We start from the raw sequence: 57,238 nt of genomic DNA on the forward strand, positions 1-57,238 counted from the left end.
CTCGTCACCCGGGCGACATCATCCCGGAATGGTGGGCGACATCATTTCGGAACGGGTGGGCGACTTCAAATCGGAATGGTGGGCGAGATCATCTCGGAATCCTGGGCGACATCGATCGGAATCCGCAACCGGCCCACAGCCCCCTTTTGTTGCAATCAAGATCAGGGGGCAGTCGCAGACATTAATCGTGCAGAAGTGAAGGCGGGACCACGGCAGGGGAAATCCTGAAATCCATTATGTGGCCGATCATCCGATCGACGCCCGACGCTAGACCAGGGACAGCCCCAGACGAAAAAACGGAAATGCGGTATCCAACCCGCGCATCAGAGCCTGTTCACCGACGTCTTTGAGTCCCGCCTTCTCCTCTGCACGATCCATCGGCACAAGAACTTCACGATGAGTCCTCGTGGAGATGAGAAACCGTGCGCTGTGTGCTTGACTGGGGACATCAGAATGGAATGGTCCGGCCGTGCTCCGGCCCTGCCGGTACGAGAAGCTGGCAAGGGCGCCCAAGACAAGAAGCACGCCTTGTCTCAGAAACTCGACGCTTCGCCCGCCGACATCGGCATCGAAATCGGCAAGAACTCTTTCCACATCATTGGCCAGAATCAGCGCGGCGCCATCGTGCTGCGGCAGAAGAGGTCGCGCGGCCAGGTGGAAACGCGGCTCGCCAACCTGCCACCGTGCTTGATCGGCATGGAGGCCTCCGTCGGCGCGCATCACCTCAGTCGCAAGCTGCAAATGCTTGGCCACGACGCCCGCTTGATGCCGGCGAAATACGTGCGCCCTATTCGAACGGACAGAAGAATGACTTCCGAGATGCGGAAGCCATCGCCGAGGCGGCCCAACGCCCGACCATGAAGTTCGACGCAACCAAGACCGCCGACCAGCTCGACCTGCAGGCGCTGCACCGCGTGCGCGAGCGATTAGTCGGTCAGCGCACCGGCGTCATCAATCAGATCCGTGCGTTCCTGCTGGAGCGGGCATCGCCGTGCGGCAAGGCCTGCGCTCCCTGAGGTCCGAGTTGCCGGCTAACGGCGCACGAAATCGCCGAGCAACGGCACAATGCAAAGAAGTCCGTGGGACACCGCAGCGCTGACCCGAACCCGGCCGCGCGGCGAACCTTGGTCGGAGATCGCCTGCTCGGCTTCGTCGAGATCGGCGAGAATGCGGCGGGCCGCGCCGAGATGGGCGCGGCCTTCCGCGGTCAGCGTCAGCGCCCGCGTCGTCCGCAACAACAAGCGCGCGCCGAGCCGCCCTGATGTCCAATGATCCTTCTGGCACCGATGAAGATACTGCGCAGGTCGTAACCGGTGTTGTCCTTTTCAACTTCGACAGACCATTCAGAATTCGGCCATCGGCGAGCACCACTTCAAGGCCCAGCGCCATCTCGCGCACGATGGCGTAAGCCAGCACGCCTGGCAGCACAAACTCGGCTCCACGAGATGACCTGACGGGGCGCCGGCGGGCGCGTTTGCGCGCGACGCTCAGCCTTTCGCCGCCACCTGGCCGAACAGAACCTTCTTCGATTCCTCGTTGACCGTCGGCGCGTTTGTCGGATTTACCTGTCTGACGACCTCGTAAGCTCGCAACGTGGCGGGCCTCTCCTCTATCGAAGAGAACCAGCGTTTCAGATGTGGAAAGTCTTCGAGCTTCTGCCGTTGCCGCTCGTGAGGAACGATCCAGGGGTAGCAAGCGATATCGGCGATGGAATATTCGCCGGCGATGAATTCCCGATCTGACAACTGCTTGTTCAGGACACCGTAGAGACGATTCGTTTCATTGACATAGCGGTCGATGGCGTACGGAATGCTTTCGGGAGCGTAGCCCGAGAAATGGTGGTTTTGGCCGGCCATCGGTCCAAGCCCGCCCATCTGCCACATCAACCACTGCAACACGGCATAGCGCTTCCGGGTTTCGAGGGGCAGCAATTTTCCCGATTTTTCGGCCAGATAGTTCAAGATGGCCCCGGATTCAAAGATTGACATCGGCTTTCCACCGACCATCGGGTCGCGATCGACGATCGCTGGAATTCTGTTGTTTGGCGAAATGGCCACAAAGTCCGGCTTCAGCTGCTCGCCTTTGGAGATATTGATCGGACGTACTTCGTAAGGCAGTCCGGTCTCCTCCAAGCACATCGTAATCTTGTGCCCGTTGGGAGTCGTCCAATAGTAGAGATCGATCATCGTTGCTATCTCCTTGTAGCTTGTAGCGATAACTCGCCATTTGCAGCCATGTGCTTCATGGCTCAACGCATCCTTATCGAAGAGCGCGGCCTACCTCGTCCGCCAACAGCGATAGCGTCAGCCTGTGATAATCGGAGCCGCCAACAGAACAAATCGCAGTCATAAGGGGCCAAGAGACCAGCCATGACTGAAACTAGTGGGCCAGAAACGTTCCACCAGAATCAGAACTTGCGACGGCGGCGGTTATTGCGGTCGTGGCGCCGGATTGAATAGCGGCATACACGAAATGGCCATATCGCTTTGGCAGCTTGGGCACCTCCGTTCCTTCGCCTCAGGCCGCAGCGACCTTTGCCTTGCGATTGGCCTCCAATCGTCGATCGACCAGAGCTACGATGTCGTCAAGGGCTGGATGCGTCATTCCCTTCTGCCTGGCTGCAAGTTGGACGAGCTTGTCTGCACGCTCAATATTGATAGCGCCGTTGTTGAGCGCTCGGGCGGCCGACGCAGGCCGCGAGAGACTTGCAGCTGCCGCGGCGTATTTATTGAATGGTACTAACTGCTCGTGAGATGCGCCAAGCTCGATGCACACATCGACAACGAAATCGTAGATCGACCGCGATGCGGACAGGTCGCGATGCACGGCCTGCTGGGCGTTCTGCATTCCGTCTTCCGTGATGCAACGGTAGTTGCCGGCCATCAACATGGCCCACTTGGCCAGCGGGACGAAGATTGAATCGTGAAAGCGCAGCTTGACGGGCAACTCGATGCTCTCGCCAGAGACATCGAAGCGGATAGCGTCGATTTCTCCCTCCAGCCGCCGGAGAATGTGGTTGCCTTGCTGGACGTCAAAGCGGGCGACTTTGAAATTCGTAGGCAGCGTCACCTGCAGCACATTCGCCTTCTCGTCCGGCGGGCGTATTGCCTGGGGATCGGGGCTGCAAAGCGTAAGTGCCGCTGGATCGAAATTGTCCCACACCTCGGGCGACGTATAGGCCGATTTCAGTGTTTCGGAGTTCAAGCCAGGGATACGTTTCATGTAGGGCAGCGGCGGCATGTTCATGATGGACATGCATGGGACACGAGATTTGGCGATGGCATCAAGCAGCTCGCGCACCCCGGCAGATCCATATTGGGGCTCCTGCATTGCCAAGCCAACCAGATCGTAGTCTGACGGATTGATCTCGCCGGCACCTGCTGCGGACACGTTGCCCGGGAGCCTGCGGGAATCCAGTTCGATTTGGTCGGTTCGGCCGCGTATCGGCAGTCGGACCCGAAAGCCCTCTGAATTTATCAGATCGGCTTCGGCGGGAAGGCAGACGAGCTTCACCGAATGACCACCAAACAGAAGTTTGGATGCCAGCAGCGAACCATAGGACGCGCCCAGGATCAGGATATTATAGTTCGACATCAGGGTTGCCTCAGCATTTATCGCGTTTTATCGGCGCAGGACTGGGTCGGGTGCGCTGCACGCTTCTCCGGAATCACCGAGCGGCAGGTCCGGCCGAAGCAGAACCACGGCCAACGCGCCGCACAGGAGCACCGCGATTCCGGTCGCGAACGGCACGTCCCAATTACCGGTCAGATCGATGAGCCATCCGAACGTGACAGGCGAAATAATGCCGGAAATGCCGACGCCCATGATGACGTAAGCGCTGCCGAGCCCTGCGTATTCCTTCGAGATGTCCATTGGAATCGCGTACATTGGTGCGATCGTCAGCTCGAGAAAGAACATCGCGGCAGCAAGCAGCGGCACAACGACACGAAGATCATCCAAGAACATCGCCGGAAAAATGAAGGCGGCAGCCCCAAGTAGCGAAACCAAGATAACGCTGCAGCGTGCGAACCTGTTGCGGCCTGTCCGTTTCAGCAGCCGGTCGGAGACAACGCCTCCGACGGTATTGCCGATCAAGCCGGCAAAAAAGAGCGCGCTCGTGAGTAGAGCCGAGCTCTTCAGGTCCGTACCATGTCTGTTGGCAAAATAGAGGGGAAGCCAGGAGACGAACACCCAATAGGTCCATCCATAGGCAAACATCACTATCGTGACCGGGAACATCCTCTTCGTCAGGGCGAGAAGGGGTGTTTTCGCCGATCTGTTCGGAAGGGTAACGCTCAAATCCTCGAGACGCTTCGGATCGACTTTCGGATGGGTTCTCGGGTCATCCTGAAAGAGGACCCACCATGCCGCGGACCATATCAGTGCGGCAACTCCGCAAATCACGAAGGAGACGCGCCAATCCGTCCAGATGATGAGCATGGCCACGATGGGAGGGGCAAGCGCAGCCCCGAGCCGGGAGGCGCTATGTGTAATTCCCTGGATGTATCCGAAGCGGTGGGGCGGATACCAGTTTCGCATGGCCTGGGTCGCGGCAGGAAATGCAGGTCCTTCCCCCAGACCAACGATCAACCTGGCCATGAAAAGCGTGATCAAACCTCCCGCGAGACCGGTAGCGATCGTTCCGAGACCTACAACGATCACGCAAACTACAAGGGTCGATTTGGCCCCGTACTTCCGGGCACCCCATCCGCCGAAAAGAACCGACCCCAGATAGGCCCACGAAAATCCGCTGAAGGTCAGGCCCATTTCGGTGTTAGTGAGACCAAAATGAGTCTTCACGGATGCAGCCGCGGCGGAGATGTTTACCCGATCGAGGTACATGATCGCGAACAGGACACAAAGCAGTGTACTGACAAGCGCATGGGCAGTGACGTGCGGTCGTGAGTGCGCCTTTTCGGATGCCGTGGGATTGGTCTCCTCGAAGAGGGCCATGGTCTCGCTCCCGATTGTCGTTGTTATTGGGCTACGCTGCTCTTCGGCAGCTGGGACCCGTTTAGGCGGATTCGGCGATTGGCGAGGAGTTACCCAGAAGTATGTCGCCGGCCGCGTCCACGCCTCCCCTTCCATAGGGAATACCGCGTGCCTTCAGTCCTAGCTCGACCGCGGCAAGGGTGCCGAGCATGGATGCGGTGCTGAAGTCGCCGAGATGGCCGATCCGAAATACGCGGTCCGCCAGGGGACCCAAACCGTTCCCTAGCGACATATTCGTGCGCTGCAAAACTTCAGACCGCAGTGCATCCGCGGAATATCCTTCAGGAAGACGAACCGCAGTCAGCGACGAAGAAAACTGAGATGGGTTGCGGCACTGGATTTCGAATCCCCATTGTTCAGCAGCCCGTCGGATTGCCAATGCAGCGCGATCATGGCGCGCAAAAATCTCGTCAAGCCCTTCCTCTTCAATTAGGTCGAGAGCAACCTTTAGCCCCTGCAGGAGATTGGTGGACGGGGTATAGGGAAAGAACCCGCTCGCGTTGGAAGCGAGCATTTCGTCCCAGCCGAGGAAGCTTCTCGGCAACTTGGCGCTCTTCGACGCCTCGATCGCCTTCTCGGAGATCGCATTGAATGCAAGGCCGGGCGGAAGCATCAGCCCCTTTTGCGATCCGCCGACAGTGACATCGACGCCCCATTCGTCATGTCGATAGTCGATCGATGCCAATGAGGAGATAGTATCGACGAGCAACAAAGCTGGATGTTTGGCATCGTCGATTGCCCTCCTTACGGCGGCAATGTCGGAGGCAACTCCGGTGGAAGTCTCGTTGTGCACGACCGCCACCGCCCTAATGGCGTGCTGCTTGTCGGCGCGCAAGTGCGCCTCCATCACGCCGGCATCCACTCCGGAACGCCAGTCGCCGCTGATGATTTCGGGCTCCAAACCTAACGCCTTTGTCATCTTCGCCCAGAGTGTCGAAAACCAACCTGTTTCGAACATCAGGATGCGATCGCCGGGGGACAACGTGTTGACAAGGGCTGCCTCCCAGGCGCCCGAACCGGAGGTCGGATAGATGATCACCGGGCGGTTCGTTTTGAAGACAGACCGGATCCGCTTAAGGACGTTCAGACCGAGTTCCGCGAACTCCGGCCCGCGGTGATCAATCGTTGGTTTGCCAACGGCCGCCAGGATCGGCAATGGTGTGTTGGTCGGACCTGGAATCTGCAAGAAATGCCGGCCGGGTGAATACTTCATTTGGCTCTCCGTGATCGAATCCGAGATCCGCGCACCACGATCTCGGGCTATGGCAAACCGTTCCGCCCGTGACGCCGAAACGCGGGCCGCTCCGTCAGTAGGTCGTAGTAATTTGAGACCGCGAGATAGTCGGGGCGCTTTAGTCCCTCATGCGTCAGGCTGAACCACCGGTTTACAACGAGGCCCATTGGAATGTCCGCAATCGTGAAATGACTGCCCATCACATAGGGTCCATTGCTGTCGAGGTGATGGTTCAGGAGACCGATGACGTGGATAAGCTCTTTCTGGCCCTGCTCGACATACCAGGGATGATCGTACGGAAATTCCTTAAGTTGACCGCCTAGGAAGGCGCCACGCAGCGCATGCGTCACGTCGTAGGCCACCCAATCCATCCACTGCTCGATCTCCTGCCTTCCCTCAGGTTCCTCCGGGTAGAGATTGACGGCTTTGTGTTTTGCGGCGAGGTAGCGAACGATCGAATTGGACTCGCGCATGACGCGGGCGCCGTCGATGACAACCGGGACTTGACCGGTGAGATTTAGTTTAAGGAAGTCTGCGGTATTGGTCGGCGCGAAACCTCGCCCGAAATCCTCACGCGTGTAGGGAATGCCGATTTCGTCGCAAACCCATAGAATTTTTCGCACATTGAACGAGTTCGCGCGGCCAAGAATTCTGAGGGGTCCGGCCGCGGCATCGGCTACCAGATCCGGCTTCTTTTCTATGTCGGGGGTCAACGTATCGGTCATAGCCATACTCAATCTGCGGTTTCGAGAATGCAGATTGAAAGCGCACGAGATCGAAGTAAAATTGAAAGATCGGATACTTTTATGAGGTTTTCTAATGAATGTGGGGTTGCGCCAGCTCAGGGTGTTTCTCGCAGTTGCGAAGCACGGCAGCTTCAGCCGAGCCGCAGAACACGTCGCGGCGTCGCAGAGCGCCGTCAGTCTCGCGGTTCAGCAACTCGAGACCGAACTCGGTGTGAGACTACTCGATCGCACCACGCGTCAGGTCAGAATGACGTTGGTGGGGCAAACTCTCGCCGCAACCGGATCCCGGCTCATCGGGGAATTGGATGCAACGCTCAATGAGTTGCGCGATATCGGCAAGCAACATCGAGGGCGTGTCGTTATGGCCTGCGTCCCATCGGTCGCGCGGGGGCTGATGCCGAAATGCGTGGCCTATTGCGCCAAAAAGTGGCCGGAAGTCGCGTTTTCGATCGAAGACATCGCGGCAAGAGATGTCATTGCGAAGGTACAGCGTGGTGATGTCGAGTTGGGATTGTCGGGAGGCGAAATCGCCGGCTCAGAGCTCTACGTCGAAAGCTTGATGCAAGACCCTCTAGTCCTCGTTACGCATCAGGAAGACATGCTGGCAAGAAGAAAGTCTGTGCCCTGGATAAAGCTTTCGGGCCGCCGCCTAATCATGCTCAACAACACCTCCGGCAGCCGTCAGCAGATCGTGGATACTCTCGCGGGCACCGGCGTGCACTCTGAAATATTCCTCGAACTGGCGCAGCCAAGCTCGGTGCTAGCCATGGTGGAGGCGAGTCTCGGAGTCGCTGTGATGCCGGAACTCGTCGCGCCTTATGCCAGCCACCCGATCCTGGCCACGCGCAAGCTTGTCACGCCATCAGTGAGTCGGACGATCTTTCTTGTTAGGCGCCGTGATCGATCTCTTTCTCCAGCTGCATCGGCGGTTTGGAATGCTCTCCAGCACTTATTCGGTGGATCGCAATAGATATATATTGTCTTCGGCGGCCCATCCGCGCCTCAGTGCTTGTTGAAATTCGCATTCAGCGCACGTGAACCGAATCCGAAACGGCTCTGGGCGTGCGCCCAACGACTCCGGTCGAGCATGTCGCCCTTCCCGCTTGCCAAGCCCCTCCCTTCACTCAGGCCCTAGCGCATTCCTAAGAATGTGCCCGACCGGAATCATCTTGGCGATGAGCGTGGTTCGGAATATGTCTAAAACCTCCAAGATTGCATCGCGCGAGGCGGGCTCCGGAAGCGCAGGAAAGCGACACGGCGCTTCGGCGACCAGTTCGGCGCCGAGTCTTTCTGCCGCCATTATTGTGCTCTGGCGCAATTGCTGCAATCTGCCAGCTTCAGCCAGCGGCAGCAACAACACAGCGGTCAGGGCCAGGCTGCCAGGCCAGATCGCGAGGTGGCGATACATGCTCGCGACCATGGGCGGTGACCGAAGCTCTCCGATCTGGTTGGTGAATAAGACCAGGTCGAGCACCTCAGGCACAAGCGAGTCTAACTTGGGGACGGGCAGCCCGGGTCGCATCTCCGTCGCTGCGCTCGTCTCCGGCACGGCCAATTGTTGCTTCCCGTCCGGAAGCTCGGGCCTGTTCAACACCTGTGAGAGCGCAGTTATCGCCAGAATGTTTGCTGTGTTGGTCGAATTGTAATCGTCGATAAAGACCCGGATCGCCGCGACATCTTTTTCCGAAACTCCGACGCCCCGCCAGAGCGAGGTCGGAAGCACGAGCATCCTATCGGGAAAGGGCATCAGCCCCGCGGCTTTCTGCAGCCGTTGGTAGCCCCAAACCGTGCTAATCGAACCCCAGACCCACTCGAGGCCGCCAGGAATGGTTGCGAGATGGCGGTAGATCAGATTGACCAGTGGCGCGCCCTGCGCGCGCTTGATATCCGCGTAGATTTCCCGGATCGCAGAACTCGCGTTCTGTTCGGCAATTTCCGAGAATGGAGGTTGACCGTTCGCAGTGCGTGTTGAGGACCTCATGGATGAACCCGTGTATGTGTAGCGCGACGGACATCGTTCTTGACAGTGTACCCAGAGAATGCGCCGGAATCCAGTTCGGGTCTCACGGTGTAGGGCAAGAAAAGCATTGGGTAATCGGCCGTTGTTGCATCACCGATGCGCTTAACCGGCGAGCGCGATCTGCTCGTCTGCTGCCCAGACTTCGGCTGCAGCCATAACGAAAAGCGATCGGGGCGATATGGTCGACTAGTGGCGGACGAGATCCGATTGTCCGAGCTCGAGCCACGGTTCATCTGTGAGGCTGGCGGCCCAGGCGGAGCGGTCCTGTCGGGCGCTCGTGGAGCGACGATGATGACCATTCGGCGCTAGGAAACGCGAGCGCCAGCAGAACGAGTCCTAAAATGACGCTAAGCAACTCCGGCACCAAGAGTGTCGACCAAATCATCGGCACCGAGCTAATAACCGCGAGGAACAGCCGCACTGCGGTGCGCTAGCGCAGGCCGCCTGCCCTTCTATTTGAAGCCAAACGACACCAACCAGAAGTGTCAGTACGCAACAGGAAGATGTCAGAACTGATCTCGGTTTGCTTGCCTCGCATCCACTTCTTCAATGCACATTGGGGAATACAAGCTCCCGGCCGAGCCTTTGCGATGCGCGGCCGTCGCCCATCAGGCTAAAGACGTGCGACCGGCTAAGCCCACAAATGCACACAAGGAATCGACGCCTATTTTGGCAGATTAGAACTATTGTATCTTCTGGGCTGAGACTGCGTGCGCATTCGGTAGCTGCCGGCACGGAGATTGGCGACCCCTCCGGTGAAGTTGCTGACCGAGTAGTATATTGAGCGGGCTTCGGTTGGCAGGCTTGTCCCGGAGCCCGACCCCAAGTTCAAGGCTGATCTGCTGAAGCAGGCAGGTCATTCTCTCAAGTTTGGATTGGAAGGTGCCCAGTTTGCGATCGTCTCATCCATACCTTTGGGAAGCGAATACGACTCTCGCGATGTTGGAAATGCTCCGTTGCGAACATCGGCAGCCCAACGTACCAATGCCTCTTGTAACAACTGAAATCCTTCGGCGTATGTACGAACGAATTTAGGACGATGGCCTTTGGTGAGGCCCAGCACGTCGTGCAACACCAGCACCTGACCTGAACACCCGGGGCCTGCCCCGATCCCAATGGTCGGTATTGTCAGAGATTCAGTTGCTCGCGCAGCCAGCTCGGCCGGAATGCCTTCCAAGACTACGGCGAAGCAGCCGGCTTCCTGCAGATGATGAGCGTCGTCGAGTAGTCGCAAGGCATCATCCGCTTTGCGGCCCTGCACCTTGAATCCACCCATTGCGTTGACGCTTTGGGGGGTAAGACCGAGATGACCCATTACGGGAATCTCGCAACTCGACTAAGGCGCGCACCATTTCGACACGCTTGGCACCACCCTCAAGTTTCACCGCATCCGCGCCACGCTGCACAAAGCCCCCGGCGTTGCGTATGGTCTCCTCGATGCTCAGGTGGAAGCTAAGAAAGGGCATATCGGCCACAACCAAGGCGCGAGGCCTCGTGCGAGCAACGGCTTCTAGGTGATGGTTCATCATCGCCACGCTAACCGGCAGCGTGTTGTCAAATCCGAGGCAGACATTTCCAACACTGTCCCCGACCAGGATGATCTCGACGATTGGGTCTGCGATGCGCGCCGTAACCGCGTCGTAAGCTGTGGTCATAACGATACGGCGCCCCTCCTCCCTCCACCGCTGCAGCACGGGAATGGTGAAGCGTTCAAGAAGCGCTTTTGAAGTGTGGCTCATCTTGGCTCCCGATTCCTCGACTTACCAGCGTCCCACATGAGTTTGCGCATTCGCGTGCCCGCCGAGACGTTTCACTCATGCGAGCCCCGACGTGATGCCGAGTCGATCCAGCAAATTCGCGTCGCGGTCGCGCTGCGGGTTTTTGGTGGTCAACAGCACATCGCCAATGAAGATCGAACTAGCACCGGCCAAAAAGCACAGCGCCTGCAGTTCATCGGTCATATACTGCCGCCCGGCGGACAACCGCACCACGCTCTTCGGCATCATGATCCGGGCGGTCGCCACCAGGCGCGCCAGTGAAATCGGATCGGGACGCTCCGCGGTATCATTGACGGGCACGCCTTTGACCACGTTCCACAGATTGATCGGCACGCTCTCCGGATGACTGGGAAGATTTGCCAGTATCGTGAGCATACCGAGCCTATCCTCGACGCGCTCGCCCATACCGACGATGCCGCCGCAGCACACCTTGAGGCCGGCGTCACGCACGTGAGCCAGCGTGTCGATCCGGTCCTGCAAGGTGCGGGTGGTGACGATGTTGCCGTAGAACTCTCGCGAGGAGTCAACGTTGTGGTTGTAGAAATCTAGCCCGGCATCGGAGAGGCGTCCGGCCTGCTCACGCGTCAGCATGCCGAGTGTGACGCACGTCTCCATGCCGAGTCCCTTCACCGCGCTGACCATGTCGCAGACCTGGTCGAGATCGCGGCCTTTGGGACTGCGCCAGGCTGCCGCCATGCAGAAGCGGGTCGCACCGGCGTCCTTGGCGCGCTGTGCGGTCGCGATCACGTCCGCCCTATGCATCAGGCGAGTGGCTCGCACCCCGGTGTCGTAATGCGCGCTCTGCGAGCAGTAGCTGCAATCTTCCGGGCAGCCGCCGGTTTTGATGCTGAGCAGGCTCGCCATCTCAACGTGGTTCGGATCAAAGTTCAAACGATGAATGCATTGCGCCTGGTGCATCAACTCGGCAAACGGACGGGCATAAAGTCTTTGAGCCTCGATACGGGTCCAATCATGGCGCAGGGGCGCGATGCCGCCGCCGTTCCGCTCCACTCCCACAGCATCCATAAGATCTGACCTCCACTTCAACACGGATAGATAACCGGCATAATTATCTATGATCTATTCATCTCGTGATGCTAGCGTAGCGAACTTGGGAACGCACCGACTTTTACGGTAGATAATCTATAATGCGCGACGAGAATACCACCATTGTCGGACGCATAGCTGAGGCAATCGGCGAGCGCATTATCAGCGGAGCGCTACAGCCAAACGCGCCACTCCGGCAGGACCATGTCGCACGGGAATTCAATTCAAGCCACGTCCCCGTGCGCGAAGCCTTTCGGCAATTGGAGGCTCAACAGCTTGTCGTCGCTGTGCCCCGTCGCGGTGTACGGGTCGCCCCGCTTGATACAAATGCAGTGAAGGAGATCGCCGAGATGCGCGCCGCACTCGAAGTGGTCGCGCTGCGAAACGCGGCGTCGAAGCTCACATCGGGCCATTTGGCACGCATCGAGCTCGCCCTAGTTGAAGGGGACAATGCCGAGACGATTCAGGAGTTTGAGATGGCCAACCGCGCGTTTCACCACGCGTTGGTTGCGGCCTGCGCGATGCCGCGCCTGCTCGGGTGTGTCCACAGACTGCAGGTTGCAAACTCTCGCCTTATATTTGCGATGGCGCGCAGTGCAGGCTGGCGCCCGCGGTCCAATCAGGATCATCGGCAGATTCTACAAGCACTGCGAGCGCGCAACGTGGATCAGGCCTGTAACCTGCTGGCGCGCCACATTCAAACCGCTGAGCGCTTTGTCCTTCCCTCGTCGTGACCAGACCGGAGAGGCAGGCGATCGCAAGCCCGTCAAGCTAACGACCGTCTTTGCCACTCGATTGGCGTTAGTAGGACGGTGGCCAGGCCGAAGATACTCATACCGAGGGTCGCTGTTTTGACGCGAAATCCCGCCGCTGTTCGAACGGTAATATTGAATGTGCTGGCTTAGGGACAATTTCGTGTGCAGAAGTGGGCATAACCAGACGCGACCCACCAGTTGGGCTGTGACGCTGGACCGTCGGCCTGCCTAGCAGTCCCTCTGTCCACCATCTCATGTGGGCTTTCAAAGTAACGAAACGCTTCGTCAGACGAAAGGAAAGGCCAACCAATAGAGCTTCCTATGGCTCGTCATTTTGCCGTTGCCGGGCTCTTGTTGAGCCTTCTGCCCGCGGCAGTTTCGGCGGCTGAACGTGCGGTCGTCGTTGAGCCGTTGCCGGTAGGATGACCACGCACCACCATTGTCATCTGCCTCGCTTTGGCCCTCCCCGCCGCTCAATCCTTCAACATCGACCTGGCGCGGACCGTTCAGGCCGAAGAAGATTGGCAGAAGGTGACGGCACAAAGAAGGATTCCATGGCCAAAGCCGGCGTGAACAAGAAAGAAGCACTGATCGCAGTCCTTCCTGGCGTGAGCGGAAGCAGCTCCACCGATTAATTCGGAAACGGGAATGCCGCCGTTGACGAAAGTGGCGAGGCGGTGCATTCTAGATCGATCGCTCTACAATGAACATTTGGGCACGACCTCGCGCTGCCCGGGTGCCCAGGGAGGAAATGGATTGACGAAGTTCGACAGGTCCGTGCTCCGTTCGCTGACGGGAACCGCGGTCAAGCTGCCGATGAAACGCCCGCTCGGGACCAGCGCCAGGAGTATTGATGAAGCCTGCCTGCTCCTTGTCGATCTCCTGACGGAGGACGGAATCGCAGGCCACGCCTACGCGTTCTGCTACCAACCGTCCATCGCGCGATCGCTGGTTCCGATCGTCGCGGAGCTGAGCGCGCAATTGGCCGGTCAACTTCTCGTCCCGCTGGATTTGGCGCATGCGGTCGCGCGTTATTTCCGGCTCCCGGGCTTGACCGGGCCTTTGGCTATGGTGGCATCGTCCGTCGACACGGCGGTTTGGGACGCGGTGGCAAAGGCAGCGGGGATGCCGCTTGCGACCTATCTCGGCTCAGCGCCTCGCCCGGTCCCGGCTTATAACAGCAATGGCCTTGGGTTGATGGCTCCGGAAGCGGCCGCCGACGAGGCCGAAGCGCTCCTCGACGGCGGCTTCGCCGGCGTGAAGCTTCGGCTGGGGAGAAGCGACTTTGCGCACGATCTAGCGAGCGTCCGCGCCGTGCGAAAACGACTGCCGAATTCCGTACGGCTCATGGTCGACTTCAATCAAGCGCTCACTTTTTCCGACGCCATGCAATATGCTGCCCTCCTTGATGACGAGGGAATCTACTGGATCGAGGAGCCGATCCGGCATGATGATTACCGCCACATGGCGCGCATTGCGCAAGCCATCCGTACGCCGATCCAAATCGGTGAGAATTTTACCGGCCTCGCCCCCATGGCAGCCGCGCTGGAAGCGAACGCCTCGGATTATGTCATGCTTGATCTCGACCGGATTGGCGGCGTGACCGGCTGGCAGCGCGCGGCGGGGCTCGCGGCCGCCTATAACCGGGAAGTGTCATCGCATCTCTTTCCGGAGGTGAGCGCGCAACTTATGGCCGCTACGCCCGGCCGGCACTGGCTTGAATATGTCGATTGGGCCAATCCAATTCTACAAGAACCGCTTCTCATCAAGGACGGTATGGCCGTCACTCCCTGCCGCCCCGGCAATGGACTGTCCTGGAACGAGGATGCCGTTTCAAAGTATCGGCTTGCCTAAGCCCATGGAAGCAGACAAGGCTGGCGGTCCGGATGATCGCCTGAAAGCGCTGGCGGCCCGACAATGGCGCGATTACCAACGTGTTTCACCGGGCAGCGCCTTTGCCGATCCGCGACTGTCGTTGACGCTTGAGGAAGCCTACACGGTCCAGAGAGAGGTTGCGCGCGCACGTTGCATCGGCGGGGACGCCATTATTGGATACAAGGTGGGGTGTACCAGTCCTGGTATCAAAGAGCAATTCGGCACGAGCGGGCCTATCCATGGGTGTCTGTTCCGGAGCGAACTTCGTCGTTCTGGTCAAACGCTTTGCCATGGCTCGTTCGCCAACCTCGCGATCGAAGGGGAGATGGCACTTCGCATCGGTGCGGATGGCACAATCGTTGCCGCCTTTCCGGTCATCGAGCTACACCAGTTCGTCTTTCGGGCGCCGCGGAAAACGCTTACCGAATTGGTCGCGAATAACGGGATCAATGCCGGGGTCGTTCTTCCCAAAGAAAGTGTAATGAAACCGCTCGCCCGTTGGACGAACGCGCACACTCTTTCCGTTGCAATTAACGGGACGGTGGTCGACGCTGGCGCATTATGGGCCACGCCGGGTGGTCCGGTTGAAGTTCTCGATTGGCTGATAAATGAGCTTGCACGCTTTGGGGCAGCCCTGAAGCTCGGCGATTTGGTCCTGGCAGGCACCCCACTCGGCCTCTATCCTGTTGAGCCCAGCGATCATGTCGTGGTTTCCATCGACGGTAAGGAACACGTCGATTGCCACATAATTTGAAGAGCGCTTTAGCCTTCCGGAAGAAGGGGCGTCCAGTTCGTACCAGCGGTGAACACCACGGGACTACCGGCATGACGTCCACCGTAAAGCTGTCGCCGGCGGAGAGAGCTCGCTCTGATGGAAAGCCGGGCACGGAGGGTCCTCACGGCCACAAGAGATATCGTCGGCGCGAGCGACTGACGATGAATCACGCTTTTCGGGTGCCGTGCCGTACGGATGAGCTGCAAGAATCTTGGACGCAAGGCAGATCAGAGGACCGCGGCTCACCACTCTTGTGCGCGAGGTAAGGGACGATGACATCGGATTCCCGAAGCTGAAAGCAGCGTCCTCTATCGTAGGCACCAGCCCGTTTCTAGTGAGAGCGTGGTGGGCTCCGCTGCGGTCACTCCGAAGTCGTTTCCCGCATCGAAGCGATCCAATTTCCGATCCAAGCCGCCGCAGCGCTAGAGTACTTTCTGGGCATCAATCCAATTCGCAGGGATCCGGTCGCTGCAGAGCTGCACCCCTTCGCGCTCTTCGGCGCGACTAAAGCGCGGAGTGATCGCGAACCGCTTCAGCGAGCGCCAGCTTGAGATCCAGGAAGCGTTTGTCGACGGCCGCCGGGTCGTCGCGATTAAGCGCGATCATCTTGGCGCGGGCCTCGCCACCGCGAATGACTTCGAAGGTGTCTTGCTCTATACCCTCTATCACAGCATTTGCTACCGCGCTTGCAGGTTCCCGCACAAATCCCAACTCAGGGCCAGCCCGGGACGAACGCATCATCGGCGTGTCGGTGGCGCCCGGATAGACTGTCATAACGTGAACACCATCGCCAATGAGCTCCCGGCGAAGCGACTCGCCGAATTTGGCGAGGCCCGCCTTGACGCCGGCATAGGTCGCGTAGAACGGCGCCGCGACCAGAGCAATGCCGGAGGTGATGTTCACCACCAGGCCCTCGCCGCTCGCCCGGAGGAGCGGCAGTGCCGTGCGAGTCAGCAGGACTGGCGCGACGAGGTCGACCTCGATCATGGCGCGGATTTCAGCTTCACTCGTGTCTTCGAGCCATCCCGCTCTGACGCCGCCCGCGTTGTTGACAAGCACGTCCAGGCCGCCCTGGAGCGCGGATGCGAGCGTCGCTTTGCGTCCCTCCGTCGTGCTCACGTCGGCAGCGACCGTTTCGACATGCTCGATTTGCCGAAGCTTCCCTGCGGCTTCCCTAAGAACATCCGGCCGGCGACCGGTAATGATAACGCGCGCCCCCTTTGCCAGTACCGCTTCGGCAATTGCGTAGCCAATGCCACTCGAGCCGCCGGTGATGAGGACCTGCTTCCGCTGAAGGTTCATGTTTGTCTCTTGTCGACTGTTTCGAGGGTCTTAGGGTCTTCCTCAGCGCGCAACCTTCGGGTAATTAGACGGAAATAGCGCGCGGCGCGTTTCTTCGTCCATTTCCTTCTTAAAAGCGTGCCCCTTCCCGACTGCGCGTGCCTTCGCGACCGCAGGGCGGGCATCGATAGCTTTGAACCAGCGCTCGAGATTGGGAAAGCGCGCGAGCGGCGCGGCATCGCCAGGCAGGATCCGCGGCGCTCGATCGAGCCATCCCCACGCGGAGATATCGACAATTGAAAAGCTATTGCCGACTATGAATTCGCGATTCTTCAGATGCGTATCGAGCACTTCATAGTGACGCTCGACTTCACGACGATAGCGGTTGATCGCATAATCCAATTTTTCGGGGGCGGCGTGCTGGAAATGAACGGCTTGACCGGAAAAGGGGCCTATGCCCGCCGCGATGAAGAAGAGCCACGACAGAAGCTCGCCTCTGTCTTCTGGCGCGCCAAGGAGATGGCCGGTCTTTTCGGCCAAATAGAGCAGGATAGCTCCTGAATCGAAGACCCGCGTTTCCTTGCCGCCGGGCCCTTCCGTGTCCACGATCGCCGGCACCTTGCCATTTGGATTAATGGTGCGGAACGCCGCCGTGTGTTGCTCGCCTTTGCTCGTGTCAATCGGAATGAGTTCGTAGACGAGACCTACCTCCTCGAGCAGCAGTGCAATTTTGGCAGGATTGGGGGTTGGGTGGTAGTAGAAGCGGATCATCAGTTTTTTCCCACAATGTTTTTTCCGGTGGCTCTCGCCAGGGCGACGAGCAATGACGCAAATGAGGCTGTCTCAGATAAGTCGGGAACTCGCGAGATCGGGAACAGCGAGCGCGATCGCGGCGACCGGCTCAAAGAGTCACGCCGCCACTTCATTTTAGATCACGCGATCTAAAATGAATCAAGCGCCGATTCTCTGTTGTGAGGATCACTGGCGCCTATTTGGCCCGGAAGTAAGTGCTATTCAAAAAACAGCTACGAACATGCCCGGTGTCATAAGGCCTGGTGTCACCTGCCACCATCACGAGGCGCCTTTTTGCCTCAACCGGATCGACCAGGAGTACGAGCCGCCGGCTGAGGGAGGATTCTGCCGAGCAATGTGATGGGACCCAGCCGCTGTCCGGCGTTGCACCCTCAAAAGTCAAATCACAATCGCCGTCGGAACGACAATCCGCGGTGCGGGTAACGACGTTGGATACTGCTTGCGAATGGCTGATCTGGAGTGCCGCGCCCGTCTGATCCCGAGCGCTTCGGGCTTCTGGGCAGCATCTCGACCTGGTGCGCACCAAAAGCGACGAACGTTGATGCTCAGTTCTAATCTGGGCGCCTTCATTTTCGGACGCGCGTGGTCGATGGGCGGAGTACCTCGTTCATGCTTCCACAGTTCCTTTTCACGTCGTAACGCTTGAGATTTGCGCGAGGACGGCGTGGACGGTGGAAAGCGCGGCATTTCATACACTAGGACCGCTGATAGTACGCTTGCGGCAACCCTCATGGTTCGTCCTCAGACGGGCGGCGCCGCCGGCACGCGATAGAGTCGCCCCGTGCGATCGAAGTCCTCGACCGTCCAGGGAGCGCCCACCCCTTCGATCATCCAGCGGAGAATAGCCCACAGATCGCGGTCGAGCGTCGCGCCGTCCAGGGGCTCGAGCGCCTCCACGATTGTATGGATTTCGACCCCCGATGGGAACGGCTCGCCGCTGCGCCCAATGAAAACAAGCGCGTAGGCAAGTCCGGACGGCGCCTGGACAAAGCCCGGATCAGCTAGGCCCTTCCGATCCAGCTCGAACGTCCGGACAAAGAACTCGCGGAACTCGGGATAGTGCGCGACACGATCCTCCGCCAAGGCAAAGGATAGCCGTTTCCCGTGCAGATCCGGCTTTCCGATGATCGTAACTTCGGTCATCGTTTGCCTCCCTCCTTATCGAGGCGATTCAGAAAGTGGCGAATGAGATCTGCGATTTCGGGACCGGAATCTTCTTGCAGGAAGTGGCGGCCCGTCACAAGAATCGGACCTTCGGCATGGGGCATCATTTTTTTGAACCGGTAGCAAAAAGTGGCCACATCGAAGACTTCATCTTCACGTCCCCAGATAATCAAGGTGGGCAGCTTGGATTGAGACAGCTTCTCTTCGAGCCACTGAAAGCGTCCATACGCGCGCGCATTCTCGTCCAAGGGAATCCAGCGCGGCCAGACCCAGGTGAGAAGGCGGGACGCAGAATCCGGCAGCGCCGCCTCGTAAGCCGCTTGTGCCCGCTTTGCGAATTTCTTACGATCCACGACGGACAGGTAGACGCCCCGTCCGGCAAGCGCGGGGTGGTTGCCAAGAAGATAGGGACCGACGAGCGGAGCGTGCATCATGCGCCAGGGAAAGATCCGGGTGTGAAACTCGGCCGGCGGCATCGGCCACGCCCAGGTGCTCATGATGGTAAGAGCCCGCACGCGCTTGGGGTTATTCATCGCGAACGAAAGTCCGGTAGGGCCGCCCCAGTCGTGGCAAACCAGCGTGATCCGCTGCAGAGCAAGCTGACGCATCAGAGCGGTCAGATTAGCAGCATGCCCATCGAGGGAGTGCGCCTGCTCCCGGGTTGGTTTCTCGGACAGGCCAAAACCAATCATGTCGGGAACAATCACGCGTCGCCCGGAACGGACCAGCGGCCCAATCAAGTCGCGATACAGGAAACCCCAGGTGGGGTTCCCATGCAGCAAGACCACCGGATCTCCGTCGCCTTCATCGATGTAATGCATACGCCAGCCATTCACGTTCGCATAGCGCGGCTTGTAAGGCCATTGAGCGCGAAGCGCTTCCGGCAACGGGTGGTCCAGTGAAAGGGCCACGACTCCTCCTTCGATCTGTCGGGAAGCTGAAAGTTTGCGCGCGTCTCCATTGATTATAGAGCGTATGATCTAAAATGGCTAGCGGGCGAGATCAAAATCATGATGGCTAAGGCGCACATGACCACGATTGTCAACATGTGGCGCTGCATGCTAGGAAAATGGTTCGCGCGATCAGGCGCTTAATCATAGCAGAAGGCTGACGATAAATGGCAAGGCCGCGCGAATTCGATGAGGGGGCGGTGTTGGATGCCGCGATCGAACGTTTCTGGCTGCGCGGTTACGAGGCGACCTCGGTGCGTGATCTGGCCGATGAAATGAATATCGCGGGCGCGAGCCTCTACAACGCATTCGGGGACAAACGCGGCCTGTATGCCCGAGCCCTGAACCGCTATCTCGATCAGACCTTCCGCGAACGGATACGGCGCATTGAACCAGCCTTGCCGCCGCGCGAGGCTATTGCCGCATTTCTGGAAGAAATCATCAAGCGTTCGCTCGGTGACAAGCAGCGCCGCGGTTGCATGCTGGTGAACTCGGCAATCGAGAGCGCCCCTTACGATTCCGGCTTTCTCGGCATCGTCGCGACGTTTCTGGACGAAGTGGAAGCTTTCTTCATGCGCTGCATTTCGAAGGGCCAGAGCGAGGGCAGTGTTACGCGCGATCATTCGGCCGAAGACCTCTCGAAATCACTCCTTGCGATTCTCCTCGGCATTAGGGTCTTGGCTCGGGTCCGTCCCGATCGAAAGCTGCTTGAGGGACTCGTGCGGCCCGTCTTTGGACTTCTCGACGGAGTTCCCTCAATTCCTCGGGTTGCCGCACGCCGGCGGAAATCTCACTGAGCACAAGGGGTCTAACAACCGGGTAGCCTTCGCTGCCGGAGGGAGACCTGCGAGCCTACGATGTCGCCCTGCTGCTGACGGCAGGACTCCGTAGAAGTCGCGCCAAGCGCGTGCTCTGCAAAGGAAGTGGCATGCGAGCCCAGCGTGCAGCGGATAGTGATCACAGGTGATGCATTTCTCCCCTTGGAACGAGGGTTGACTGATCGACTGGGTAACGACGATCTCCACGGAGTCTGCGCGCTCGGCGCGACACTATTCAATGTAGAGTCGAGAGTGCAATTCGATGCCGGGTGCCCGCACAAGGTGATACGTCTCGCTCAATCGTTGTCACTCACAAGTCGGGCAGTTCTGCGGATGGTGTCTACCAGCGCAAATAACATCGCCCTCCCAGATATCCTGCAAGCACCAGCGTACTCGCCGCGAGCGGATACCACGTGACAACGAAGAGAGGACTGTCATCAAAACAACTTGTCGCATAGAAGGTCGCGGCGATTGCGCTCGCAGCCAAGCCTGCGAGGGCGCCGCTACGGCCAGCATTGGAAGGAGCGCCCCGCCTCAGCGCGACAAGAAGCAGGATCAATGGTCCGACGCCGAGGGTCGGAATGATGGTCATGCAGTTGATCGCGTTTGATCCGATCAACCTTGCGATCCATTCCGAGCTTGGAACGGCGATCAGTTCGGACAAGACGCCCGTGGCCAGCGCTATAGTAGGAGCCACAAGTGACCGCTCCCACCGCCCGTGGGTTTCTGCTGGTGTCGCACTTCGAAAGATCCCACCTATGGCAAGTAGGGCGAATAGCATGACGACGAAGAACTTGAAGAGAAATCGAGCCGTGTTAAGGGCCCGCACGATATCCTCACGAAGACCGATAGCAGAAAAGAACAGTAGTGCGACAATGGCCGCACTCAGTAGCAACGCGACCTGCAGAGAGGTTTGAAGGCGAGGTCCGACGATGCGGTCAGCTGCCAGCGCTCTGATTAGCTCGTCCGTCGTCATTGGAAAGTCCCGCCGTTCTGCAGCGAACACATTACGCCGAATCTATTGATCCGAAGGCACCTGCTTTGTTCTGTACTTCGTGCGGATCATGCTCCGTGTTACCATGATATCATCGAGCTGGGTGGTGGTGATGGCTGCGCATTGCTAGCGCTTACGGCCTCGATCCATCGTTCAAGTGAAAGCCGCCCCGGGCCGCTCAAAGAGAGGGTGAACAACCCGCCAAGATAGAGCAGCAGAATTTCATAGCCTACCGGCCCGAATTTAGTTCCGGATTCGGTCACTTCTGCCAGCTTGACCGAGAAGAAGCCGTAAGGAAGATGCACCGTGAACAGCGCTGTCAGTAGCACACCCGCCATCGGAATGCTGGCGAGTGGTATCAGTACGCCAAAGAAGACGGCCGCCCCGCCGACAATTTCGACGGCCGTCGTTACCCATGCTGCTAAGACGGGCAGAGGAACACCCAGAGTGTGCAGTACGACAGCAAAGGTTTCGGGCCCACGGCTCAGTTTGGCGTATCCGTGAGCCATGAAGCCGTAGCCGATGATGAGGCGAATAGGCAGTGGAGCCCATTCCGCCAGTTTTTCCGACGATCGACCAAGAAGGCCCATTACTGTTTCCTTTGGGTGTGACATCGCCACGCCAGATGGACCCCCTTACCTTAAGCCAGCCTTAAGCGGTTCCGGGTGCTTCGGTTCTGAGACCAGAGGTTGTTCATCAATTTGCCTGGAGGGCACAGGCAAAGAGAACCAGCCGCTGCGGATGGCCGACGGCGCGACTCACCACCTAGCCTTTCTGACGGGCCCGCGCGTCGGCGACTACACGCATGAAGCCCTGCTCGTTCAAAGCTTGGTTGACCTTGAACGCGCCGACGAGAAAGCCCGGCGTGCCCTGAAAGCCAATTGATTCTGCAATGTCCAGATTTCGCTTAACCAGCCGCGCGATATCGTCGGCGTGCGTCGTCATATCGGACTCCAGTCGCGCGGCATCGATGCCGGTTCCGCGCGCGGCTTCGATCATCTTTGCTTGTTCGATGCCATAACCCGGGATTTCCATCAACGCATGATGAACGAGCAGGTATTTACGCTGATATTTCGCAGCGAGGGCGAGGCGCGCGCCGATGATGGAGGTAGGGTGCAGGATCGGCCAATCCTTGTAAACGAGGCGAATATTGCCATCGGCCTTGACGACCTTCTCGAGGCTTTTCGCCGCCGCTTTACAGTAGGGGCAGTTGTAGTCAAAAAAGTCGACAACGGTGAGCTCGCCATTGGGGTTGCCGCCCGTGGGCGTTTCCGGGTCGTTCAAAATCATGTCCCGCGTGATTTCATCGCCATCGGCAAATACGGCGGAAGGCAGTACCAGAACGGTTGCCGAGAGAGCGGCGAGACGCAAAAACTGCGTGCGCGACATGGCGTTGATCAAGCGAATTCTCCTTAATGTTAGTTACTCGGCTCGAATAGCTTTGGCCAATTTGCTGAGGAAGCCAGCGACGCCGACATCACCCACGATCCGGGTTTCCTGAATTTCGCGGCCTTCCGGACTGAGGAAGACGATGGTCGGCGGCCCCACAACCCCGAAGCGATTCATTAAGGCCTTGCTGTCCCGATCGAGATGGGTGAGATCTGCGCGGATGAGGAGCAGCCCACGAAAGGCGCGCCGCACGACCTCCTGCGAGAAGACGATGCGATCCATTAGCTTGCACTCGGTGCACCACTCGGCGGAAAAGTCGATCATGACAATTCTGCCCTGTTTCCGGGCAACATCGATCGCGCTGTCGAGACCAGCTCCGCTTGTGACGATCTGAAAATTGTTTGTGGCAACGTGAATGCCGTCGGCCTGCTCCGCGATGGCCGCGCCGCTCACAAGTCCGAGCGCGGTCAGCGGCCGGAGCAGCTCAGAGTTCGCGGCGCCTGCTCCTGCCGCGAGCGCTCCACCGTAAACAATGCTCAAGGCGCCGATGACCGCTGCTGCGACGTGCGCCACCCTTCGACGCTGGGACAAAACCAAAGTCGAAACACAATAGACTCCCAGTACCAGAAACAACGCGCCCCACGCCAGCCCCACAAGCCGCACCGCCACGACACGCGAAAGCATCCAGATGGTGAGTGCGAGGAATACGAACCCGAAGATGTGCTTGACGCGCATGAGACACGCGCCCGAGCGTGGGAGTACCCTCGCTCCCAAGATGCCGAACGCGATCAGCGGAAGGCCCATTCCGAGACCAAGCGCGAACAAGGCGAGGGAACCACGCATCACTTGGCCGGTCTGAGCGACATAGACCAGAGCGGCCGCCAGGGGCGGCGTCACGCAGGGTCCCACAATGAGAGCGGAACCAAATCCGAGGGCGGCCGAGCCGCCGACGGATCCTTTGCTTCCGGCAGCACCAGCAACTCTTGCCGTCCAGGATTGCGGCAATTGAAGCTCGTAGAGTCCGAACATGGAAAGAGAAAGCGCTACGAAAACCAAGCTCATCGCGATGATGGCAGCAGGGGTCTGCAGGAAGGCTTGGAGATTCTCGCCTGACCAGGCCGCAAAGACGCCCAGCGCGCTATAAGCCGTCGCCATCGCCAAAACATAGGCGGTTGACAAGACGAAGCTGCGCTCGAAGGAAAGCACACCGTCGGCCCGCGCCAGCATACCCGACACAATGGGAATCATGGGAAACACGCATGGCGTGCACGAAAGAAGCATCCCGAAGCCAAGAAACGCAAATAGCGTCGAGAGAAGTCCTGTGCTGTACAAGGCTTCCGATTCTGTTTCGAGGCCGCTCGTTGCCGCAGCGATGGGCGGCGCGAAAGCGAGCGAACTCTTGGTTGAGTGCTGCTCGGGAGGAGAAGCCCCCGACACCTCTTGGGGTGAGTCGCTGACCAACATCGAGGACAGCTCGACGGCTTTTGAAACAGGCGGGTAGCAGATCACGTTCTCGGCGCAGCCCTGATAGGTGACGATCAGAATGCCATTGCTTGACAGCAGCTCGGGCGCCACGATCCCGGTTGCGGATGCGTGGTAGACCTCAGTCGGACCGAAATTGGGATCATCTTTGGGCTCCCCCGGCTCGGTTTCGATCGCGATGGTCCGTCCCCCCACGACAGCGGTGATTCGATCGCGGTAAAGATAATGTCCGGGCGCGATGGACCAGCCGATCCGCAGGCCGCCCTCATCTGTCCGTTGGACGCGGAATTGAAAGGCCTGATCGGGAGGCGTGATGTCAGCGGCCCCACCGAGCGAGGCGCCAGCGGCCCAAGCGAGAGCCAAGGTAACAAATCCGAGAATGCGACCGTATGGCATGGAGACCCTTCCGAACGAACAGGGGCCATGTGACGTCGCTACCTTAAGTCAGCCTTAAGGTTCCCGGCCGACGCGAATTCAGGAAAGGAAGCGGCTTTCATGCGCATTCTGGTCGTGGAGGACGATGCGGTGCTCGCGGACGGCCTGAAGGTCGGCCTCGGTCTCTATGGAGCTACACTCGACGTCGTTTCGAGCTGTGCGGACGGACAAGCAGCCCTCGCCGTCGATGCTTTTGACGCGGTCGTTCTCGACATCATGCTTCCAGATGGATCGGGCTTAGAGTTGCTGGCCTCCTTGCGCGCCCAGGGGCATCGTATTCCCGTGCTTCTACTCACTGCACTGGACGAGGTTTCAGATCGAATCAAGGGATTGGACGTCGGCGCTGACGACTATCTCGGCAAACCCTTTGATTTGGACGAGCTCGCGGCCCGGGTTCGTGCAATCGGCCGGCGGCAGGAAGGACGCGCGACATCTTTCCTGTTCCACAACGGTGTAACGCTTGACCTTGCCCGATTGACGGCCACGATCGATGGTACGGAGGTCAGCCTATCGCGTCGGGAATTCGCCATCCTATCGGCTCTCATGGATCGCCCCGGCGTCGTCTTATCAAAGAACGATCTGGAGGCGCGCCTCTATGGTTGGCAGGAAGACATCGAAAGCAACACCGTAGAAGTTCACGTCCATAAGCTGCGCACAAAGATTGGACGAGCTAGGATCGAAACGCTCCGTGGCATTGGCTATCGGATGAGGCCCACAACATCATGAACTCCCTTAAGCACAGGCTGTTTGTCATTCTTGTTGCCGCAACTGGCGTTATCTGGATTGCCGCTACGTGTTGGGTTTATGTAGGGACGACGAGAGAAGTCGAGAACGTTCTCGACTCACGTCTTCAAGAAGCTGCACGGGTGGTCCTATCTCTCGCCTCGAGCAACGGTATCGGCTCACTTGAAAAGGATGCCGGAACTAATCACGCCGTCGATCACCTGACTTACGAACGCCAGCTCTCCTGCCAGATCTGGTCGCTTGATGGTCGCCTGGTGGCTCGATCCAGCGGTGCGCCGAGCGAAAGTCTCAGCGACACCCGAACTGGCTTTTCGGAACGTACCATCAAGGGGGAAACATGGCGGGTATTCACGGCCGAGGATCCGATAAAGAACGTCCGTGTTCTCGTGGGCGATCGCCTAGGTTTACGGGAGGCCTTCGTCACCGACATCTTGAAGGGGCTGGCCGCCCCCATGCTCCTGACAATTCCGCTCCTTGCACTTCTCATCTGGGCGAGCCTTAACCGCGGCCTCCGACCTCTCCAAGACCTTGCCGGGGATCTAAAGCATCGCAACGCCGACGATATGACCCCGGTGACGACGGCCAACATTCCGGCTGAAATTCGGCCTGTGGTTGTTTCCTTGAACAATCTTTTCGGGAAAGTAAGAGACGCGTTGCGCCACGAGAGAGATATAACAGCCTTTGCGGCGCACGAACTCCGCACGCCTCTGGCGGGCCTGCGGACCCAAGCCCAGATCGCAATGACCGCTCCGGACCAGCGCATTCGGGAGGCAGCATTACATCAATTAGTGTTCTCTGTGGACCGGACCAGCCGGCTCGTCCGACAACTGTTGGCGATCGCAAAACTGGATTCGGACCGGGAAACGCGGATGGCGCCGGTAAGCATCGGCGATGTCGTGCAAGAGGTCATCCGCAACTTGCCGCCGTCCGACCAAGATGCGGATGTCGCCGTCGATCCAATCTTGCGAAGCTTCATTGTACTGACCGATCGGGACGCCCTGCTCCTCGCCATCCGGAATTTGCACGAGAATGCCGTGCGCCATATGCCGCAACGTGGTTCCATTCGCTGGTCAGCGGAAACCACCAAGGAAGGAACTCTGGTGTTCATCGAGGACAGCGGGCCTGGCGTTCCCGAAGACGAGCTCGAGCTGATCACCAAACGTTTCTTTCGTGGACGCAACAAGACAGCCCTTGGAAGCGGCCTAGGCCTCTCAATCGCCACCCTAGCGGTGGAGGCTGGAGGTGCGCGGCTGCGCCTGCGCAACCGGATGGACACATGTGGCTTGCGCGCGGAATTGCTGTGGCCGCACCATCCCCGTCTCTTGACAACGCTCCGGCCCGTTGCCTCAGCCTGAGCTCTCATGCACTACCGGCACAGCACGTTCGCGGCTTATGCCCATGGCTGAAAATGCCTCCGGCGCTGGCAAGCTTGTCCAGGAGTTAAACGGCTTCAGTATGGACGTCGGCTGAGATCTCACCAGCATTGTATCGTCACGTTGCACGTTGGCCGGCTTTTCTTTCGCGAGTAAGGCTGTTGTGCCTACCTTCCATCAGTCGGGAGAACTGACGTCAGCCGCAGCCGCAAGCAGACTTGACCCGTGCCTGACACCGCGTGAAGTCCTAGGCCATCGCTTATTCGGCCGCGCCGATGAAGGCGTACTTGAGGCGCAGCACCAACCAGTGGCTTTGCCCTCTATCTGGTCACGATCTCGCGCCCCCGTCGTAAGTTCCAAGGCCATGACACAAATCACCTGCACAGCGCCGCCTTCACCCATTGAAGTGCCGATGACAAGACGGATTTTTCGTCAACTCGGGTCTGGCCAAGATTGGCCTGCTCATGTTCGAAAGCTGAGCCGCAATTAGGCTCGAAGTGCTTCGGCTAGAGACAGAAAACCAAGCCCGTCGGCTTTTCGCCGACCGCGCTATAACTTCCTGACAAAATCGGACAAAGCTTCCCGCCGTCCAATGGTGAACTCGGCCCTGCAGTCCTGATCGCTCCATCTGTGACGATTCATAATGCTATTCGACGCGCCCGTCCGACAAAGCCGGCGCCGATCTGCATTGCGATTCCAAGCCCCCATGAGAAGCCCAATGTCACGGCCCAGCCGGATCGCAGGTCCTCGTCGAACACCAATGCATAGACCGAGATAAGAGCGCAGAGAGCCGCGAGGAATGTTCCCGTCGCGCTGAGCAAATCAACCTTGTCGATCGTGCCTCTATCAGCCGACGCTTGAAATTGCCCCTGCCGCGGAACATCGATACCAAAATAGAAAGCGACCGTTCCCAGAAGAATCGTCAGGGCTATGATTCCCTCAGAATTGAACGCCTCACTCGCCCTCGCGAGCTGGGCGGCAACGAATGTGCCGCCCATTGCGCCCGCCATAGCAAGGCCTGCGCGCCCGAGGACACGAACAATCTGATTCAGCGAAATCTCGTCGTTTGGCGCGGTCTGTTTGGGCGACATTTGTCGGGGTCCATTACTGGAAGGGATCATAGCGGATCGGATCATCATGGAGATGTCGCCCGTCGGTTGCGAACTGCCGAGCCTAGGAAAGGCTAGACGCTTGCCTTCGCGGGTACAGGAAGGACCTTCACCTTAAGGGAAGCTTATCGTGAGCAGGCGCACTCGGCGGTGCGACCCCTTGATGCTAGTCGTCTTACCTGGAAGCAATTCAACAGTCCGCGATAGCGAACTGAGTATCGATAGTGCGAACACGGGGATCATAAAAGCTGCTCGTAATGAAGGACGTCATGTTTCAACCGGCGGCAATGGCGCCTAAGCGGGGAGAAGTTTGCGAACCCGGCGCTGATGTTCTAATTGGTGCACGGGACGGACAGCGCTCGACTTCAATGATCATCTAAGAGGCACGTCAGTCATATCCTCGACCACGAGCGCGCCTACGGCTTACCCGTTCTCTCATGGTTGGGGGGCGTGCGACCCGCGCGTCGCCGGCGTCCAGAGTCATTCCGCCATAATGCGTACGCCTTCCTCCCAGTGGCGGCAGACCGCCAGCGACATCATAAGTTGTTTTGAAAGGTACCGCCGAGCGCGACGCCCGATCATGAGTCAGGATGCCGGCGCTCAACAACCGCTGGCAAACCGCAGACGTCCGTAATATCGGAGTAATCAGATCGACCTCGATGATGGGTTCGAATCTCAGCCCCGGCCTCCAGCAAGTCGGCGCGGACCTCCTGGCGCTGTTCTTAAGAACATGGACGCCCCCACGCTCGCAGCAATCCAAACCTCGTCTCCTCCACTCGCTGTACTCCCGCTGGGGCGTGACCGGATCGACGGCTCTAGCCTCGACAATCTCTAGATATTCTGTGCCAGCGAGAGTCTATGACCTGAAAAGACTTAGCGGCCGCGTCACACTTTCCGCGGCGATCTCCGTCCAAATTAACGCCAAGGGCGCACTGCGCGTCCATGTCTTGAGGCGCATCTTTCCTCTCCGCCCGAGCGTTTTTTATGCCTGGTCGCGCATCAAACGCGCCGAATCAGCGATCGAAAATGGGGAGCGAGCGTCGCCTTACGATCCGCCAGACGCGGGGAGCACGATCCAGGCATTCCCCCTGCGAGAATATGAGATATCGACCGCCTCGCAGTGATCCCCATTCCTGCTAGTGTTGACCGCCTCGGAAACGCCCAACGCCCAGCACTTCATCGAGAGCCGTCAACCGGAGAATGGGGAGACAGCTTCCATTAATGCTGAGCGCTCTATGAATTGATGCGCGACACTTCAAAAACGATATCGGAGCCCTACGGTCGGATCGATCGTAGACCTCTGAAGAAATCCCGAAGCCAAGCCGTTCGACACTTGCGACCACATTATGCCGGCGTAGACATCCATATGTTTCGAGTATTTGTAGTCCATCAAGAACGACAGCGCGTCGAGCTGGCCACTGCATTGCGCTAGGCGGGCATTCGAACAGCGCCCGGCATTGAAGTTGGGTCCTGGGGCTCCCCGATAACTATTCTGCTCTTCGTGATAATAGGCGAGTTTCAGATCGAGGTCCGATCTGGCTTCGTATGTCGCCCCGGTCCAAAATATCTGAAGCACTCTGTCGGTACTAAAGCTGTTGTTGGACACGCTCCCAATCGCATAGCCGCCGGAGATGAAATCGCCTGGGTTTAGCGGTGTTTTTGGATTCGCGAACTGGATGTGCTCATACCCCCCGAAGAACTTGACTGGACCGGTGGCGTACTTTGCAACGAACATGTAGCTCGTATTATCAGAGACCGTCGCGGCAACAAGCCCATTCCCGACATTGGTCGGCAGCCCATTGGGAAGTGGAAATGGCAGCGGACTCGCCGAGACCGCGCCATCGACCTGACTGAAGATCGCATCCACGGACAGACCCAGATAACCCCCACCCACCTGCGCCTGCACTGCGCTGCGACGACCTGCATTAGGGCCTGATCCAATCTGTGCTTGAACTGCTCCACGCACCGGACCAAAGCTCGAAGCGTACTTGAGTGAATTGTCCAGGATCCGGTTTTCAGTGTCGCCGCCGCCGCCAGTGGCCCCCTGATAGCCAACGACCGAGAAAGCACTTGAGTTTGCCATCGGATCGTAGGCTGCTACAGCCTCGGAAGTCAAAGCGGCTTGCCGCCCGTATGTCAATGTGCCGTAGGTGGGAGAGTTCAGACCTCCGTAAGCCGCCACATTGAAAGCCTGGCCGGCTTTGGCGGAATCGGCAAACGAGTTTTGCCTGTCGATCGGCACGCCATTGTTCTGCACTATGGACCGCAGTCCATCGGAAAGCAGGCCCGACTGCGGATTGAAAGCGGTTTCAAGCTTGAATACGGCGGCGAGATCACCGGCGATGTCCTGCTTTCCTTTTAGACCGATGTACGAGCCCGCAAATCCATTGGCGCCAAAGCCGAAATACGATCTGTTGCTGTTTTTCGCAATCAGATAGTTCACGCCGGTCCCTGCGGTGGGGCTCAACGGTGCACCGTGACTCAGATAGGTCAGTCCCCCATCGATTTGCCCATACAGTGTGATGCCATGCCAAGTCAGGCTATCATCTGTGGGCATTTTTGAATTTTTACTCACTAGCAACGCGTTCGCCGGCAGCCCCGACTTCGTCCCAGACGCAGGTTTCCGAACTCGAGTGCCGACCGTTCTTTGTCGCTTCTGCAGTCCATCCGATTCGTTGTTTACCGCCTTCTGCCGAGCTGAGAGCTCCTCCAATGAGACCTTAGGAGGCTCGGCAGCGCTGGTCGCAGTCGTAAATCCAAGAATGACGGCTGTAGTTATCATAGCTCTCACGGCAATGCCTCCCAATGTGGACGGGCGACAGGCTCCATGACGAATCGAGGAAACCCACGCCCGTCGCTCCGAGAGGCAAGTTCGCGTCGTAACTTAAGCCAGCCTGAAGCTTATGCCAGCGCGCGGGGGCCTCACCTCGGTAGTGGAAAGCTGCGCTAACACTGGAAGCATTGGCAGGCTGCGCCGCGGTTGCCCGGACTCGCAGTTCATTGTGAGCGAGACATCAAGCGGCCGAGGAAGGCGATCGCGCCTTCAGTTCGGCTTAAGCTGCGCGAGCAAACATTCTCGACGCCAATCGCGTTTGGCGAACAAGAGGGAAAGATGCTCCAAACAAGTCGCTACAAAAATACCACGACCTCCATCAAGCGAACGCTTAAGCGCCTTCGAACCATCGCGCTGCCGCTCGTCGTCACTGCCGCCGCCAACCTTGGCGGGTTTAGTCCGATTATTCCCCAACCGGCTTATGGCGCAGAATATACCTGGTGCACCGAGCGAGAGGGGGCGGTGCAGTGCGATTTCGCCACGCGCGAGCAATGCCTGCGGACAGCCTCTGGAACCGCCTATCAATGCATCGAGAACCCGAGTCCGGTTGCTCGAGCGCCGTCACACGCCGCCGATAAGAAACCAAGCCGCAGAGAAGCGAGGTGACCGCAACAGCGTAATTCCCAGGATACCGCCCAGCCGCAGCTTAGTCGAACCGAACGATGCGGCTGGGCGGCTCCACATCGAGCCACATCGAACAACCTTCCGCGGACAGCCTCCGCGGAAGCGCGATTCCCGGCAGACAGAGGCTTGCAAACGACAGGGCTCGAGCGGAAATCCCCGTTGAACTTGGGACCTGTCGGCTAGGAGCGGCCGCCCGCAGTTGAGGGCTCGCCAGCAAGTTCGCACATCGGAGGTGCCGCTCTGCTCCAGATGCCGGTCCGCGCATATGGTTGATATTTTTCACCAACTAGGCACATCCCCACCCCACCCGCCGGAGCGCGTAACCCCCTTTGGGTGGCTTTTCCTCCGAACGCACCTGGGCGAGCTACTGTCGGACACACTGGAAACGGTGGATGGAAAAGGGATATCGACCAAGTGAGCGCCTCGCACAGGTAGCGCACACTTGGAGAAGCGAACTTACGCATCGAGATCGGCCTTGCCAGGGACGCCGCTGACCGCGCCAGAGGCAGCAGCCAACCGACGCAGCAGCCAGTTGTCGATTGCGAAGGGTCCAGAACCACCAAGGACAAGCACTGCAAGGCCGGCCAGGTAAAGCAGATCCGTTTCATACCCCGGTTGGCCAAAGTGCGCACCATCGGGAGTTATCGCCTGAAGCTTTATCGACGAGAACCCATAGGGCAGATGGACAGTGAAGATAGCAACCAGCAACACAATGGCCATTGGAATGCTGACGATGGGAAGCAGCGCGCCCAGCAGGACACAAATTCCTCCGACGATCTCCGTTACGATCGTTAACCAGGCAAATACGTGCGGCATGGGCAGTCCCATCGCATGCAGAATTCCCGTGAAATTATCGCCGCCGCGGAACAGCTTTGCAAAGCCATGCGCGGCAAATCCGTACCCAACGATCAGACGTAACGGTAGTGGCGCCCAGCGGCCCACCGAGCAAGAGAGCAACGGTTGGAATACCGCGAGGATTGGACCGATACGGCTGCCAGTGGCTTCCGTGTTCCCGTAGGTCATTTTCGATTTAGTCATAACTTCTCTTTCGTTTCTGTGCGAAATGTAGCCGCTCGTCAGTGACGAACGCAGCTCACGCTCCCGAGCGCCGCGACGGCTTCCTCGCGGAGCGTCGCTGTCGAGAGGGCAATGGACGAGCACGTCGGGTGTGATGCCGTTGCCGACGCGCGACCAGAACGCTGGTGAAAATGCGCAGAGAGCAACCGCGGGGGCACAGGGCATGCCGCATGATGCGCTTTCCTTCAGCTGTTTGCCCGAACCACGAGAAGCACACTACCTTAAGCGAATCTTAAGGGCGCCCGATCGCACGATGGAGAATGGGCCCGCGGCGCCACTCTGGCGGTTCGAGCGATTCGCGCTGGCCACCTGCAGTCTCAACATATCGCGCAGCCGGCAAGGACCAGCCGCTTAGCGAGGAATGGCGGCCTCACAGTCGATGAGACCAGCACTGCAATCCCGCACCGCGCTCCGGGGCGTCGGCGAGATGCGCCGGTTCGTGAGCTCCCGTAGACGGCAGCGTCGCAAGCAATGAACGGGCGCCCGCTAATTGATGCTCTGCCCGCTTAGTCGTGGGTCACTAAAGTCACTAATCGACGAATTGCCGGCGCGGCGAACAGCACAATCGGCACCATCACGATCCAGGATGTGAACCAGGACGCGATCCAATTGAGAACAAACGTGCCTTCCTTGACAAGGTGACCATTTGCTATACCCGACGCAATCCCCGCTGTAAGGCCGGACTGGATTATTCCGAACAGGAAGTGCTCATGCTTGCGGGAGAGCCTCGGCACAAGAGACATTGTCATGCCGCGGCGACTTTTGATTTCCGATTGGCCTCCAGCCGTCGATCGACTAGGGCTACAATTTCCTCGAGGACAGGATGACACATGCCCTTTTGTCTCGCGACAAGCTGAACCAGTTTGTCCGCCCGTTCGATGTTAGACGCGCCATTATCCAACGCACGAGCCGCTGAGGCCGGACGCGATAGGTTGTCGGCGGCGGCTGCGTACTTCTCGAAGCTAACCAAATCCTCACGCGAGGCGCCAATACTCACGCACACATCGAGCACAAATTCATAGATGGAGCGCGACGTTTCGAGGTCCGAATGGACAGCGTCCCGCGCGGTCCGCGTCCCGCGTTCAGTAACGCAACGATAGTTGCCGGCCATTAGCATCGCCCATTTCGCCAGGGGAACGAACTTAGAATCGTAGAACCGTAGCTTCACCGGCAACTCAATCCGGCCTTCTGGCGTATCGAACCGCGCGTCATCGATTTCCTGCTGTAACTGTCGCAGGATCTTGTTTCCCTTTTCCACGTCGAAGCGTGCGACCTTGAAATTTGTCGGCAGCGTAACTTGAAGCACGTTTACCTTCTCCTCGGGTGGCCTTATAGCCTGTGGGTCTGGGCTGCAGAGCGTCACCGTCGCCGGATCGAAATCATCCCACGCAACCGGGGTTGTATACGCAGGCCTCAGCAGTTCAGAGTTCAGTCCCGGAATGCGCCTCATATAAGGAAGTGGAGGCATGTTCATGATGGACATGCAGGGCACACGAGACATCGCAATAGCTGTCAGAAGCTCTCTGACGCCCGGCGAGCCGTATTGCGGCTCCTGCATCGCTAAACCGATAAGGTCGAATTCTCCCGGATCGACCTCTGCCGCTCCGGCTGCTGACACTCGGCCAGGCAAACGCCGCGAATCGAGTTCGACCTGTTCGCTTCGGCCGCGAACTGGAATCCTGACACGGAATCCTTCGGAATTGATGAGATCCGCCTCCGCCGGCAAGCAAACCAGCTTCACGGAATGGCCCCCGAAGAGGATCTTCGACGCGAGAAGCGAACCGTACGATGCACCCAGGATAAGAATCTTGTACTTGGACATGGTGAACCTCCTGGAGCTCGAGCTACGCTGACACCGACGAAAGGATCTCGGGAAGCGCCGAGAGTCCGACCACTCGATGGTCGGGCCCGACGCCAAGCTCGTCCATTTGCATGCGCAGCGCCTTGAACATCGTCAGCGGCGACACAAGGTCGCTATTCTGGCAGGCTTCTGCCATCGCTTGAGGTGACACCCGTTCAATCCAGACCGTGCTCAAGCCAAACGACTTTGCGCCGACAGCATCCCATGGATTGGAGGAAACGAACATAACCTCCGCGGGCCTGACGCCGAGGCAATCTTCGATCAGCGAATAAGCTTCTGGGCTCGGCTTGAATATCCGCTTGGAGTCGATGCTGATGGTTGCGTCGAGGACTGCGTCCAATCCGGTATTGCGAACAAGGGTGTTCAGCATATTCGAGCTCCCATTCGAAAGTATGGCGAGCTTGTACTGCTTCAGCTCGGTCAGGGTCCGCTTGGCGTCCGGATACAGATCGAGGTGCACGTACTTGTCCATGATCTGCTCGAACACGCTGCTGTCGTACTTCAGGCCGAGAGTTCTTAAGGAGTATCCGAGCGATTCCCGGGTAATGACTGAAAAATCGTCATAGCGACGCATCAAAGATCGTAACCAGGTGTATTCGAGCTGCTTGATGCGCCAGATCTGCGTGATCATTTCTCCGTAGCCCGGAAATGCCGCGTCGGTGATCGAGGCAACTGACTGGATGTCGTAAAGGGTACCGTATGCGTCGAAAACAACTGCTTTGATGGTCACTGGTTTCGCTCTCGTTGTGGAATGTGGGCTCTGCTTCGCACGGGCTCATGGAGGGGTCGGGGCTCACTTCGGTTCTGCGCCGGTGTGTACCTGGAACGAGAATGCGTCGAAGCGCTTTTCATTGTCGAAGTCGCGGCCGGCCAACCATGTGCCAAGTACGGCACCGAGGAAGCCCAACGGCAGCGACACGATCGTTGGGTTGACGAGCGGCCACAACGCATCTGCGCCACGCATCGCAGGCCCGATCATTGCTAGCACCAGCGACGATACGAGTCCCAGCGTCATTCCGCCGATCACGCCACCTGTATTGAATCGTCGCCAGAAGAGCGACAGCACCAACACAGGAAAGTTAGCGCTCGCCGCTACGCAGATCGCCAGAATAACCAGCACCGCAACGTTGACGCCCTGGGCGAGAATGCCAAGCGCGATCGCAAGCACCCCGATCAGAACGGCGCTCGCCCGCGCGATCCACACTTCCTGTTTGCCTTCTACACGGCCATGCTTGATCCAGTTAACGTAAAAATCATGGGCTATCGCGCTCGAAGTTGATAGGGTCAGAGCCGAAACCACCGCCAGGATGGTCGCAACGGCGACGGCGGCAACGAAGCCAAGCATGAGATCCCCGCCGAAGCTTCCTTTACCTCCACCGAGATATTCGGCAAGCAGGGGAAGCGCGAGATTGCCGCCCTTATCTGCAGCCCGGATAGCGTCCTGACTGAGAAAATCTGCGGCGGCCAAACCGAAGATGGTCGTGCAAACAAAGAAGACTCCGGCGAGAAACATGACCCAGACCACCGAACGTCGCGCTGCCTTGGCATCCGGCACCGTATAGAAGCGCGTCATGACGTGGGGCAAACCTGCGAGGCCGAGTACATAGCCCAATCCGAGCGATATTTGGTCGAACGGGTTCTTCAGGTAATTGCCCGGCAGCAAATAACTTGCTGTGTATTTCTTCTCCGCTTGCTCAAAGAGAAGCAGCGGATTGAATTTCACCATCGAGAGGATCATCATGAGAATGATAGCGCCTGCGCTCATCATGAGAACCGCCTTGACGATCTGGACCCATGTAGTCGCCAGCATACCGCCGAACGCGACATAGATGATCATGCTGACGCCTACGAAGATGACGGCCCAATCGTATGAAATGCCCGTGAGCAGCCGGACAAGAACTCCCGCGCCTGCCATCTGCGGCATCAGATAGGCAAAGTTCACGACGATCGTTCCCACTATGACGGCTAGAAGCGAAGTTCTGGTTTGCATTCGGCTACGGACAATATCGCCCAGAGTATATTTACCTGTATTCCGCATCGGTTCAGCGATGAGAAAAAGCACCGTGCAGAACGCGACGAGCGGACCGAGGGCATAGAACGCTCCGTCCATTCCGTACAGTGCGGTAAGTCCGCTGAAGCCCAAGAATGCGGCGGCACTACACCAGTCGCCGGCAAGGGCAAAGCCATTCTGGGCGGCAGTCAGTGCACTATCGGCCGCATAAAAGTCACCGGTCGTCGCCGTTCGCTTGGCGGCCCAGTAGGTGATCCCGATTGTGATGAGCAATATGAGCGCGAAAATTCCAAGGGTGGTGCTCATTTCACTAACTCCCCTTCTCGGAAAACGGCGGCGGCGCGCGCTGCGAGCGGATCGAACTTATTGCGGGCAATAGAGCCGTAGGCTATCGCAAGCCCCCATGACAGCACGTAGTTGAAAGCGATCAGAACGAAGCCGAGGTTGACCGAACCCACGACTTTCGTCCCGAGGAAACCCTTTGCCAAGGCGGCAAGTACGGTCAGCCCGATGTAACAAGTCATGTACATGATCGTCATCGGAACGAGATATCGGACTTTCTCGTCTACCAAGAGCCTTATGGAGGCGTGTGCAGCCTCGACCGACGTTCCATTGTCAACCATGGTCCTCCCCTACGTGTTCTCGCGTCTTAAGGCGCGCTCTTTCCGTCCTTGCCCTCCGTTCGAGTTTATCCGGTTGAAGCAACGAGATCGGATTGGCATCTGTACGAGATCCGGTTTAAGTGACAAAATGAATAATCATGATGATGAGTATCGCAAACTCCGATTATGGAGGGAACTGGTGAACTTCGACATCGATTGTCTTCGTTCGTTCGTCGTTGTTGCGGACGGCATGAGTATCTCGCGAGCCGCAGATAGCATCGGCCGCTCGCAATCCACCGTGAGTCAGCAAATAGCGAAACTCGAAGCCCAGGTAGGCAAAGGACTACTGGTGCGCAGAAAGGGCCGCGTCATCGAGCTGACCTCCGAGGGCGGGAAGCTGCTACAATACGCAAGGCGCATCCTGCAGCTCAATGATGAAGCTTATACATCGATGTCGGATGATATGCTGACGGGCTTCGTACGGCTTGGAGTACCTTACGATTTCTTTGGGCGGAACTTCGCTACGTGGCTGGCGCAATTTAAAAATAGGCATCCAATGGTCGGGCTGGAAATAGAGGCCAACCAATCCGAAAACCTCATGAAGCGCAGCGCGCGCGGCGAGTTCGATTTGGCCTTCTTCAAGCAAGAGACCGGGGCCAAAAACGGAGTCGTTGCGCTGCGCGAACAACTTGTTTGGGCGAGCGGGCCGAACTATTCGCCTGACGCATTAAGCTCCGTACCCCTTATCTTGTTTCCGGAGGGCTGCGCGTATCGGCGATTCGCGGTCGCTGCGCTGAAGGAATCCGGGCGGCCGTGGCATCTCAGTTTTGTCAGCCCGAGTTTCGACTGTCTTAAATCGGCTGCAGTGGAAGGCCTCGGTGTCACAGTACTTGCACGCGCTTTAGTGACGCCCCCTTTGCGCGTTGTTCGTCATGGACTGAGACTACCGCATCTACCGAGCGTAGAACTCGTCTACTCGCACGGTCGGCGCAGCAATTCGCGCGTGGTCAGCGAACTCGCGAACTATCTGGCGGACAGCCTCGCCGACTCAACGCCGACCAGCGCGATCGGCTCAGCCTGAACTGCGATTGTTCGGGAGAACACGAGGTCGCTAGTGGACGTTTGGCTTCATTGTTCAGCGGAGTAGTGCCAGCCTCTCAAGCGCGCAGATGAGTGGCGGCCGCCGTTGCGATCACGTCCACATGGCGCGGTTTCGCTTGTCGCCACCTGTTACGCGCCGGGTTCAGCCGCTTTTCGAAGCGTGCATAACAGACCAGAAGTCGCGAGAAAAACCTAATCACCGTTACTGTGCCGATGCCGAAATCTGGGTACGATACCTGTAATTGAGACTTCGTTCGATGCGGAGCCCCACTCTAGGCGTGAACAACCACCATCTTCCCGTTGGCTTCGTTCGCCTCCATGGCGCGATGCGCCTCACGAATCTCCTCGAAGCGAAAGACGCGCGTGGGCTTTACGTCGAGCCGGCCCGCGGCAGCGTCGGCGGCAATCTGCCGAAGCGGCACATCCGAGAGCGGAAAGCCCGGAGTACCGAACACGAAGCTGCCGAAGAAGGTCAGATAGACGCCGCTAGCCATTTGCATGAGCGGGTTGAAGTCGGGTATGGGATCAAGACCGCCGAGCCAGCCGGCCAAACAGGAGCGGCCTCCGCGCCGAAGCATGGCGAGGGAATCGAGCATGACCGTATTTCCCACGAGGTCAAGCACGGCGGCAATCTGCTTGGCCTCGGGGATGACCATCGACAAATCGCGGCGCTCAAGCTCGCACCGCTCGGCCCCGAGTTTCTCAAGCATGGCAAAGCGATCGCGATTGCGGGTCGTCGCGATTACACGGGCTCCGGCGTTGACAGCCATCTTGAGCGCGGCCTGACCGAACGAGGAGGTCGCACCACGAATGACAAGCAATTGCCCCTTCTCGATTTCGAGATTGCGAAACAGACAGGTCCAAGCTGTAGCATAGGTTTCTGGAATCGCCGCGAGTTCGGCCCAGGGTAGATCCGAGTCGATCAGCGCAACATTCGACACGGGTGCGCGGGTATATTCGGCGTAGCTGCCGTTGATCGTACGCCCGAGTCCACCCATCAACGCCGCTACCTTGGCGCCGATCCGAAATTCTCCGCCAGGACAGGATTTAACGACCCCGACGCACTCAATGCCGCTAACCGGAGCGGCCTCTGCCCATTCGCCCCGGCGCATATGCATCTCGGCATGATTGATGCCGAACGCCTTTATCTGGATAACGGCATATCCTGCTTTCGGTTCAGGCTCTGGCATCTCCTTGATCACCAGGCTGTCGAGGCCTCCGAATTTTTCGAGAACGATTGCGCGCATCACACAACTCCCTAAAACGGATGACTTGAAATCCGCAAACGTGCGGCTACCCATCGATTCACTTTAGGCGCAAGAGAAACTCGCGTATCGCTGCCGCGATTTCGTCGCAGTGCGTCTCAAGCGCAAAATGACCAGTATCGAAGAAACGGACTTCAGCGCCCGGAATGTCTCGCTTGAACGCCTCCGCGCCCATTGGAAGAAAGAAGGGATCGTTCTTGCCCCAAACTGCCAGGAAGGGCGGCTTGTGCTTGCGGAAATATTCCTGGAAGACTGGGTAAAGCGCTACGTTGCTCTTGTAATCGCCAAATAGGTCTAGTTGCACTTCGTCAGCACCGGAGCGGGCCAAATAGAAGTTGTCGAGCGAATAGCCATCTGGAGACACGTGGGCCGTCTCAGACACACCGTGCGTGTATTGCCAGATTGTCGTCTCGGGAGCGAGGAAAGATCGGAGTGCGTTCCGATTGGCCTCAGAGGGCCGTTGCCAATAGGCACGAATTGGATTCCATCCATCGCTGAGTCCCTCCTCATAAGCATTGCCGTTCTGCGAGATGATTGCGGTGATGCGCTCAGGGTGTCGAGCAGCGACTCGAAAGCCGGCCGGCGCGCCGTAGTCGAAGACGTAAAGCGCAAAGCGAGTCAGTCCGGTGATTTCGGTGAAACGTCCGATGACTTCCGCCAGTTGATCGAATGTGTACGAAAACTTGTCGCGAGAAGGCAGTTCGGACTGACCGAACCCAGGTAAATCTGGTGCTACGACACGAAACTGCTCCGACAATGCTGGAATGAGATCACGGAACATATGGCCCGCAGATGGAAATCCGTGCAGGAGCAGCAGAGCGGGTGCATCGGTCCGCCCCGCTTCGCGGTAGAAGACCTTGACTCCGCTCACATCAGCGTTCCGGTAATGAACCTTTGTCATGAGCGCCTCTCCTCAGGGCCAGTCGAAAACACATCACATATCTGAACGGATCTGAACGGATCTGACCTCACTACTTTCGCGGACCAACTCGATTTGGTTACAGGCTCGCAAAAAAGTTATCCACTTGGGGGAGCGCGGGCGGACGTGCCAAAAGCGCCGGCGCTACACCTTGCGCAAGTTCTACTGAAATCAGATTGGGTCCGAGCCTATTTGGCGTCCGAGGCCCAAGAACTGACCCCCGACCAGATCCTGGCGCCGTTTAAGCGCAGCTAAGTCCCGAAGGGCCCTATCCGGGTACTCTCGAAGCTACTCTTTTCAGCTGCGGGCCAGAACGGAGTTCACCTAAACTCTCGACTACGGGCACCCATATTGCCCGCCGTCTCACTGTTCGTATCGAAGCCTCTCTCGCGGGTTCACGAGCCCTAATTTCTTAAGAATCAGCCTGCAACCCTGTAACCAAACCTGGAGGATCCACGAATATAGACATGTGGGATTGCGCAAGCGAGGCTACCAGCGTTCGAGGGGATCTGGGAGCAGCGCCGAACTCGGATGTCGCCGATCTCGATGATCGAGTTTATAGGAGAGAGCAGTGGGATTATCGTGGCAACAAGGTCCGCTCTCAACGGGAGCAATCGGCCGGTTCCTCTTGTCCGAGCCGCTGCCCGAGAGGCTTTTGTACGTGGAACGGTTGCGCCGGCGACTGCGCGTGCGCTTCGGGGGAATGTGGATCGCCGATAGTGAGCGCGCCATGCTTCTGTTCGAACCCGGTCGTTATCCGGTAGCTTATTTCCCGGAGAGCGACGTGGCCCCGCACGTCCTGGAGCGATCCGAGCACGCGACCCAACATCCCGATTTCGGACCGACATCTTGGTACACTGTCCGGACTGGCGAGCAACATGTCGCGCTGCGAGGCGCGTGGCAGCACACGAACCTGCCAGCCCACGCAAGCGAGCTGCAGGCACGGGTCGCGTTTGCCTGGCGGGCCATGGATGCCTTCTACGAGGAGGACGAACGAGTCCTGGGTCATGCCGCCGACCCCTACCACCGCATTGACATTCGGCAGGCCTCCCGCCACCTCGTGGTCCGCCATCGCGAGCGGATTATCGCCGACACCAAGCGGCCGGTGGTCCTGTATGAGTCCGGTTTTGCGCCACGCTGGTATGTCGCACGGGCGGACATCGACGAGTCCGCACTCACCCCCGTGAAACTGCAAACGTTCTGCCCGTACAAGGGGCTCTGCAGCTACTACTCTATCGATATCGCACGCCAGGCAGCATGGTCGTATCCTGAAGCCTACCCCGAGGTTAGCCGCATCTCCAACCTGGTCTCGTTTGAGCCGGAGATCGTCACAGTGCATCTCGATGGCACCCAGCTCCACCTCGAGCCGGGCCAGACGGTGGTTCCGCACGGTCCCGATCGTAACCTCGATGTCGCCGAGCTGGAGCGAGCACCGAGCGGCGGTCCGGAAGCGACTGCGAACGGCTAGAGCCCCGGCCCACATCAAAGCGGAGGAGACATGGCGCGGCTGCTATCGGTGAATGTCGGACTTCCGCGCGATATCGAGTGGAACGGTCGCACTGTGCACACCGGGATCTGGAAAAATCCCGTGCTTGGACGCTGTCGGGTCGGTCGGTTGAACTTGGACGGAGACGGTCAAGGCGACCTAGGAGGCCACGGGGGTGAGCAGCGGGCTGCCTTTGTCTACCAGATCGAATCGTATTGCTACTGGCAGGAGCAATTGAAGCGGACCGACTTCGTCTACGGGCAGTTCGGCGAGAACTTCACGATTGAGGGATTGCCCGACGATACCGTTTGCGTTGGCGACCGTTATCGGATCGGCAGCGGACTGTTCGAGGTCACTCAACCTCGCGTGACCTGCTATCGCGTTGGCATTCGAATGAACGAGCCGAGGATGCCGGCATTGCTCACATCGAGCGGACGTCCGGGGTTCTACTTCCGCGTCCTTCAGGAAGGCGAAGTCGGCCCAGGTGACGAACTCGTCAAAATGGGTGAGGCTAACGAGCGAATGACGGTTGCAGAGATCAACGCGCTTCTTTATTCGCCCGATCATGCGCGCGACCGGTTGGAGCGCGCCTTACGGATCGAGGCGCTTTCGCCCGGGTGGCGCGCATCCTTTGAGGCGTTATTGCAAAGCAAAACGACTATCGCCCGAGGCGGCAATGCCGGGCTCGCGCCGGTAGCGGCCGCGCATCCAACTGCACCGGGATTTCAGCCGCTGGCGGTGGCTGCGATTGATCAGGAGTCCGAGGATGTCCTCTCGCTGTTGATGCGGCATCCGGACGACCTTCCACTGGCCCCGGCTCTGCCGGGTCAATACGTCGTCTTGCGTCTTCCACAGAACGATGGACCACCGCTGTTTCGCAGTTACTCGCTTTCGGGTCCCGTCTCGACAGAACGTTATCAGATCAGCGTGAAGATCGAGCCGAACGGAGTTGCTGGAACCTATCTGCGGGACCATGTTCGAGCGGGCGACCTTCTCGACGTCAGCTCGCCGCGAGGAAGCTTCGTTCTACAATCGGGGCAGCGGCCCGTGGTACTACTCAGCGCGGGAATAGGAGCGACGCCTGTTCTGTCAATGTTGCGCGCACTGGCGGCGGTCCACTCGACAGTGCAGGTCTTCTGGCTGCATGCGGCTCGCGACGGACAACATCATCCGTTTGCCGCCGAAGTCCACCGCCTCATGCGTGCGCTCCCCCACGGCCGCAGCTATGTTTGCTACAGCAGGCCAGGATCGCGCGACAAGGTGGGTGAGAATTTCGATGCTATTGGGCACCTGTCGCGATCGGTCTTCAACGAAATCGGCATTCCGCAACAGGCAGAGGTCTACCTCTGCGGACCTGCTCGCTTCATGGTCGACATGAAGGAGGTGTTCGCGGAGATGGGTATGGCACCGGAGCGGATTCATGTCGAACTCTTCAACGGCAGTGAGTCCTTGACTCCCGGTGTCGTTGGCGTAGCGATGCGAGCTCCGCACCTTCCTGAGCACGAAGCCAACACTGGTCCGCTGGTGTCGTTCGCACGAAGTGGTATCGCCGCACACTGGAACGCCTCGGCCTACCGGAGTATTTTGGAACTGGCCGAGGCGTGCGATGTCCCGGTCCGTTGGTCGTGCCGGGCCGGTGTTTGTCACAACTGTGAGAGCGGTTTGGTCTCGGGTGCGGTTGTTTATGGACCTGAGCCACTCGAGAAGCCTGCCGACGGCAACCTTCTCATTTGTTGCTCACAACCGACGCTCAACGTCGTCATCGATCTGTGACCCCCAAGGGCGACGCATTTCAAGCGCAAAATGGAGGCCTGGCGCAATGAACGCTAGCAGCACAACGGCCGTGAATTTCTCACTTGAGGTGATCACATTGTGGGTGAGCGATGTCGATCGGGCGCTTCGGTTCTATGCCCATCAGGTTGGCTTCACGCTCGACGTCGACTATTCGCCGAACGACGTGTTCCGTGTTGCACAGCTCACTCCTCCGGGCTCCAACTGCTCGATCCAGATCGGCCGCGGACTGATCGATTCGCCGACGGGACCACTTCGGAACGTCTATCTCGTTGTCGCCGATCTTCAGGATGCGCGGAGTCGCTTGCTCGAGCGGGGGGTCGACGTCAGCGAGATCCGGCACAAGGTCCCCATTGGTGCCTGGGACGGACGCTTCGCACCCGGGCTGGATCCTGCGCGCAGCGACTATGCCAGCTTCGCCGAATTCTCGGACCCGGACGGTAACAGCTGGGTGCTACAGGAGCGGGGTTACCGCAATCCCTGATGTATTATAGTCGATCCTCTCAAGCATCGTTGCCACCGCCAGGCGGCTTTGGAAGAGCGTTGTACTGGCAGTTCGAGCGTGGCTTAATCTCCGAGCGGCGCGAGCAGTTCACTCGCGCAGGTCTTTGCCGCCGCCCGGCGCGCCTTCGGCTTCGCAGTCTGGATCGAGGAACAATTGGCGCTAAGCGATTGGCGGTCCCTCAACATCTGCCCGCGATCGGTCGTCTCCGTCTACATCCGAGTGATCGCGACTTGATACGGCGATGCCTACCTCAGGACGAAGATAGACGATCAGGCAGACACAAATCAAGACCATGCCACCGACTGGATATTCGAGCGCGAGAATGCCAGCCGACGCAAAGAGCCCAAGGGTTATGAATGAGCGCACACGCATCGTCTTCCGTGCATCGCCCGGCACTTCCTCTCTTTGAGGCCGGTCGATGGCCTCCATGCACAACAGAACGTACGTCGCGTTCACGAATACGAGAACGCCCGCGTAGAATGAAACAGGAATTGCGGCAAGCTCGGTTTGCGCAATCCAAGCAGTTGAGAACGGCATAAGCGAGACCGAGAACAAATGGGCGAAATTTACCCAAATCAGGCGACCTGTCGCAATCTGTGCGTAGCGCAACAGATGGTGATGATTGATCCAAACGATCGCGATGAAGAAATAGCTCACTCCGTAACTGACCGCGCTTGGCCACAATGAAACAAGAGCTTTCAGTGTCCAATCGTGAGGCGCTCTCAATTCAAGCACAAGAATCGTAATGATGACCGCAAACACTGCGTCTGAGAACGCGTTCAGCCGGTCCGGCTTCGGCTCTCGCGTAATCATCTCTTTCCTCCTCGGTGTAGCCTCATTCCGGGCTTCGAACCTAGCGAGCTCCAGGAACCGATAGTCTATACCCAGGCGACAGTCGCCCGGTAACTGGGCAGGAGCCTGGAAAGTACCGCCCAAATGGGACTAGCGATGGCAGCGTCATCACAACAGGGCGCCACCTCCTTAGTCTCGCATTCCAGGGCGGCAAGAGCGTCGTCGAAAATCCGAGTGTCATTTTGATCGCGCATCGCAAGTTGATATGTCGATCCGCCTATTCAAATCCATCTCTGCCAGAAAATCGATCAGCACGCTTTTCCATTCGCTAAGACAATTGCAGTTCATGCGATCTCTCTCTGGTCAAGAATTTCTCTTGTCGATCGGACTTGACTTGCCGACAATACGGTTCCTTGCTTCGCCAGAATTACAGAGAAGAATTCATCCTGATCGGCCCACTCTGCGATTGGGGTCCAGCCGCCGGCGCGCAGCAGCACGAACGCATCTCTCAAACCGTATTTGAGGCTATTCTCAGTGTGGATTGTCTCGCCCTGAGCAATAGAGAAAGTCGAGCCATCGATTTCAAATTGGACGTCTTGAGAGGCTTCGAGATGCATTTCGATGCGCGACTCGGCATCATTCCACCGCACAAGATGACCAAAGCGATCCAGAGGCAACGAACCGCCAAGCTCTCGATTGATTCGATGCAAGAGATTGAGGTTGAATGCCGCCGTTATGCCCTTTGCATCGTCGTAAGCAGGCAGGAGAATCCTTTGGTGTTTTACTCGATCGATGCCAATCAGGAGCATTGATCCAGCACCCAAGCTGGTTGATATCAGCCGAAGCAAGTCGACTGCAGCAGGCACCACCAGGTTTCCGATTGTCGAACCCGGGAAGAAGCCGAGCCGAGGCGCACCATTAATGGCATCGGGCAGAGCAAATCCGCGCGTGAAGTCGGCTGTCACCGGATGAATCGGCAGTTTAGGAAATTTACCGGATAGAACCGCCGCCGCATCTCTGAGAAACTCTCCGGAAATGTCTATCGGAACATAGGCAACGGGGCTTGCCTGTGACAGCAAGATCGGAGTCTTGGCGGAGGAGCCCGATCCAAACTCGACAACTGCGCGGTTTGGTCCGGTTAGCGCTGCTATCTCGCCTATGGCAGAGCTTAGTATGGAGCGCTCGATGCGGGTTGGATAGTACTCAGGTAGCGCTGTAATTGCCTCGAAGAGCGCCGAGCCATGGGAATCGTAGAGCCATCGGGCGGGTATTGCCCGCGGTTCAGCACTGAGCCCTCGAAGCACGTCGTCCCTAAACGCTGGGTCGACATGTTGAAGGTGCGACTGTCTGTTGTTCTGGCAGCGAAGCATTACTCGTCTCAGACCTTTTCTGTTTGGTGGCGCGTTGCGGTTCTTGAACGACGTTGCAGGAGGCCAATGCAGCCAGTTTCTTTAACCCTCGATGGAGATTGATCTTGACGAGGGATGCGGACTGCCCGGTTGCACCAGATGCGCTTGCGATACTCAGACCCTTCAACTTCACAAGACGAATTACGCTGGCCTGCGCGGGTTTCAGCCGGCCAAGCAGATCGTCTACCGCGGCGGCGTCGATCGTCCTTGCACCGTGATCCTCGATAGGGATTTCATCGTCGAGCGGTACTGCGAGGAATCGAGAGGCATCGCGAATGCGATCGATCCACTTATAGCGTGCGATCGCCATGACCCATGCACCGAACGATCTCGGCGGTGTGTATGTGTGTCGTTTGGCATGGATTGCGAGAAGAGCCTCTTGCCTCGCATCTTCGGCTGCGGGGTGCGGAAGCTTCCGCGCGTAGTAGCGACGCAGCCAGACGTCTAACTCTCTGAGCAGATGCTCGTAAGCGTGGCAATCACCATCTTGCGCGGCTGCCATCAATCCAGCCCATCGCCTGAAGCGCCCATCCGCGGTTTCGGCCTGCGAAGCTGTTTTCGTCTTCTTCGGCGGCTCAATTGGGGGGCTTCCTACAGCTCTGCGAAGGCGATGCGGCGGGGAGGCTCTCGAGGAAATGACTATCCCATCAGGCAGGGCGCTCATTTGGACAGGCTCCTCTCGACGCATTCAAGAAGGGCATTGGCGTTGAACGGCTTTCTGAAAAGACGCTGGGCACCGACTGAGCTGGCTTCGTCCTCCAAATGCTTTTCAGAAAGCGCTGTGATGAGAATCACCGGCGTCAGGATGTTTTGTTCGCGCAGTTTTCGGGTGAGGGTAAGTCCACTCATTTCGAGCATATTAATGTCAGCGACGATACAGTCCGAGCTGGACGACATGGGTGATCTCAGGAATGACTCTGCTGACGCAAACGGTTCGGCGCGATAGCCGATCGAGCGCATCAGATCCACGAGGGATGAGCAGAGCGCTTCGTCATCGTCTATGATCGCGACGAGAGAGCTTGTCACCTAGTGCAGCCCATATTGCAAATAGCATAGGGCACCCAGCATGCGTTTACGCAACCGCCGTCACAATCTCTCGGTTATGATGGATCCGTACATACCTTGGTATGGGTCGGCGAGTGGCGATCAGCCCTGTGGCAGCGAGTCAACGCGCTGCTCGACTGCTCCACGTCTGGATCTCGAGGGCACCAGCCATCCTAGTGAGCATCGCAACGGAATTGCATTCCATCTTTCGCATTACGCTGCCGCGATGCATCTTAACCGTGACCTCGCTAATTGAAAGTGCGTTTGCAATATGCTTGTTCATCAGGCCGGACGCCACGAGGGCCATGACCTGCCGCTCTCGAGCGGTTAGAAGTGCAAACCGCTCTCGCAGTTGATCAGTCCGCGCGCTTTCTCGGCGTCGGTCTTGGTCCAGTCGAACCGCTGCAGCGACGGCATCAATCAAGTCCTGATCTCTCATGGGCTTGGTGAGGAAGTCAACCGCGCCTGCCTTCATGCTCTTGACGGACATCGGAATGTCGCCAAATCCGGTCATAAGAATCATGGGCACCCGGATATGGGCGCGTGCAAGATGCTCCTGTAGCTCCAACCCGCTGGTGCCGGGCAGCCGCACGTCGACCAGCAGGCACGCAGCCGCGTCAGGGAGCTCGGTCCCGAGAAACTCCGAGGCAGATCCGTGGAGCGTCACCTGGTAACCCATAGACCGGAGAAGGTCCGCAATTGATTCTCGAACCGCCTTGTCATCATCGATGACATGGACAAGACCTGGCGATGGTGCACTCATGGGTTTGCCGTGACCGAGCCCAATTGACGAACCGGGAGAGTGAACGTGAACGTCGCTCCATTCGGCGTGTTTTCCTCCACCCATAATCGTCCTCCATGGACAGCAGTGATTTTGCGGCAGATGGACAACCCAAGACCCAGTCCGTCAGGCTTCGTCGTGTAGAGCGAATCGAAGAGCCGATCCCTGCTCGCGGGGGCAATACCGACACCCGTATCCGCTATAACAACAGCGACACCTTCATCGCTAGATTTTGTAGAAAGGCTTAGGACGCGCGGCTTTCCGGTCGTAGTGGTCATTGCGTCAATGGCGTTGCGCACGAGATTGAGGATGACTTGCTGAAGCTGTACTCGATCACCTTCGATTGTCGGTATCGACTTGTCGAGAGCCGTTGTGAGGATGACGCCAGCACGCTCCAGATCTCTCTTCAAGAGAAGAAGAATCTCCTCGATGGCATCGTTGATCTGAACATCGGTCAATCGCAGCTGCGCGCCACGTATCAGGGTTCTAAGCCCAGCGACGACATCGGTCGCCCGACGTCCCTGCTCGATGACGCGCAGTGCGGATTTGCGGGCTTTAGAAGGTTCAATCGGGCTTCGCTCGAGCCATCGGAGGCAAGCTTCCGCACTCACAATGATTCCGGTCAACGGCTGATTAATTTCATGAATGATTGAGCCTGCAAGCTCACCCAGTGACGCCAAGCGTATGGCACGCGCAAGTTCCGTCCGCGCGTCCGCGAGTGCTTGTTCCGCAGCCTTTCGGTCCGTGATATCGGAAATAATTCCTTCTAATTCGATATCTCCGGTTGGACCGACGTCGAACTGTCCTACAGCAGCAACGTGCAGCATCGTACCGTCTCGGTGGACGACACGATACTCGTGGCTAAACGGAGACTTTGTACTCACGACCCGGGCGAGCGCCTCCTCCAGAGCAGTATAGTCATCAGGGTGGACGCGGCTCTTGAATACCTCGAACGGCACAGGATTCACGTCAAAATCAATATCGAACAAGCGGTAGCATTCGCGCGATGCCCGTGAGAGCAGAGTCCGCGTGTTCCATCGGTAGCTGCCCATGCGGCCGATTTGCTGACCTTTGACCATCCACAGATTGGTCTCACGAAGGGCCTCGAAAAGCTGTACCGATTCAAATGAAACGGCAGCTTGCGACGCCAGCATTGAAACTACAGACACATACCTCGGCGTGAACGTCTCCTTACGTTCTGTCTCGAGGTACAGGACACCGACTGTTTGGTCTCGAAGAATCAGAGGTAAGCACAGTTGCGCTATTCGCCCTCGACGCCGCTCGGCCGAGTCGATCAGGGCGGATCCTTCCCAGGCATCGTACTTGAGGACGATTTCTCGGCGGGTGAGCACCTTTTCCCTGAGGTCCGCTGGCAACCGGAATTCGCTTGTCGGAGGCTGTGAGGCAAAACACTTTGCCTTCTCGCGAGGAAAGCTCGCATCGGCTTTGGTGAGTAGCCCGCCACTTTCGCTCAGCAACACAGCGCCTCGACCGGCACCCGAATAACCGAGGGCGGCCTTGAGAAGAGCTTTAGCCAGTCCGTCATAGCTATTCTCTTTCGAGATTGCCTGAAAGGCCTGGGCGATCAGCTCCAACTCTGATGGTTCTATCTCAAGCCTCATCGCGACGCTCTTTTCCGTCGGCTAAGCTCGTGGACGAGTGCGCCTAGACAGCCTGGTGACAAACTTAATCAAGTCTCCACGATAATAGAGCTTTTCGTAATCGATTGGTCTAAACCCCTCGGTGTATGAGGTGCGCTCTACAAGAAAGATGGCACTTCCTTTTGGTATGCCCAGTGCGCTGGCAACCTGCTCCTCAGCCGTTACCGCCTCCAGCTGGTATTCGGCATTGATCAAAGGGACGCCGCACTTTCCCTCAAGCAGGGCAAAGATTGGGTCTGCCTCTAAGTCGTTCCTGACGATCTTGTTTCCGATGTCCAGGGGCAAATACGTTTCGTCGAAGGACATTGCCACGCCATCGGCAATGCGGACGCGCTTGATCCGGTAAACTTTAGTACCCGGCGCAAGGCCGAGTTGCTTTGCGACCGTAGTGTCGGCGGCGACGAGCCGCTTCTCGATCAGACGCGCTGTCGGTTTGCGGCCGAGCGCGACCATATCCTCTACGAAGCCGCTCAGTTCTGTGAGCTCTTGCCTTATCTTGGGCTCGCTAACGAACGTACCCCTGCCACGTCGGATTTCAACCAGCCCACCAGCCAAAAGGTGCTCCACGGCTTTCCGCACAGTCGCCCGGCTAACGCCGAACCGATCAGTCAGGCCCTCCTCCGAAGGAAGCTGCGCGCCAGGCGACAAGGAGCCGGCCGCAATGTCCGACGCTAGCGCCGAAGCAACTTGCGCATAGAGAGGTAAACTGTCCATGCCGAAGCTCATCACGCGATGATGGCGCCTGGCAGTACCAGCGTCAAGAGAGATCATGACGTCCGGACGTCCGGTCGATGCGCCCCTCGAAAAGGGCAATATCACTGTCGCGTCCAGCTCCGTTTAAAGCGGGTAGACCATTTGAATACCTTCGCTGGGGAGCTTTCGAAGCCAAGGAGGTCCTGCGTAAGGCAAGCGTCTGTTTGGCGATGACGGAGCCCAGCCGCCGGTCTAAGCCATGATCGCCTTCATCGACGATCATCGTGGGGCGCATGGGGTCGAGCCGATCTGCAGGGCCATGCCGATCGTCCGCTCGACCTACCACGCCCATGTCGCCAAGCGTCGCGATCCGGCCAGGCTGTCGGCGCGCGCCAAGCAGGATGGCGCTCTGAATCTCGAGTTTCGGCGTGTGTTCGATCAAAACGTCTCCGTCTCAGTCTGCGGCGCGCGCAAGGTCTGGCGGCAGCCCAAGCGCGAAGGTTTCGATGTTGCCGTTGAGCAGTGTCGCGCCGGGACATGGGTTGCAAGGGTCATCCGCGGCAAGTCCGTCAACCCCACGATCAGCGACAAGGCCGCGCCATGCCCGCTGGATCACGTCAGTGCAGGAGCCTTCTGTCGGCAGCGTCGGAGAGCCTATGACAACGCTTTCGCCGAAACCATCAACGGTCTCTACAAGGTCGAGGTGATCCATCGGCCGGGAGTTCGCGAGGCTGGAATGGGTGGACTGGTTCAACAGCCGGCACCGCCTGGAACCCATCGGGCATAACTCAAACCAAATGGCCTCCGGAAAATTCGGGGCCGTTCACATCTCCTTTAGCTATCATCGCAACGGCACGCCGATCGCAAGCACTGGAAAGGTGCATGCGGAAGGATACGCTCGCGAATAGCTTCAGAGAGGGGCAGGCTGTCTCAACAGCCACTTTCACGCTGGGCAAATGTTGCCGTCACGGACGATACGTCGGCAATTCCTTCCTGCCTCCCCAAAGATCGCTCGCAATGCGGACTGAAAACGTTGGGAAATATGCGCTTACGTTCTGGCACACGTGTTGCTGGCACCACCGCATAGCAATCGGGGTCGCAGCATGCAGATAATGTCCGGCTTGTCCTTGTACGGCCAGCAGGCCACCAAATCGACCTCGGTGGCGGTCGCGCCGAAGTCGTCCGCCCCGTCCGAGAGCGCGGCCTTAGAGAACAGCGCGAGCGGCTCCTCGGGCGACAGCAGCGCCGTCCAAGACTTCCTCAAATACGCCAAGATGAATCCATTCGACCGCATGCGGGCGAACATTCTGAGGAGCATGAATGTGACGGAGGCCGACCTTCAGCGGATGACACCAGAACAGCGCTCTTCGGTTGAGCAGAAGATCAAGGAGGCTATCGAGAGGGAAATGAGCGAGAAGAAAGGTCAGCAGCCTGGGAGCCTGGTCGACATGTCCGCGTGACAGCTAACAGATCGCGGCAGTGCTGGTCTGTAGACCAACGGGCTACCGAAAATCACAGGTCGGCATGCCGCGCCCGTTCCTTGCCGCTTACGATAGCAACCTCAAGATGATCAATGCACTATGCTTGCTTCCTCGATCATCTTTGGTTTTTACCTCCATGCAATGAGAGATGATGCAGACTGTTAGTTTTCTTGAGTGGGACTCAAATCCACGGTTTGCTGCAAATAAGATTCCTGTGATGTCCTATCATTTTGCTTGGCCAGATTACGGCCATATCGCCAAGACATCGGAGGGCTTCCACTATTACCCGGAAGCGATGAGCTCGAATCTCTGAATTCCGAGAGCAGACAAAAGAGACGACCTCCAAAGCAAACTCTAGCCCCGGACTTGACGGGGCATTTTTGCGCCTTGTCTCTGACGAGAACGGTGTCGGACTGCGATGTGGCCTTCGGGTCAGACTCGGACGTGTTAGTCAAAATCACGACGCCCGATAATGGTCCTCGCAGACATGCTGGAGCTCAACCTGCCCAGGCTTGTGCTCCGCCCCGAGTTAGGAGAACACCGGCTTGGGCGTCAACCTTGTCCACCGCATCACCCAGGATTTCCCACCTGCAACTGGCGACTTTCTGGGGCGCGCTTCGGCCGTGAGGGGCGGTGGCCTCGGAAGGATAGGCGCTTCCAGCTCCGCTAGGCACGATTCAGTTCAACGACCGGAGCATCGCCTAGGAAGACGAGCCGGACTCGTTGTAAACGACTATGACAGAGCGAAACCTTCGTAGCCGCGGGTGACGACCTTCTGACAGATCTCGCGATAACGGACCAAGCCGCCCGCATATGGCATGAACACCTGCGGCTTGCCTGGAATATTCGCCCCGAGGTACCAGGAATGCTTTGCCTGCGGCAGTAGTGTTCGGGCAGCAGCCTCGTTGACTTCGCTTACCCATTTTTCGACGGCGTCGGCCCGTGCCTCGATCCGCTCCAGCCCGTTAGTCCGCATATGAGCGACGCAATCGGTGATCCAGTCGACATGTTGCTCTATGGCTACGGGCATGTTGCACAGGACCGATGGACTGCCGGGCCCCGTGATGGTGAAGAGGTTCGGAAAACCAGCGACCTGCAAACCTAGATAATTGCGTGGTCCTGCCTCCCAGACATCCTTGAGTGCGATCCGGCCCCGCCCGCGGATATCCATCTTGAGCAGCGGTCCCGTCAACGCATCGAACCCTGTCGCAAAAACTATGATGTCTAGGGGGTACTCGGCCTGATCCGTGCGAATTCCAATCTCGGAGATCTGCCGGATTGGCGCAGCTTTGACGTCCACGAGCGTGACATTCGGCCGATTGTAGGTCTCAAAATAGTTGGTATCGATCGGCGGGCGCTTGGCCGCATACGGATGATCAATGTCAGCGAGGACCGCCGCAGTCTTGGGATCCTTCACAATCGAACCGATCTTCCTTTTTATGAAGTCGGCAGCGGTGTCGTTCGCTTCCTTAGAGACGAGCATGTCCTCAAAGGATGCGCGGAACTGCAGCCCGCCACGCTCCCAGGCCTCTTCATAAATCCTCTCGCGCTCCTCTGGCGGCGTGTCGACCGCTTTGCGTTCCGCAACCTTGAAGCCCATGCCATTGTAGGTTTGATGCGTAGTCGCGCGTATTTCGCTGGCGCTGTTTTTGACATATTGCTTGAAGTCCGCCGTCAATGGGACGTTGCGTGCTGGTACTGAATAGTTCGCGGTACGCTGAAATACGGTCAGATGCTTGGCTTGATCGGCGATCACCGGCGCCGCCTGGATGGCAGTCGATCCGGTGCCGATCATCCCCACTCGCTTCCCCGCAAACTCGACGCGTTCGTGCGGCCACTGCCCTGTATGGTACCACTCACCCTTGAAGGTCTTCAGTCCCAGAATGTTGGGCACGTTGGCAGTGGAGAGGCAGCCGACCGCGGTAATGAGAAACTTCGCGATGAAGGTCTCGCCCGTTTCTGCACGGATGTGCCAGCGATTGGTCGCTTCGTTGTAATGCGCCGACGCAACCCGGGTTCCAAATTGAATGTCGCGTTTCAGGTCGAGCTTGTCGGCAACGAAATTCAGATAACGCAGAATTTCTGCTTGGCCCGGATAGCGTTCGGACCACTCCCATTGTCGCATCAAATCCAGGGAAAACGTATACCAATAGACATGGCTTTCAGAGTCGCACCGAGCTCCAGGGTAGCGATTCCAGAACCACGTGCCCCCAACACCCTGAGCCGCTTCTACGGCCTTGACTTTCAAGCCAAGGTTATCCCGAAGCCGAAACAGCTGGTAGAGGCCCGCAAAGCCCGCACCAACAACCAGCGCGTCTAGCTCAACCGGTTCATTCGACATTGCCGCACTCGCTCCTTACGCCGCCCCACAAACATAAGGCTAGGTATACCGTCAGCGCCGTAAAGTGCGCTGCGTCAAAGTGAATTGGATTAATATAACCGTCCCCGTCAGTGCGCTCAAGCTCGCCTTCTCTGCTCAATGCAGCTCACTGCCGGGTGAACCGCCCCGGGTTTGCCGGAGGCTCCAACTCCTGAGAGGATGGAGCCATGACAAGCAAGACCACGAACAAGTTTTCGCCTGAAGTCCGCGATCGTGCGGTTCGGATGGTTCTGGATCACGTCGGCGAGCACCCGTCGCGCTGGGCGGCAGTGACCTCGATTGCGGCCAAGATCGGCTGCACACCGCAGACGCTGCATGACTGGGTCAAGAAGGCCGAGATCGACAGCGGGCAGCGGGCCGGTGTCCCGACTGAGATGGCCGAGAAGCTGAAGGCCCTGGAACGGGAGAACCGTGAGCTGCGGCAGGCCAACGAGATCCTGCGCAAGGCAAGCGCTTATTTTGCGATGGCGGAGCTCGACCGCCGGTCCAAACCATGATCGCCTTCATCGACGATCATCGTGGGGCGCATGGGGTCGAGCCGATCTGCAAGGTGTTGCCGATCGCCCCCTCGACCTACCATGCCCATGTGGCCAAGCGGCGCGATCCCGCCAAGCTGTCGGCGCGAGCCAGGCAGGACGCCGCGCTGAAGATCGAGGTTGGCGTCTTCAATGAGAACTTCTCCGTCTACGGCGCGCGCAAGGTGTGGCGGCAGCTCAAGCGAGAAGGCTTCGATGTTGCTCGTTGCACCGTGTCGCGATTGATGCAGGACATGGGTTTGCAGGGGTTATCCGCGGCAAACCGGTTAAGACCACGATCAGCGACAAGGCCGCGCCATGCCCGCTGGATCACGTCAACCGCCAGTTCAGGGCGCCAAGGCCGAACGTCCTTTGGCTCTCCGACTTCACCTATGTCGCGACCTGGAGCGGATTTGTCTACGTCGCCTTCGTCATCGACGCCTATGCCCGCAGGATCGTGGGCTGGCGGGCCTCGCGCACGGCGCACGCCAGCTTCGTGCTCGATGCGCTGGAGCAGGCCCTGCACGATCGCCGACCGGTCCACCGCGGCGGGCTCGTGCATCATGGGGTAACCAATACGTCACTATCAAGTACACCGAGCGCTTGGCTGAAGCTGGCGTCGAGCCTTCCGTTGGTAGTGTCGGAGATTCCTATGACAACGCTCTCGCCGAAACCATCAACGGCCTCTCCAAGGCCGAGGTGATCCATCGGCGCGGGCCATGGCGCAGCTTCGAGGCCGTCGAGTTCGCGACCCTGGAATGGGTGGACTGGTTCAACAACCGACGGCTCGTGGAGCCCATCGGCAACATCCCGCCAGCCGAAGCCGAGCAACGCTACTACACCATGCTGGAACAACCGGCCATGGCGGCATAACTTAAACCAAATAGCCTTTGGCAAACCCGGGGCGGTTCAGCCCCTAAGAGGACGGTCCCGCTAAGTTCGGGTTGAGGTAACGCCCAACAGCTCGTTCGAAAGAAGGTTAGCGGTTCCGACGCGAGACCTCCAGTCGAATGACGAGACCGTTCAGGTTGACCAGTGTTGGCTCCTATCCGCTGAGTTGTTTCTAGGAGATCAAGTTCTGTGTCCCCTGGAAGCAACCGGCGGATAGGCAGCATGTGTGTCGGCGTCCAGTTGCTCTATAGCCCGGTGCCAATATTCTTCCGCTCGTCCCTCTTGGCGGCCCTCGAGTGCCCAAAGATGGTAGGCGCGCTCGCGGATACGGCGTTCTTGATCGTAATGAGTGCTGGGATCGGACATGTCTTCAACTCGGATGTTGCGGCGGGCCGTTGCCGATGGGGATCTTGCCATTGCGATGCGGGACCGCCACTTGAGACTGCAGTGGATCACATATCGGAAGCGCAACTAAAGCACGATGGTGCTGAAGTGCCAAGGCGTTGGAGTTGGCTCTCGGACCACTGTGCCACTAAGTTCCAGGTTTCTTCTGTCGTGTGCTCGGTCCGTTGGTGGGTTGTACCGTGTCATGCAGGTGTAAAGAAGGGGCATGATGCAAACGGTGGGCGATGGGCAGCTACAGTTCGAGATGATTGCGAAGATAGAGCAATGCCGACGACTTTCGCGGCAAGTGACTGATTTAATCGTTGCGCGGCGACTTGTTGAGCTTGCGGACAAATACATTGAGCAAATCAAGAGATCCAAAGTCCCGACTTCCCTCCAGCCGGGCAATCCAACCTGAAGCCCATGCTGATCACCTCAGTAAGGGCCCCTGAACGCTGAGCCTAGCTCGCCAGACGACAAGTGCGAACCGGCCATTGACGCGACATTTGAGGTCTGAACAGACTTGCTCATGACTCCGGGGAAAAGAACCTAGCCAGGGACAAGATAGCCTCAGGTGGCCCAGTGACTGCCTTGATCCCTGTCCGCGAGCTCACCTCAAGCTCAGTTCCTGTTGGCTCTTCCTTACTCCTCAATCACCATTTCAACCAGCTTCGCTATTTTGTCTCGCGTCAGATCACCCGAGTTGGAAATATAGGGCTCGACATCAGGGGCAAAAACAAAAGGGATACCCTTCTTGGTTCCGCTGTCACCGATGCGAGTCACGACAATGTTGCCGAATGCAGTTGAGATGCTGGTCGGTGCACCATTGCCCACGGTGAAAGAGACCCCGACCGGACGGTGATCGTTGCGTTCGATCTGCGGGGCAAAGGAGAACTGCTCTTCACCCAGATGATGCTTCAGCTCCTCCAGAAAAGGTATGACTTCCCGCTCCATCGCCTGCTTGCAGTGCTCGATGTCGGCGGTTCTCTTGTCTTTGTTTTCTGCGGCGATAACCCTCTGCCTCTCTTTTTCAGCTACCGCTGCGGATGTTTTCTGTCGGAATTTCTCAGCCAGCTGCTCGGCGTTCATTCTTGTTCCAATCGAGCTCGGCCCCACCTGATCATGTCTTTCATAGCACTACGGCTTATCGGCGGCACCAGCGGCTGAACGCGATCGATCGGAGTACGTAGCGAGCACTCCGGGCGCTGCGCGCATTTGGCAAGCGGCGTGAACCAAAGCGATGCCCTATTCGGGTGGAGGCAAATGAAACTTGTGAGAAGGCGGACGCCCTCCGTTAGCATGGCTTCGTTGGCATTGCGGCGTCCGACCCATGCGGCTGGTTGTACGGGAACCAAGAA

General features: G+C 58.3%; 48 protein-coding genes, 7 pseudogenes and 2 other annotated features. Of the genes and pseudogenes, 17 read left to right on the forward strand and 38 right to left on the reverse strand.

The window, feature by feature from the left end:
- Positions 1-528: 528 nt before the first annotated feature.
- A pseudogene (locus ACIPUD_RS36345) lies at positions 529-1,030 on the forward strand (IS110 family transposase); the annotation flags it as partial.
- Between the two features lie 4 nt (positions 1,031-1,034).
- Here ACIPUD_RS36345 and ACIPUD_RS36350 read toward each other — a convergent pair.
- The 7 genes and pseudogenes from ACIPUD_RS36350 to ACIPUD_RS36380 form a co-directional block, all read right to left on the reverse strand.
- Positions 1,035-1,256: pseudogene (locus tag ACIPUD_RS36350) on the reverse strand (LysR family transcriptional regulator); the annotation flags it as partial.
- An 8-nt stretch (positions 1,257-1,264) separates the two neighbouring features.
- Positions 1,265-1,413, reverse strand: a pseudogene (locus ACIPUD_RS36355) (hydroxyacid dehydrogenase); the annotation flags it as partial.
- A gap of 74 nt (positions 1,414-1,487) precedes the next feature.
- Positions 1,488-2,186, reverse strand: coding sequence for a glutathione S-transferase N-terminal domain-containing protein (locus ACIPUD_RS36360; protein WP_446482564.1), 699 nt, complete (start codon positions 2,184-2,186; stop codon positions 1,488-1,490).
- 331 nt (positions 2,187-2,517) lie between these two features.
- Positions 2,518-3,594 (reverse strand): hypothetical protein, encoded by a 1,077-nt coding sequence (locus tag ACIPUD_RS36365; protein ID WP_446482565.1) that lies wholly within the window; start codon positions 3,592-3,594, stop codon positions 2,518-2,520.
- 27 nt (positions 3,595-3,621) lie between these two features.
- On the reverse strand, positions 3,622-4,953 hold the full coding sequence (locus ACIPUD_RS36370; RefSeq protein WP_446482566.1) for an MFS transporter: 1,332 nt from the start codon (positions 4,951-4,953) through the stop codon (positions 3,622-3,624).
- A gap of 61 nt (positions 4,954-5,014) precedes the next feature.
- Positions 5,015-6,205 (reverse strand): pyridoxal-phosphate-dependent aminotransferase family protein, encoded by a 1,191-nt coding sequence (locus tag ACIPUD_RS36375; protein WP_446482567.1) that lies wholly within the window; start codon positions 6,203-6,205, stop codon positions 5,015-5,017.
- A 47-nt stretch (positions 6,206-6,252) separates the two neighbouring features.
- The gene (locus tag ACIPUD_RS36380) at positions 6,253-6,951 is read right to left on the reverse strand and encodes a glutathione S-transferase family protein (RefSeq protein ID WP_446482568.1); all 699 of its coding nucleotides are present in this window, start codon (positions 6,949-6,951) and stop codon (positions 6,253-6,255) included.
- A gap of 94 nt (positions 6,952-7,045) precedes the next feature.
- On the opposite strand from ACIPUD_RS36380, the gene ACIPUD_RS36385 reads away from it, so the two are divergent.
- Positions 7,046-7,942 carry a LysR family transcriptional regulator gene (locus ACIPUD_RS36385; RefSeq protein WP_446482569.1) on the forward strand — a complete coding sequence of 299 codons (897 nt, stop codon included), beginning with the start codon at positions 7,046-7,048 and terminating at the stop codon, positions 7,940-7,942.
- A gap of 150 nt (positions 7,943-8,092) precedes the next feature.
- Here ACIPUD_RS36385 and ACIPUD_RS36390 read toward each other — a convergent pair whose 3' ends face one another.
- The 3 genes and pseudogenes from ACIPUD_RS36390 to bioB all read right to left on the reverse strand — a co-directional run bounded on the left by ACIPUD_RS36390 (position 8,093) and on the right by bioB (position 11,796).
- The gene (locus tag ACIPUD_RS36390) at positions 8,093-8,953 is read right to left on the reverse strand and encodes a hypothetical protein (protein WP_446482570.1); all 861 of its coding nucleotides are present in this window, start codon (positions 8,951-8,953) and stop codon (positions 8,093-8,095) included.
- Between the two features lie 895 nt (positions 8,954-9,848).
- Positions 9,849-10,731: pseudogene (panB, locus tag ACIPUD_RS36395) on the reverse strand (3-methyl-2-oxobutanoate hydroxymethyltransferase).
- Between the two features lie 75 nt (positions 10,732-10,806).
- On the reverse strand, positions 10,807-11,796 hold the full coding sequence (gene bioB, locus ACIPUD_RS36400; protein WP_446482571.1) for a biotin synthase BioB: 990 nt from the start codon (positions 11,794-11,796) through the stop codon (positions 10,807-10,809).
- A gap of 122 nt (positions 11,797-11,918) precedes the next feature.
- Here bioB and ACIPUD_RS36405 point away from each other — a divergent pair, with 122 nt between their 5' ends.
- From ACIPUD_RS36405 to ACIPUD_RS36415, 3 genes are all read left to right on the forward strand, one after another.
- On the forward strand, positions 11,919-12,551 hold the full coding sequence (locus ACIPUD_RS36405; protein ID WP_446482572.1) for a GntR family transcriptional regulator: 633 nt from the start codon (positions 11,919-11,921) through the stop codon (positions 12,549-12,551).
- Between the two features lie 777 nt (positions 12,552-13,328).
- Positions 13,329-14,426 carry an enolase C-terminal domain-like protein gene (locus ACIPUD_RS36410; protein WP_446482573.1) on the forward strand — a complete coding sequence of 366 codons (1,098 nt, stop codon included), beginning with the start codon at positions 13,329-13,331 and terminating at the stop codon, positions 14,424-14,426.
- Between the two features lie 4 nt (positions 14,427-14,430).
- Positions 14,431-15,201: a 2-keto-4-pentenoate hydratase gene (locus ACIPUD_RS36415; RefSeq protein WP_446482574.1), complete on the forward strand. Its 771-nt coding sequence runs from the start codon at positions 14,431-14,433 to the stop codon at positions 15,199-15,201.
- A gap of 525 nt (positions 15,202-15,726) precedes the next feature.
- Here ACIPUD_RS36415 and ACIPUD_RS36420 read toward each other — a convergent pair.
- From ACIPUD_RS36420 to ACIPUD_RS36435, 4 genes are all read right to left on the reverse strand, one after another.
- A complete protein-coding gene (locus ACIPUD_RS36420; protein ID WP_446482575.1) occupies positions 15,727-16,524 on the reverse strand; it encodes an SDR family NAD(P)-dependent oxidoreductase in 798 nt (265 codons plus the stop codon).
- Positions 16,525-16,566: 42 nt separating this feature from the next.
- The gene (locus ACIPUD_RS36425) at positions 16,567-17,274 is read right to left on the reverse strand and encodes a glutathione S-transferase family protein (RefSeq protein WP_446482576.1); all 708 of its coding nucleotides are present in this window, start codon (positions 17,272-17,274) and stop codon (positions 16,567-16,569) included.
- Positions 17,275-18,057: 783 nt separating this feature from the next.
- Positions 18,058-18,459, reverse strand: coding sequence for a hypothetical protein (locus ACIPUD_RS36430; RefSeq protein ID WP_446482577.1), 402 nt, complete (start codon positions 18,457-18,459; stop codon positions 18,058-18,060).
- Complete coding sequence (locus ACIPUD_RS36435) at positions 18,456-19,391, reverse strand: alpha/beta fold hydrolase (protein WP_446482578.1); 936 nt, start codon at positions 19,389-19,391, stop codon at positions 18,456-18,458. The genes ACIPUD_RS36430 and ACIPUD_RS36435 overlap by 4 nt, the downstream gene beginning before the upstream one ends.
- A 206-nt stretch (positions 19,392-19,597) precedes the next feature.
- Between ACIPUD_RS36435 and ACIPUD_RS36440 the strand changes: the two genes are divergently transcribed.
- Entirely contained in the window at positions 19,598-20,227 is a 630-nt protein-coding gene (locus tag ACIPUD_RS36440; RefSeq protein WP_446482579.1) for a TetR/AcrR family transcriptional regulator, read from the forward strand.
- Positions 20,228-20,588: 361 nt separating this feature from the next.
- On the opposite strand, the gene ACIPUD_RS36445 is transcribed toward ACIPUD_RS36440, so the two are convergent.
- The 4 genes from ACIPUD_RS36445 to dsbD all read right to left on the reverse strand — a co-directional run bounded on the left by ACIPUD_RS36445 (position 20,589) and on the right by dsbD (position 24,509).
- On the reverse strand, positions 20,589-21,224 hold the full coding sequence (locus ACIPUD_RS36445) for an NrsF family protein (protein WP_446482580.1): 636 nt from the start codon (positions 21,222-21,224) through the stop codon (positions 20,589-20,591).
- Between the two features lie 98 nt (positions 21,225-21,322).
- Complete coding sequence (locus tag ACIPUD_RS36450; RefSeq protein WP_446482581.1) at positions 21,323-21,832, reverse strand: DoxX family protein; 510 nt, start codon at positions 21,830-21,832, stop codon at positions 21,323-21,325.
- Between the two features lie 175 nt (positions 21,833-22,007).
- Complete coding sequence (locus ACIPUD_RS36455) at positions 22,008-22,643, reverse strand: DsbA family protein (protein WP_446482582.1); 636 nt, start codon at positions 22,641-22,643, stop codon at positions 22,008-22,010.
- A 21-nt stretch (positions 22,644-22,664) separates the two neighbouring features.
- Positions 22,665-24,509, reverse strand: coding sequence for a protein-disulfide reductase DsbD (gene dsbD / locus ACIPUD_RS36460; RefSeq protein ID WP_446482583.1), 1,845 nt, complete (start codon positions 24,507-24,509; stop codon positions 22,665-22,667).
- A gap of 99 nt (positions 24,510-24,608) precedes the next feature.
- Here dsbD and ACIPUD_RS36465 point away from each other — a divergent pair, with 99 nt between their 5' ends.
- The gene (locus ACIPUD_RS36465) at positions 24,609-25,274 is read left to right on the forward strand and encodes a response regulator (protein WP_446482584.1); all 666 of its coding nucleotides are present in this window, start codon (positions 24,609-24,611) and stop codon (positions 25,272-25,274) included.
- Positions 25,271-26,647, forward strand: a complete 1,377-nt coding sequence (locus tag ACIPUD_RS36470; protein WP_446482585.1) for an ATP-binding protein — start codon at positions 25,271-25,273, stop codon at positions 26,645-26,647. The genes ACIPUD_RS36465 and ACIPUD_RS36470 overlap by 4 nt, the downstream gene beginning before the upstream one ends.
- Positions 26,648-27,303: 656 nt before the next feature.
- Here ACIPUD_RS36470 and ACIPUD_RS36475 read toward each other — a convergent pair.
- Positions 27,304-27,756 (reverse strand): hypothetical protein, encoded by a 453-nt coding sequence (locus tag ACIPUD_RS36475; protein WP_446482586.1) that lies wholly within the window; start codon positions 27,754-27,756, stop codon positions 27,304-27,306.
- Between the two features lie 1,273 nt (positions 27,757-29,029).
- Positions 29,030-30,349, reverse strand: coding sequence for a porin (locus tag ACIPUD_RS36480; protein WP_446482587.1), 1,320 nt, complete (start codon positions 30,347-30,349; stop codon positions 29,030-29,032).
- Positions 30,350-30,886: 537 nt separating this feature from the next.
- On the opposite strand from ACIPUD_RS36480, the gene ACIPUD_RS36485 reads away from it, so the two are divergent.
- A complete protein-coding gene (locus ACIPUD_RS36485) occupies positions 30,887-31,213 on the forward strand; it encodes a DUF3551 domain-containing protein (RefSeq protein WP_446482622.1) in 327 nt (108 codons plus the stop codon).
- Positions 31,214-31,687: 474 nt separating this feature from the next.
- On the opposite strand, the gene ACIPUD_RS36490 is transcribed toward ACIPUD_RS36485, so the two are convergent.
- From ACIPUD_RS36490 to ACIPUD_RS36515, 6 genes are all read right to left on the reverse strand, one after another.
- The gene (locus ACIPUD_RS36490) at positions 31,688-32,269 is read right to left on the reverse strand and encodes a DoxX family protein (protein ID WP_446482588.1); all 582 of its coding nucleotides are present in this window, start codon (positions 32,267-32,269) and stop codon (positions 31,688-31,690) included.
- Positions 32,270-32,814: 545 nt separating this feature from the next.
- On the reverse strand, positions 32,815-33,057 hold the full coding sequence (locus ACIPUD_RS36495) for a DUF2798 domain-containing protein (protein WP_446482589.1): 243 nt from the start codon (positions 33,055-33,057) through the stop codon (positions 32,815-32,817).
- The gene (locus tag ACIPUD_RS36500; RefSeq protein ID WP_446482590.1) at positions 33,054-34,130 is read right to left on the reverse strand and encodes a hypothetical protein; all 1,077 of its coding nucleotides are present in this window, start codon (positions 34,128-34,130) and stop codon (positions 33,054-33,056) included. Before ACIPUD_RS36500 ends, ACIPUD_RS36495 begins: the two co-directional genes overlap by 4 nt.
- A 22-nt stretch (positions 34,131-34,152) precedes the next feature.
- On the reverse strand, positions 34,153-34,899 hold the full coding sequence (locus tag ACIPUD_RS36505; RefSeq protein ID WP_446482591.1) for a haloacid dehalogenase type II: 747 nt from the start codon (positions 34,897-34,899) through the stop codon (positions 34,153-34,155).
- A gap of 63 nt (positions 34,900-34,962) precedes the next feature.
- Positions 34,963-36,486 (reverse strand): solute symporter family protein, encoded by a 1,524-nt coding sequence (locus tag ACIPUD_RS36510; RefSeq protein ID WP_446482592.1) that lies wholly within the window; start codon positions 36,484-36,486, stop codon positions 34,963-34,965.
- On the reverse strand, positions 36,483-36,803 hold the full coding sequence (locus ACIPUD_RS36515; protein ID WP_446482593.1) for a DUF485 domain-containing protein: 321 nt from the start codon (positions 36,801-36,803) through the stop codon (positions 36,483-36,485). Before ACIPUD_RS36515 ends, ACIPUD_RS36510 begins: the two co-directional genes overlap by 4 nt.
- A gap of 178 nt (positions 36,804-36,981) precedes the next feature.
- Here ACIPUD_RS36515 and ACIPUD_RS36520 point away from each other — a divergent pair, with 178 nt between their 5' ends.
- Complete coding sequence (locus tag ACIPUD_RS36520) at positions 36,982-37,863, forward strand: LysR substrate-binding domain-containing protein (protein ID WP_446482594.1); 882 nt, start codon at positions 36,982-36,984, stop codon at positions 37,861-37,863.
- Between the two features lie 292 nt (positions 37,864-38,155).
- Here ACIPUD_RS36520 and ACIPUD_RS36525 read toward each other — a convergent pair whose 3' ends face one another.
- Both ACIPUD_RS36525 and ACIPUD_RS36530 read right to left on the reverse strand, forming a co-directional pair.
- Positions 38,156-39,130: a zinc-binding alcohol dehydrogenase family protein gene (locus ACIPUD_RS36525; protein ID WP_446482595.1), complete on the reverse strand. Its 975-nt coding sequence runs from the start codon at positions 39,128-39,130 to the stop codon at positions 38,156-38,158.
- A gap of 58 nt (positions 39,131-39,188) precedes the next feature.
- A complete protein-coding gene (locus tag ACIPUD_RS36530; protein ID WP_446482596.1) occupies positions 39,189-40,049 on the reverse strand; it encodes an alpha/beta fold hydrolase in 861 nt (286 codons plus the stop codon).
- Between the two features lie 646 nt (positions 40,050-40,695).
- Here ACIPUD_RS36530 and ACIPUD_RS36535 point away from each other — a divergent pair.
- Genes ACIPUD_RS36535 through ACIPUD_RS36545 form a run of 3 tightly spaced genes read left to right on the forward strand, consistent with a single transcriptional unit; the run spans position 40,696 to position 43,828 of the window.
- Positions 40,696-41,535 (forward strand): DUF427 domain-containing protein, encoded by an 840-nt coding sequence (locus tag ACIPUD_RS36535; protein WP_446482597.1) that lies wholly within the window; start codon positions 40,696-40,698, stop codon positions 41,533-41,535.
- Positions 41,536-41,565: 30 nt separating this feature from the next.
- Positions 41,566-43,326, forward strand: a complete 1,761-nt coding sequence (locus ACIPUD_RS36540; protein WP_446482598.1) for an MOSC domain-containing protein — start codon at positions 41,566-41,568, stop codon at positions 43,324-43,326.
- Positions 43,327-43,372: 46 nt separating this feature from the next.
- On the forward strand, positions 43,373-43,828 hold the full coding sequence (locus ACIPUD_RS36545) for a VOC family protein (protein ID WP_446482599.1): 456 nt from the start codon (positions 43,373-43,375) through the stop codon (positions 43,826-43,828).
- A 180-nt stretch (positions 43,829-44,008) separates the two neighbouring features.
- Here ACIPUD_RS36545 and ACIPUD_RS36550 read toward each other — a convergent pair whose 3' ends face one another.
- The 7 genes from ACIPUD_RS36550 to ACIPUD_RS36580 form a co-directional block, all read right to left on the reverse strand.
- Positions 44,009-44,662: a TMEM175 family protein gene (locus ACIPUD_RS36550; protein WP_446482600.1), complete on the reverse strand. Its 654-nt coding sequence runs from the start codon at positions 44,660-44,662 to the stop codon at positions 44,009-44,011.
- 323 nt (positions 44,663-44,985) lie between these two features.
- Positions 44,986-46,011: an L-histidine N(alpha)-methyltransferase gene (gene egtD / locus ACIPUD_RS36555; RefSeq protein ID WP_446482601.1), complete on the reverse strand. Its 1,026-nt coding sequence runs from the start codon at positions 46,009-46,011 to the stop codon at positions 44,986-44,988.
- Positions 45,953-46,714: a sigma-70 family RNA polymerase sigma factor gene (locus tag ACIPUD_RS36560; RefSeq protein ID WP_446482602.1), complete on the reverse strand. Its 762-nt coding sequence runs from the start codon at positions 46,712-46,714 to the stop codon at positions 45,953-45,955. Before ACIPUD_RS36560 ends, egtD begins: the two co-directional genes overlap by 59 nt.
- On the reverse strand, positions 46,711-47,076 hold the full coding sequence (locus ACIPUD_RS36565) for a response regulator transcription factor (protein WP_446482603.1): 366 nt from the start codon (positions 47,074-47,076) through the stop codon (positions 46,711-46,713). Before ACIPUD_RS36565 ends, ACIPUD_RS36560 begins: the two co-directional genes overlap by 4 nt.
- 139 nt (positions 47,077-47,215) lie before the next feature.
- Positions 47,216-47,857 (reverse strand): response regulator transcription factor, encoded by a 642-nt coding sequence (locus ACIPUD_RS36570; RefSeq protein ID WP_446482604.1) that lies wholly within the window; start codon positions 47,855-47,857, stop codon positions 47,216-47,218.
- Positions 47,854-49,497 carry an ATP-binding protein gene (locus ACIPUD_RS36575; protein WP_446482605.1) on the reverse strand — a complete coding sequence of 548 codons (1,644 nt, stop codon included), beginning with the start codon at positions 49,495-49,497 and terminating at the stop codon, positions 47,854-47,856. The genes ACIPUD_RS36570 and ACIPUD_RS36575 overlap by 4 nt, the downstream gene beginning before the upstream one ends.
- A gap of 21 nt (positions 49,498-49,518) precedes the next feature.
- Entirely contained in the window at positions 49,519-50,262 is a 744-nt protein-coding gene (locus ACIPUD_RS36580) for a GntR family transcriptional regulator (protein WP_446482623.1), read from the reverse strand.
- Between the two features lie 184 nt (positions 50,263-50,446).
- Positions 50,447-50,562: a sequence feature (AL1L pseudoknot), on the forward strand.
- 293 nt (positions 50,563-50,855) lie between these two features.
- Here ACIPUD_RS36580 and ACIPUD_RS36585 point away from each other — a divergent pair.
- The 3 genes and pseudogenes from ACIPUD_RS36585 to ACIPUD_RS36595 form a co-directional block, all read left to right on the forward strand.
- A pseudogene (locus ACIPUD_RS36585) lies at positions 50,856-51,014 on the forward strand (IS3 family transposase); the annotation flags it as partial.
- A 342-nt stretch (positions 51,015-51,356) separates the two neighbouring features.
- Positions 51,357-51,689 carry a hypothetical protein gene (locus tag ACIPUD_RS36590; RefSeq protein ID WP_446482606.1) on the forward strand — a complete coding sequence of 111 codons (333 nt, stop codon included), beginning with the start codon at positions 51,357-51,359 and terminating at the stop codon, positions 51,687-51,689.
- Between the two features lie 217 nt (positions 51,690-51,906).
- Positions 51,907-52,023: pseudogene (locus tag ACIPUD_RS36595) on the forward strand (MBL fold metallo-hydrolase); the annotation flags it as partial.
- Positions 52,024-52,443: 420 nt separating this feature from the next.
- On the opposite strand, the gene ACIPUD_RS36600 reads toward ACIPUD_RS36595, so the two are convergent.
- Positions 52,444-54,051, reverse strand: coding sequence for a flavin-containing monooxygenase (locus ACIPUD_RS36600; protein ID WP_446482607.1), 1,608 nt, complete (start codon positions 54,049-54,051; stop codon positions 52,444-52,446).
- Positions 54,052-54,257: 206 nt separating this feature from the next.
- On the opposite strand from ACIPUD_RS36600, the pseudogene ACIPUD_RS36605 reads away from it, so the two are divergent.
- Positions 54,258-55,478: pseudogene (locus ACIPUD_RS36605) on the forward strand (IS3 family transposase).
- Positions 54,542-54,658 (forward strand) — a sequence feature (AL1L pseudoknot). Its footprint overlaps the pseudogene before it by 117 nt.
- Positions 55,479-55,676: 198 nt before the next feature.
- Here the strand turns inward: ACIPUD_RS36605 and ACIPUD_RS36610 are convergent.
- Together ACIPUD_RS36610 and ACIPUD_RS36615 are read right to left on the reverse strand one after the other, a co-directional pair.
- Positions 55,677-55,913, reverse strand: coding sequence for a DUF2934 domain-containing protein (locus tag ACIPUD_RS36610; protein WP_446482608.1), 237 nt, complete (start codon positions 55,911-55,913; stop codon positions 55,677-55,679).
- Positions 55,914-56,522: 609 nt separating this feature from the next.
- Positions 56,523-56,969 (reverse strand): hypothetical protein, encoded by a 447-nt coding sequence (locus ACIPUD_RS36615; RefSeq protein WP_446482609.1) that lies wholly within the window; start codon positions 56,967-56,969, stop codon positions 56,523-56,525.
- Positions 56,970-57,238 lie beyond the last annotated feature (269 nt).

Source organism: Bradyrhizobium sp. CAR08 (assembly GCF_052871955.1).

Bases quoted from the DNA above. Each gene is read 5' to 3' on its own strand.
- ACIPUD_RS36360 (WP_446482564.1), bottom strand. From the start codon at position 2,186: ATGATCGATCTCTACTATTGGACGACTCCCAACGGGCACAAGATTACG.
- ACIPUD_RS36365 (WP_446482565.1), bottom strand. From the start codon at position 3,594: ATGTCGAACTATAATATCCTGATCCTGGGCGCGTCCTATGGTTCGCTG.
- ACIPUD_RS36370 (WP_446482566.1), bottom strand. From the start codon at position 4,953: ATGGCCCTCTTCGAGGAGACCAATCCCACGGCATCCGAAAAGGCGCAC.
- ACIPUD_RS36375 (WP_446482567.1), bottom strand. From the start codon at position 6,205: ATGAAGTATTCACCCGGCCGGCATTTCTTGCAGATTCCAGGTCCGACC.
- ACIPUD_RS36380 (WP_446482568.1), bottom strand. From the start codon at position 6,951: ATGACCGATACGTTGACCCCCGACATAGAAAAGAAGCCGGATCTGGTA.
- ACIPUD_RS36385 (WP_446482569.1), top strand. From the start codon at position 7,046: ATGAATGTGGGGTTGCGCCAGCTCAGGGTGTTTCTCGCAGTTGCGAAG.
- ACIPUD_RS36390 (WP_446482570.1), bottom strand. From the start codon at position 8,953: ATGAGGTCCTCAACACGCACTGCGAACGGTCAACCTCCATTCTCGGAA.
- bioB (WP_446482571.1), bottom strand. From the start codon at position 11,796: ATGGATGCTGTGGGAGTGGAGCGGAACGGCGGCGGCATCGCGCCCCTG.
- ACIPUD_RS36405 (WP_446482572.1), top strand. From the start codon at position 11,919: ATGCGCGACGAGAATACCACCATTGTCGGACGCATAGCTGAGGCAATC.
- ACIPUD_RS36415 (WP_446482574.1), top strand. From the start codon at position 14,431: ATGGAAGCAGACAAGGCTGGCGGTCCGGATGATCGCCTGAAAGCGCTG.
- ACIPUD_RS36420 (WP_446482575.1), bottom strand. From the start codon at position 16,524: ATGAACCTTCAGCGGAAGCAGGTCCTCATCACCGGCGGCTCGAGTGGC.
- ACIPUD_RS36425 (WP_446482576.1), bottom strand. From the start codon at position 17,274: ATGATCCGCTTCTACTACCACCCAACCCCCAATCCTGCCAAAATTGCA.
- ACIPUD_RS36430 (WP_446482577.1), bottom strand. From the start codon at position 18,459: ATGACCGAAGTTACGATCATCGGAAAGCCGGATCTGCACGGGAAACGG.
- ACIPUD_RS36440 (WP_446482579.1), top strand. From the start codon at position 19,598: ATGGCAAGGCCGCGCGAATTCGATGAGGGGGCGGTGTTGGATGCCGCG.
- ACIPUD_RS36445 (WP_446482580.1), bottom strand. From the start codon at position 21,224: ATGACGACGGACGAGCTAATCAGAGCGCTGGCAGCTGACCGCATCGTC.
- ACIPUD_RS36450 (WP_446482581.1), bottom strand. From the start codon at position 21,832: ATGGGCCTTCTTGGTCGATCGTCGGAAAAACTGGCGGAATGGGCTCCA.
- dsbD (WP_446482583.1), bottom strand. From the start codon at position 24,509: ATGCCATACGGTCGCATTCTCGGATTTGTTACCTTGGCTCTCGCTTGG.
- ACIPUD_RS36465 (WP_446482584.1), top strand. From the start codon at position 24,609: ATGCGCATTCTGGTCGTGGAGGACGATGCGGTGCTCGCGGACGGCCTG.
- ACIPUD_RS36470 (WP_446482585.1), top strand. From the start codon at position 25,271: ATGAACTCCCTTAAGCACAGGCTGTTTGTCATTCTTGTTGCCGCAACT.
- ACIPUD_RS36475 (WP_446482586.1), bottom strand. From the start codon at position 27,756: ATGTCGCCCAAACAGACCGCGCCAAACGACGAGATTTCGCTGAATCAG.
- ACIPUD_RS36485 (WP_446482622.1), top strand. From the start codon at position 30,887: ATGCTCCAAACAAGTCGCTACAAAAATACCACGACCTCCATCAAGCGA.
- ACIPUD_RS36490 (WP_446482588.1), bottom strand. From the start codon at position 32,269: ATGACTAAATCGAAAATGACCTACGGGAACACGGAAGCCACTGGCAGC.
- ACIPUD_RS36495 (WP_446482589.1), bottom strand. From the start codon at position 33,057: ATGACAATGTCTCTTGTGCCGAGGCTCTCCCGCAAGCATGAGCACTTC.
- ACIPUD_RS36500 (WP_446482590.1), bottom strand. From the start codon at position 34,130: ATGTCCAAGTACAAGATTCTTATCCTGGGTGCATCGTACGGTTCGCTT.
- ACIPUD_RS36510 (WP_446482592.1), bottom strand. From the start codon at position 36,486: ATGAGCACCACCCTTGGAATTTTCGCGCTCATATTGCTCATCACAATC.
- ACIPUD_RS36515 (WP_446482593.1), bottom strand. From the start codon at position 36,803: ATGGTTGACAATGGAACGTCGGTCGAGGCTGCACACGCCTCCATAAGG.
- ACIPUD_RS36525 (WP_446482595.1), bottom strand. From the start codon at position 39,130: ATGCGCGCAATCGTTCTCGAAAAATTCGGAGGCCTCGACAGCCTGGTG.
- ACIPUD_RS36530 (WP_446482596.1), bottom strand. From the start codon at position 40,049: ATGACAAAGGTTCATTACCGGAACGCTGATGTGAGCGGAGTCAAGGTC.
- ACIPUD_RS36540 (WP_446482598.1), top strand. From the start codon at position 41,566: ATGGCGCGGCTGCTATCGGTGAATGTCGGACTTCCGCGCGATATCGAG.
- ACIPUD_RS36545 (WP_446482599.1), top strand. From the start codon at position 43,373: ATGAACGCTAGCAGCACAACGGCCGTGAATTTCTCACTTGAGGTGATC.
- ACIPUD_RS36550 (WP_446482600.1), bottom strand. From the start codon at position 44,662: ATGATTACGCGAGAGCCGAAGCCGGACCGGCTGAACGCGTTCTCAGAC.
- egtD (WP_446482601.1), bottom strand. From the start codon at position 46,011: ATGCTTCGCTGCCAGAACAACAGACAGTCGCACCTTCAACATGTCGAC.
- ACIPUD_RS36560 (WP_446482602.1), bottom strand. From the start codon at position 46,714: ATGAGCGCCCTGCCTGATGGGATAGTCATTTCCTCGAGAGCCTCCCCG.
- ACIPUD_RS36570 (WP_446482604.1), bottom strand. From the start codon at position 47,857: ATGAGTGCACCATCGCCAGGTCTTGTCCATGTCATCGATGATGACAAG.
- ACIPUD_RS36575 (WP_446482605.1), bottom strand. From the start codon at position 49,497: ATGAGGCTTGAGATAGAACCATCAGAGTTGGAGCTGATCGCCCAGGCC.
- ACIPUD_RS36580 (WP_446482623.1), bottom strand. From the start codon at position 50,262: ATGAGCTTCGGCATGGACAGTTTACCTCTCTATGCGCAAGTTGCTTCG.
- ACIPUD_RS36600 (WP_446482607.1), bottom strand. From the start codon at position 54,051: ATGTCGAATGAACCGGTTGAGCTAGACGCGCTGGTTGTTGGTGCGGGC.
- ACIPUD_RS36610 (WP_446482608.1), bottom strand. From the start codon at position 55,913: ATGGCAAGATCCCCATCGGCAACGGCCCGCCGCAACATCCGAGTTGAA.
- ACIPUD_RS36615 (WP_446482609.1), bottom strand. From the start codon at position 56,969: ATGAACGCCGAGCAGCTGGCTGAGAAATTCCGACAGAAAACATCCGCA.